Source organism: Flavobacterium sp. WC2421 (assembly GCF_040822115.1).
Lineage (GTDB): Bacteria > Bacteroidota > Bacteroidia > Flavobacteriales > Flavobacteriaceae > Flavobacterium.
The window spans coordinates 230,686-288,356 of sequence record NZ_CP162004.1; the positions used below are offsets into that span (position 1 = coordinate 230,686).

Genomic DNA, 57,671 nt, shown 5'->3' on the forward strand with positions numbered 1-57,671 from the left:
TAAAAATGTTATTTTTGCTTAACCATATTCTTAATTTATGCATAAATCATACCCTTTAACACTACTCACTATAGTTTTCTTTAGTTTAAACGCTTATTGTCAGAAAAAAGTACTTAATGCAAAAGCAATTTTAGAAGGCATTACTATTGATGGAAAAATAGATGAAGAAGCTTGGGTAAAGGATGAAAATATTGCAACAGATTTCGTAATGTTTGAGCCTGATAATGGGAAACCAATCAGCGATAATAAAAGAACCGAAGTAAAAGTAGTATACGATAATAATGCCATCTACGTCTCGGCGGTTTTATACGATAATGAACCTGACAAAATACAAAGGGAGATAACCAATAGAGATGTTTTTGGAGTTTCAGACCATTTTTCAGTATCTATAAATGGTTTTAATGATGGTCAACAAGACTTTCGCTTTTATGTAAGTGCAGCCGGAGTACAAATGGACTGTCTTGCAACCGAAGGTAATGAAGATTTTTCTTGGGATGCTATATGGGATAGCGAGGTCAAAATAACTGATTTTGGATGGGTAGTAGAAATGAAAATTCCTTACGCTGCATTGCGGTTCTCTGGAGCCAAAAAACAAGTTTGGGGTTTAAATTTTATGCGCGAAATTAAACGAGATGCCCAAAAATACACTTGGAATCATGTTGATACTAAAATTGGAGCCGTGATTACGCAAGCTGGAGTTTTGAAAGGTATTGAAAACATTAAAACACCAACACGTCTTTTCTTTATTCCCTACACTTCGGCGTATTACCAACAAGACAACTATACCTCTGACAGAACAGTGAAAGCTGGATTAGACATAAAATACGGAATTAACGACGCCTTTACTTTAGATGCTATTTTAGTCCCCGATTTTGGTCAGACAAAATTCGATAATGCCATTTTAAATTTAGAACCTTTTGAACAAAAATTAGATGAAAATCGTCCTTTTTTTACTGAAGGTACTAACTTATTTAATATTGGAAATATATTTTATTCTCGAAGAATTGGTGGAGCGCCAAGCACTTATCCATCAACAACTGATGCAGAAGAAGTCACAAACTATCCAAATTCTGTCAACTTAATCAATGCCGTAAAAATTTCTGGTAGAACCGAAAAAGGTTTAGGAATAGGTTTTTTAAATGCATTAACCGAAAAAACTTTTGCTAAAATTCAAAACACTGACACCCAAGAAACGCGAAAAGAAGTTATTGAGCCGTTAACAAACTACAATATCCTTGTTCTAGATCAACGTTTCAATCAAAACTCATCAGTTTCATTTGTTAACACAAACACGACGCGTAATGGAAGCTTTAGAGACGCCAATGTTTCTGCTTTAGTATTTGATTTAAGCACAAAAGCAAATACGTATAATTTATATGGAGACTATAAATACAGTACCATAAACGATGTAGTTGATTATAATGGATACAAAACCTCTTTGAATTTTGCGAAAACGAGTGGGAAATACAGGTATTTACTCTCAGGAAAATACATATCAGAAAATTATGATGTGAATGATCTTGGAATCGTATTTTACACTAACTATCATAATGCTTACGCCAATGGAAGTTATAGAATTTTAAATCCTACAAAATATTTTAATACCTTTAAAGTTGAACAAGAATTGAATTTAGAAATTCAAAATACTACAGGAAAACTGCAAGAAGCCTGGTATAAAACGGTCTTTAAAGCGACTACAAAAAAGAACGATTATCTTGAGTTTGCCATTGTAGCAACTCCTGTTGAGACATTCGATTTCTACGAACCCAGAGTTGAAGGAAGATATGTACAAATACCTAAAAGAGTCACCTCTTATTTTGGAGTTGAATTTAATAAAAATAACGCTTTTACTTTTGACTTTACTCCAAGTATCGCTGTATACGATCAAAATAAAAGAATCACTTATGGAATAGCTGTAGGACCAAACTATAGATTCAATGATAAATTATCTCTTTCTTACATCTTAGATTATACTAATAAAAAAAATGACCGTGGCTGGGTAGGGTTTGAAAATAACGACATTATTTTTGGACAACGAGACAGAGAGATTTTGCAAAATGACATTTCAGGGAAGTATGCAATTAACAACAAAATGACCGTTAATCTTACTGCTCGCTATTATTGGTCCTACTCTGAAAATCACAAATTTTTAACTTTACAAGATAATGGCTATCTAACGCCTAATAATACTTATTCTCTAAATAAAAATAGAAATTTCAACTCTTGGAATTTTGACCTTGCCTACTCTTGGTGGTTTGCTCCAGGTAGCGAATTATCCATTTTGTATCGTAATTATTCTCAAGAAAGCGCAAGTATTGTCGAAAAAAGCCTTACCACTAATTTGAAAAATGTTTTTAATAGCAACATGACTAACATTTTATCAATAAGTCTGCGTTATTTCATTGATTACAATAGAGTTAAAAATAAATTTTAATATTTTTTTAATATAAACTGTAACAATAGACCCTTACTTTAGTCTACTATACAAACCTAATTAAAGTACTATTTACTATAGTTTTAAAATTGGTTTTATCTTTTTGTTTCAACATTAAACAATTTCATGAAAAATCAACTTTTGATATTTTTTTTAATGGCTTCTATTTTTGGCTTCAGCCAAAAAAAAGTCTTAAAAACGACATTTATTACTTCAAATAACATTATTATTGACGGTAAACTCGATGAAAGCATCTGGGAGACAACTCCCGTAGCTGATAATTTCGTTATGTTTGAACCAGACAATGGAAAACCAATTCCTGAGAACAAAAAAACTATAGTCAAAGTAATTTATGATAATGATGCTGTTTACATAGCCGCTACATTATATGATGACGAGCCCAATAAAATATTAAAAGAAATATCCAAAAGAGACGAATTTGGAACATCAGATTTATTTGGTGTTTTTATAAATGGCTTTAATGACGGACAACAAGATTTTCAATTTTATGTATGCGCTTCTGATGGTCAAGCCGATTGCATTACCACAGATGCAAATGGAGAAGACTATTCTTGGGACGCGATTTGGAAAAGCAAAGCTTTAATTACTGATTTTGGTTGGGTAGTTGAAATGCGCATCCCTTACGCTGCATTGCGCTTCTCAGGAGAAAACAAACAGACATGGGGCCTTAATTTTTTTAGAGAAATTAAGCGAGACCGTCAAAAGTACACTTGGAATTATATTGACTCTAAAGTAGGCACCTTTACACAACAATCTGGAGTTCTTGAGGGAATTGAAAATATAAAACCTCCTACTCGTTTATTCCTTTTACCGTACTCTTCTTTTTATGTCAATGCAAATGCACAACAAAAAACAATTGGTACACTCAAAGGTGGACTAGATATTAAATACGGGATTAATGATGCTTTTACCCTCGATGCCATCTTAGTTCCTGACTTTGGACAAACAAAATATGACGACAAAATATTAAATCTAGGTCCATTTGAACAGCAGTTCAACGAGAACAGGTCTTTTTTCACAGAAGGCACTGACCTATTTAGTAAAGGTGACTTGCTTTATTCTAGAAGAATTGGCGGAAGACCTACAGTTTACCCAACCACTACTGAAAATGAAGTGATTAAAGACAACCCTTCAAGCGTAAACTTAATCAACGCTTTAAAAGTTTCTGGAAGAACAAAAAACGGACTAGGAATTGGATTTTTAAATGCAGTTACCGAAAAAACGTATGCTACTATTAAGAACACAGTAAACAATGAAACTCGCAGAATCGAAGTGGAACCGTTAACAAATTACAATGTACTCGTATTAGACCAGCGCTTTAGAAAAAATTCGTCAGTTTCTTTTATTAATACTAACGTGACTCGAAACAGAAATTTTCGCGATGCAAATGTATCGGCATTGGTTTGGGATTTAAACACTAAGAAAAACACGTATAATCTTTCTGGAAATTTCAAAAACAGTTTTGTAAATGATATTGAGGATAAAAAAGGAATCGCTACTACTTTAAATTTTGCTGAGACAAGTGGCAAATATAGATATAGTTTTGGCGCAGATTTAGTAACAAAAGACTACGATAATAATGACTTAGGCATTAATTTTGAAACTAATTATTATTCGATTTACGGAAATGCTAACTATAGAATTTTAAACCCTACTAAACACTTCAACAGCTTTAGAATCAACTACAATATGTACACTCAGTTTCATAAAGAAACGGGTAAAATTCAAGGCAACAACATTAATATAAACCTAAATCTGAATAACAAGAAAAATCATTATCTTGGTTTTGGAACTAATATAAGCCCTCTTGAATCTTATGATTTCTATGAAGCCAGGACGGATAACAGATATGTAATTCTTCCACAAAGGTATAATGCTTGGTTGTACATATCCTCAAATTACAATAACAAATTCGCATTTGATTTTAATCCTTATTATGCCATTTTTAATGAAACAAAAAGAAACACTTTTGAAGTTTCTTTAGGACCTAGATATCGTTTTAATGATAAATTTTCCATGAGTTATAACTTTTATTTCCAAAGAAAAAACAATAATAAAGGATTCGTAGACAGCATTGATGATGATTTAAACAGTAGAACACCCGAAACCATTATTTTTGCAAATAGAAACGTAGTCACGTACTCTAACACTGTTTCTGGAAAATACTCCATTAGTAGCAAAATGAATTTCGATTTAGCTGTTCGCCAATACTGGTCTTATGCTGAAAATAAAAACTTTTTGTCATTAGAACAAAACGGAAGACTAGTTGACTATACTAATTACACTACCAATAAGAACTCTAGTTTTTATTCTTGGAATTTTGACTTATCGTACTCTTGGTGGTTTGCACCTGGTAGTCAAGTTTCTGTTTTATATCGAAATAATGCTGCTAATTTTGAAGATACTATCAATAAAAACTTCGAAAAGAACATTACGAATTTATTGAATAATGACGCATTAAGCCATACTTTTTCAATTAGTGTAAAATACTTTATTGATTACAATAGCTTAAAACGCAAATCATAAAACACATCAAGCGTAAGAAACAGACTTTGTTCTACAACAAAATCAACTTTATTTGTTAATGTTCCGTAAGGAATGTATAATAGTCTTTTAGATTAGTCCGAACATTTTTAGAAATACTTTATCTTTGTTTAAAATAAATCGAAATGAACAAAAAAGTTATACTAATGATTTTGGACGGTTGGGGAAAATCTCCTGACCCAAAAGTATCTGCAATCGACAATGCTAATGTACCCTTTATAAACAGTCTTTACAAAAATTACCCAAGCGCCCAACTTAGAACTGATGGCCTTCATGTTGGTCTTCCAGAAGGACAAATGGGAAATAGCGAAGTAGGTCATATGAACCTAGGTGCCGGAAGAATTGTATACCAAGATTTAGCTAAGATTAATTTGGCTGTAGCCAATAAAACATTAGCAAAAGAACAAGTACTCAAAGATGCTTTTCAATACGCAAAAGACAACCACAAAAAAGTACACTTTTTAGGATTAGTTTCTGATGGTGGTGTTCACTCTCATACCTCTCACCTACGCGGATTGATTGATGCCACACAAGATTACGGTTTACAAGAAGTATTTGTTCACGCATTTACTGATGGGCGCGATGTTGATCCTAAATCAGGAAAAAAATACATTCAAGATTTAGAAAACTATATTGCCAACACCACTGTAAAATTAGCTTCAGTTATTGGACGCTATTATGCGATGGACAGAGACAAGCGTTGGGAACGAGTAAAATTAGCTTATGATTTATTAGTTAATGGAAAAGGAACACCCTCAAAAAATGCTATAGTAAGTATTGAAAAAAGCTACCAAGATGAAGTAACGGATGAATTTATTCACCCAATTGTCATGGTTGATGATAATGACAAACCACTAGCAACTATTCAAGAAGACGACGTTGTTATTTTCTTCAACTTTAGAACAGACAGAGGTCGCGAATTGACCGAAGCACTTTCTCAACAAGATTTCCATGAAGAAAACATGCATAAATTAAATTTGTACTATGTAACTCTTACAAATTATGACGAAACCTACAAAAATGTAAAAGTAGTCTACAATAAAGACAACATTACCGAAACACTTGGTGAAGTTTTAGAAAAAAACAATAAAACTCAAATTAGAATTGCTGAAACAGAAAAGTATCCTCACGTTACTTTTTTCTTTTCAGGAGGAAGAGAAATTCCTTTTAGAGGAGAACACAGAATTTTACGAAACTCCCCAAAGGTAGCAACGTATGATTTGCAACCTGAAATGAGTGCTTTTGAATTAACTGATGCCTTGATTCCAGAGTTAGAAAAAGGAGATGTAGATTTTGTATGTCTTAATTTTGCCAATGGCGACATGGTAGGTCATACAGGAATTATGGAAGCGGCTATCAAAGCATGTGAAGCAGTTGATAAATGTGTCGAAAAAGTAATCACGACCGCTTTAGCTCACGATTATACTATTTTAGTAATTGCAGATCACGGGAATTGCGAAACAATGATTAATCCTGATGGAAGTCCAAATACAGCTCACACTACTAACCCAGTTCCTTTTATTTTAGTTGATAAGGAATTAAAAGAAGTTCACGATGGTGTTTTAGGTGACATTGCTCCAACAATTCTAGAATTAATGGGGATTCAAAAACCAGCAGTTATGACTCAACATTCATTGTTGTAAAAAAGCATATTAAATTTAAATATTAAAGGCTATTCTATTTGGATAGCCTTTTTTTATGTGAAAAATATTGTTTTTGATAGTATTACTATTATATTTGCACTAAATAATATTAGTTATGAAGGATTTGATCGCGTCTATTAAAATACAAGTGAACGAAAACATCTATGTAAAAGATCCAGAAACATCAAAATTGGGTAAAAAAATTATTCAAGAAAGTATCCTTTTGATAGACGCGATTGGTTTTGACAATTTCACTTTTAAAAAATTAGGAGAAAAAATTGGCTCGAATGAAAGCTCTATTTACCGCTATTTTGAAAACAAACACAAATTACTGGTTTATCTTTCTTCATGGTACTGGAGTTGGATGGAATATAAATTGTTTTTTGCCACAAATAATATTGAAGATCCATTTGAAAAACTCAAAAAAGCGATCACAGTTGTAACTGAAAAAATTGAGGATGATGAAAAAACAGAACACATCAATGAATTAATTTTAAATAAAATAATCATTTCTGAATTCACAAAAACACTTCATACTAAAGAAGTAGATGAAGAGAACAAAGTAGGGTTCTTTTTAATTTACAAAAGAGTAATTAATAGAATTGTTAATTTAATCATTGAAGTAAATCCTGACTATCCATTTGCAAAAAGCCTAGCTTCAAATATAATAGAAGGTGCACTCCATCAGCATTTTTTAAAAGATCACTTGACAACAATTACAAACTGTAATGAAAAAATAAGCCCAACTGACTTTTACATTCATCTTATCACAACTATTTTAAAAAAATAAAAAGGCCATGACTCCACTAAAACGCTTTTACAACTTATTAGCACTTGACAAAAAAGACATTACCCAACTATTTTTTTATGCCATTTTTGCTGGACTAATCAGTTTATCACTTCCCTTAGGCATTCAGGCTATTATTAATTTTATACAATCGGGTCGCGTAAGTGTCTCTTGGATTGTATTGATATTTCTAGTCGTAATGGGTGTAGCACTAGTTGGAATTCTATCTTTAATGCAATTGCGAATTACAGAAAACTTACAACAAAAAATATTTGTTCGTTCTTCATTTGAATTTGCCGTTCGATTACCTAAAATTAAATTTGAAGAACTGTACAATACCTATCCCCCAGAATTAGCCAATCGTTTTTTTGATACAATGACCATTCAAAAAGGTACATCAAAATTACTAATTGACTTTTCGGCGGCTTTACTACAAATTGCTTTTGGTGTTATTCTTCTATCGTTATACCATCCTTATTTTATAGTATTTGGAATAATGTTAATTATTTTGCTTTACTTCATCTTTAAACTTTCCTATAAATCAGGTTTAGAAACCAGTTTAAAAGAATCAAAAAATAAATATAAAGTAGCAGGATGGCTACAAGAAATGGCTCGAAATAATTATAGTTTTAGAAACCAACTCAACTTTGATTATGGTCTTCAAAAAAACGATCAGTTAGTAAGTGAATATTTAAACTATCGTGAAAAACATTTTAATGTTATCAAAAGACAATTTACTCAATTAATTATTTTCAAAATTATAATCACAGCGAGTTTACTTTCTATAGGCGGGTTTCTAGTAGTATCGCAACAAATGAATATAGGGCAATTCGTTGCCGCCGAAATTATCATATTATTAGTAATAAACTCCGTAGAAAAAATCATTCTTGGTCTTGAAACATTTTATGATGTACTAACCTCGGTTGAGAAAATAGGTCAAGTAGCTGACTTGAGTTTAGAAGAAGAGTTTGATACCGAAAATACTAATTTCTGCTATGCAGATATCACTTTAGAAACTGAAAAAGTAAAATTCAAATTTCCGGATTCTAAAAATACAATTCTGAATGACATTTCTTTGAAAATTGAACAGGGTGAACGCATTGTAATCAACGGAGAAAACGGCTCAGGTAAATCAACATTAATCCGAATTTTATCGGGACTAATAAAACCTACAACTGGAAGTTTTTACATCAACGATGATACATTCAAAAAAATCGATTTGAAACAATACCGTTCTCAAATAGGAAGTGTTATTTATGGCGAAACTCCATTTGAAGGAACGATCCATGAAAACATCACTTTTAACGATGACTCAATCAGTCAAGAAGATTTAAAGTGGGCAATTGACGGGCTACAATTAACATCCTACATTAAATCACTACCAGAAAGTTTAGAAACAAAAATTTTCCCGGAAGGAAGACAACTTTCATCATCGAATGCTCAAAAAATACTGTTGGCCAGAAGCATCATTCATAAACCGAGAATTTTATTTTATGAGGATCCAACCGACACTATGGATGAAAAAGTAGCCAATGAAACTATTGATTTTATTACTGCCAAAGAAAACCAATGGACCATTATTGTATCCTCTAAAAACCCTTATTGGAAAACTAAATGCAATCGAGAAATCATCATGCAAAACGGACGTATTCAACACGACTCAAAAACACTATAGGTTATGCTAAACATATCTGACAATAACAAAACGAATTCACCGAGTTTAAAAAAATTCAATACAATTAAAAACCTGAACTTGAATTCGAATTCAAAGATTTTAAACAAAATCATCGTCTTGTTTTTTATTTTGGGAATATTAATTCTATTCCTTCCTTGGACGCAAAACATCTCAGGTTCTGGGGCTGTGACTACTTTAAAGCCCAACCAAAGACCGCAATCAATACAAAGTGTTATCTCAGGTCGAATAGAAAACTGGTACGTGCAAGAAGGCGATTTTGTCAATAAAGGGGATACTATCCTTTTCATATCTGAAATTAAAGAGGATTATATGGACCCAAATTTAGTGGCTAATACTCAAAAACAAGTTAATGCTAAGAAATTGTCTCTGGAGTCATATGGTTCTAAAGTAAAAACCATGACAGGTCAAATTCAGAATATTGAAAGTGAAAAAAAACTAAAATTAGAACAAGCACAAAACAAAATCAAACAGTCGCTTTTAAAAATAAAAAGTGATAGTATGGATTTAGTAGCGGTAAAAACCCAACTTAAGATTGCAAATACGCAGTTTGATCGTGCCGTACAGTTGAATAAAGAAGGTCTTAAACCACTGACTGATGTCGAGGATAAAAAATTGAAACTTCAAGAAGTAGAAGCTAAAATTATTACTCAGGAAAATAAATTCCTAACTAGTAAAAATGAATATATCAATTCCAAAGTAGAAACCAACCGTATTACTGCTGAATACGCGGAGAAAGTATCCAAAGCACAAAGCGATCAATACACGGCTATGAGCAATCAATTTGATACCGAAGCACAAGTAAATAAATTAGAAAATCAATATGCAAATTATAGTATTAGAAACGGAATGTACTATATCAAAGCACCACAAAGTGGTTATGTAAACAGAGTGTTACAAGCAGGAATAGGCCAAACAGTAAAAGAAGGAACGCCTATTGTGAGCATTATGCCAGCACAGTACGACATTGCCGTTGAAACGTATGTTGACCCAATAGATTTGCCCTTAATTAATAGAGGGGAAAAAGTGAGAGTCTGGTTTGATGGATGGCCAACAATCGTTTTCTCAGGTTGGCCTGATGTTTCTTATGGAACTTTTGGCGGCAAAATTGTTGCTATCGAAAACTTCATTAGTGACAATGGAAAATACCGAATTCTAATTGCTCCAGACAAAGAAGAAGCTCCTTGGCCTAAAAAAATAAGTATTGGTTCAGGTGCCGAAACTATTGCCTTACTAGACACCGTGCCTATCTGGTTTGAAGTATGGAGAATTTTAAATGGGTTTCCACCAAATTATTATAAAACAGACGTAAAAACAGTTAAAGAAAAAAAATAATGAAACAACTTCTTATCCTTTTTCTATTCTTTGGATGTGTTGCTTTTGGACAATCCCCAAACGATAACTCTTACAAAGAGTTTACTTATAATGAGTTTTTGGGCTATGTCAAGAAATACCATCCACTAGTAAAAACAGCCAACTTAGAAATCAATAAAGCACAAGCTAATTTGATGATGGCACGCGGTGGATTTGACCCGAAAATTGAAGTTGATTTTAAAGAAAAACAATTTAAAGACAAAGAATATTATTCAATACTAAACAGCAGTTTTAAAATCCCTACTTGGTACGGAATCGAAATAAAAGCGGGTTTTGACAACAATGACGGAATTTACTTAAATCCTGAAAACACAGTGCCTAACCAAGGTTTAACCTCTTTAGGAATCACGGTGCCACTAGGACAAGGTTTGTTTATCAATCAAAGAATGGCCGATGTACGCAAGGCAAAAATTCAGTTGAAACTGAGCCAAGCTGAACGAAAATTACAAGCAATCGCTGTTTTGTATGATGCCTCTATCGCCTATTTTAACTGGAAGAAAACCTATAATGAAGTTAAACTATACGAAACCTACAGCAGCAATGCACAAATTCGTTTCAACGGTATAAAAGCATTGATAAAAGCAGGTGATAAACGTGCTATAGACAGTATCGAGGCTGGAATTAGCGTAAAAAACAGACTGCTTAATCTGGAGGACTCTAAATTAAAATTGAACAAAGCCAAGCTAGAGTTATCTAACTTTCTTTGGTTAGAAAATTCGATTCCGCTAGAATTAGCTGATAGTCTTATTCCAGAAATAGCTGTGGATGCTAGTATTCAAGAAACATTAAAAACAAATGATTTAGTGAATTCTGATTTCACATTGGACAATCACCCGAAAATTAATGCGCTTGAAAACAAAATCGAAATTTTGACTGTGGAAAAAAAGCTAAAAGCGAATATGCTACTGCCAAAAATTGACGTGGGTTATTCTTATATCGCTGAACCCAGTTATATTGACAACTATCAATTTGAAAATTATAAAATTGGTTTGAACTTTTATTTTCCTTTGTTTTTACGAAAAGAACGCGGGAGTTTGAAACTAGCACAATACAAAATTCAGGAATCGGAGTTTACTTTGAATCTAGAACGCGTGCAACTTTCGAATAAAATAAGTGCTCAAAAAATAGAAATTCAGTCTCTGGAAAAACAAAATAAAATTATTAAAACACTGGCCGAAGATTATACTGTGATGCTAAAATCAGAGGAACGCTTGTTTACTTTTGGCGAAAGCTCCCTGTTTTTAATAAACAGTAGAGAGAACAGTTTAATCAGTGCTCAGCTGGCTTCAATAGCTTTAGAAAACAGATATTTTAACTCAAATGCTGAACTTTTTAAAATTATGGCCAATCCTGATTAAATAATTTAAAAATCGTACTTTTGCCAACTGAAAATTAGAAAATATGATTATAGTTAAATCCCGTGAAGAAATTGAGTTAATGCGCGAAAGTGCCTTAATCGTATCGAAAACATTAGGAATGATTGCTTCTGAAATCAAAGAAGGAGTAACTACATTACATTTAGATAAATTAGCCGAAGAATTCATTCGCGACCACGGAGCTGTACCTAGCTTCCTTGGTTTATATGGTTTTCCAAACTCATTATGCATGAGCCCGAACGCGCAAGTAGTTCACGGAATTCCAAATAATACGCCTCTAGAAAGCGGTGATGTGATTTCGGTAGATTGTGGTGCATTTAAAAATGGATACCACGGAGACCACGCTTATTCTTTTGAAATAGGTGAAGTTTCTCCTGAAACAAAAAAATTATTACAAGTTACCAAAGAATCTTTGTACGTAGGTATCCGCGAATTTAAAGCTGGGAATCGTGTGGAAGATGTTGGAAATGCTATCCAAAAATATACAGAATCTCATGGTTATGGTGTGGTTCGCGAATTAGTAGGACACGGTTTAGGGCAAAAAATGCATGAAGATCCTGAGATGCCTAATTACGGAAAACGCGGTCGCGGAAAACTGTTTGTTGAAGGAATGGTTGTTGCTATTGAACCTATGATTAATTTAGGAACTAGAAATATCAAACAATTAAAAGACGGTTGGACAATCTTAACTGCTGATGGGAAACCAAGTGCTCATTTTGAACATGATGTGGCTTTAATTGATGGCAAACCAGAGATCCTTTCTACGTTTGCTTATGTATATCAAGCATTAGGCATTGTGAGTAATGAAGAAGATGAATTTAGAAAAGTGCCATTAGTTTTATAAAATATAAATCCGAATTTATTAAAAACTTATATGGCCTTAAATGTCTTATATGGTTTGTAAATAACTTACCATTTAAGACATTTAAGGTCATTGAAGTAAAACTTAAACTTTTTTACAAAGATTCTTGCGAAATAAATATGAAAAAACTATTCAAACTCGTACTCAATACCATCCCTCGTCCTATTCTTATTCGTTTAAGTTATGTAGCGAGACCTGTTTTGGCTTTGGCCTTAAAAGGAACTGCTTTTACTGATCCTATTGACGGAAAAAGTTTTAAAACTTTCTTGCCGTATGGGTATGGAACGCAACGAAATAATGTTCTTTCGCCAAGTACGCTTTCTTTAGAAAGACACCGTTTATTATGGTTGTACTTAAATGAAAAGACTGATTTTTTTAAACCTGAACTCGTTTCAGGTTCCTCTGTTACAAATACAAACAGAATTAAATTACGAGATACTGAAATGAATTCAGCATTAAAAGTCTTGCATTTTGCTCCTGAACAAGCATTTTATAAATTGTTTAGAAACCAAAAAAATCTAGATTACACCACAACCGATTTATTTTCACCTTTGGCAGATGTAAAAGCAGATATTTGTGATTTGCCTTTTGAGGACAATCAGTACGATGTTATTTTATGTAATCATGTTCTAGAACACATTCCGGATGACACAAAGGCCATGCAAGAATTGTATCGCGTACTAAAACCAGGCGGAATGGCTATTTTGCAAATCCCACAAGATTTGAAACGCGCGGTAACTTTTGCTGACGATACAATTACAGATCAAAAAAAACGTGCTGAAATTTTCGGGCAATACGATCATGTACGTATTTACGGTCGGGATTATTTTGATAAGTTAAGAAGCATTGGTTTTAAAGTAATCGAAGAAGATTACACCAATACAATTGCACTAGAATTAGTAGAAAAATACTGTTTAGCTAAAGGAGAAATCATCCCAGTTTGCTTCAAATAAGTAAAAAGGGGAAACTATTTATAGTTTAGCATGCTCTTTGATACGCTATTAGTATGGCTTAAATTCTTATATTTACATTCTAGCAACTATAGAAAACATGCTCTACTCTTTTTTTCGAAAAATAATATTGCTTTTTATAATCACCTCAGCTTCTGCTCAAGTAGAAACTGAAGTTGCTCCCCCATTTAATATCAAGACGGTTTCTTTTATCCAAAATAATCAAAATACAATTCCTGTTTTTGAATTGGGTAGTGGGTTTCAATTACAATTTGATGACTTATACGGAAATGAAGCTGATTATTACTATGAAATTATCCATTGTGATTACAATTGGGCACCTTCAGAAATACCAAAAAACGATTACTTACTAGGATTCGACAACCAAAGAATTCAAGATTACAGTAATTCTTTTAATACTTTACAGATATACTCTCACTACAATCTTTCCATTCCCAATCAATACACCCAACAATTACGACTTAGCGGAAATTATATATTGAAGATTTTAAATGAAAATAAAGAAGTTGTTTTTTCTAGAAAATTTATTCTTTACGAAGACTTGGTAACCGTTCCAATTCAAATAAAAAGAGCCCGAACAGTAGCCAATTTAGAATATAAACAAAATCTAGAGTTTTCTATAAAATCAACTACAATCAACTTTCAAAATCCCTTAAAAAATATTAAAGTAGTACTATTTCAAAATGACAAGTTGAACAATGCTATTAAAAATATAGTGCCTCAATATACGATAGGTAACGATTTAATTTATAAATACGACACGGAAACCCAGTTTTGGGCGGGAAATGAATTTTTATATTTTGAGAATAAAGACATAAAAGTGGCCAATAATAATGTAGCTCGTGTGGATTCAAGCACTGATATTTATGGTGCCTATTTATATACTAATAACGCCCGAACAAATTTCCCTTACTCTTTACGGGAAGATATAGATGGTCGTTTTCTAGTTCGTAATATCAATGCTGAAAATAATGAAATCGAAGCCGATTATGCATGGGTTTATTTTAGTCTTTCCGCACCTACTTTTAGAATAAACAAAGACATTTACATCAACGGGATGTTCAACAACTATAGTTTGGCCCCAGAATACAAGATGGATTACAATGCTAAAAAAGGGATTTATGAAAAAGCGTTGCTAATAAAACAAGGATTTACCAATTATGAATATGTAGTATCTGATACGAAAGGAAACATCGATTATGAAAATGCAATAGATGGAAATTTTTATCAAACCGAGAATAATTACTCCGTTTTAGTATATTACAGAGAAAATACCGATCGCTACGACAAGGTTATTGGCAAAGGAACCGCTAGTTCGATAAACATCATAAACTAAAAAACATTGCGAAAAATAGCTCTACAAAATCAAAATTTCGTAATTTTGTTGCTATTAAACACGTATTAAATACTTTAAGATGGTTTCTCAAATTACAAGAGGCATAAAAATTTCCGTTTTGACTAGTTTTGAAGGCACTTACTTCAAAAACTATAAGATTCATTTTGCCTTTAGTTACGAGATTACAATTGAGAACCACAGTAAGGATTCGGTTCAACTAACTTCTCGTCATTGGGAAATTTTTGATTCATTAAATGATATAGAAATAGTTGACGGTGAAGGCATAATAGGAAAAAAACCCGTTTTAAAACCTGGTGAGCTTCACACGTATAGTTCTGGTTGTCTTTTAGCTTCGCCTTATGGAGCTATGAAAGGGTACTTCAATATGATTAATTTCACTACTACAAAACCCTTTAAAGTATTTGTTCCTACCTTTAGATTAAGTGCACCATTTGCTTTAAATTAATCTATTTTGTTTCTTTAGAATATATTTCGTTTTTCTTATACTTTCTTTATCAATTTTTTAAATTATCCTTTGTACTTTTGTTGTGCAATAAATTATTCGCAACATTTAGTGCAATTATCTATCTTTGAATGTCTAATCTTATCTGTATTTAAACAGATTAAAAAATTACAATATCATGCTAAAAGGATTTTTTCACGTACCAAAAGCGGTAAACGAACCAGTAAAAGGGTATGCACCAAATTCACCTGAAAAAGCAGCCGTACAAGCAGCTTACACTAAAATGTGGAATTCTAAAATCGATGTCCCTCTATATATTGGAAGCGAAGAAATTAGAACTGGAAATACAAAAAACATGTCGGCTCCTCACGACCACAAACATATTGTAGGAACATACCACCTTGCTGAAAAATCACATGTTGAGAAAGCTATTGCTAATGCTTTAGAATCTAGAACAGCATGGGCAAACATGGCTTGGGAACAACGTGCAGCTATTTTCTTAAAAGCAGCTGAACTAATTGCAGGACCTTACAGAGCTAGAATCAATGCTGCAACAATGATTGCGCAATCTAAAAATATACACCAAGCAGAAATTGATGCTTCCTGTGAGCTGATTGACTTTTTACGTTTTAACGTAGAGTTTATGACTCAAATATACGGAGATCAACCAACGTCTACTTCAGATATGTGGAACCGTCTAGAATACAGACCCCTAGAAGGATTTGTATACGCGATTACTCCATTTAACTTTACAGCAATTGCTGCTAATCTTCCTGCAAGTGCTGCCATGATGGGTAACGTAGTGATTTGGAAACCAAGTGATAGCCAAGTATTCTCAGCACAAATTATTATTGAAGTATTCAAAGAAGCAGGAGTTCCTGATGGAGTTATCAATGTTGTTTTTGGTGATGCGTTAATGGTTACGGATACGGTTCTTGCAAGTCGTGATTTTGCAGGATTGCATTTCACAGGTTCAACTCATGTTTTCAAAGACATTTGGGCAAAAATTGGAACAAACATTCACCACTATAAAACATACCCAAGAATTGTGGGAGAAACTGGTGGTAAAGATTTTATCATTGCACACCCTAGCGCTAATGCGAAACAAGTTTCTACTGGAATTGTACGTGGCGCTTTCGAATTTCAAGGACAAAAATGTTCAGCAGCTTCTAGAGCTTATGTACCACAAAGTTTGTGGCCAGCGATTAAAGAACAAATTATCACTGATGTAAAATCAATGAAAATGGGTTCTCCAGAAGATTTTGGTAACTTTATCACAGCTGTTATTCATGAAGGTTCATTTGATAAATTAGCTGGTTTTATTGACCAAGCTAAAAAAGATGCAGATGCTGAAATCATCGTTGGAGGAAACTACGACAAATCAGTGGGATATTTTATTGAGCCTACAGTTATCGTAACAACAAACCCTCATTACACCACAATGGCAACTGAATTATTCGGACCAGTAATGACTATTTTCGTTTACGAAGATGCGAAATGGGAAGAAACACTGGAATTAGTAGATACTACATCTGAATATGCATTAACGGGAGCTGTTTTCAGTCAAGATCGTTATGCAATTGAAGTAGCAACCGTAAAATTACAAAATGCTGCTGGTAACTTCTATATCAATGATAAACCAACAGGTGCTGTTGTAGGTCAACAACCATTTGGTGGAGCAAGAGCTTCAGGAACAAATGACAAGGCAGGTTCTCCATTGAACTTATTGCGTTGGGCTTCTCCTAGAACAATCAAAGAAACTTTTGTTACTCCAGTTGATTACAGATACCCGTTTTTGGGAGAATAATTAACAAAAGTTAAAGTACTTTTAAAAATAACAAAACCCACAAGAACCAATAGTGTTCTTGTGGGTTTTTATTTTAAATCAAAGAAACTTTTTTGCCTGTTTCGGCAGCTTCGTAAATAGCTTCTATAATTCGGACATCCTTTATTCCTTCTTCTCCAGTAATATGACTAGGTAATTTTTTATTTTCTAAAATCAATTTTCCTATTTCATCAAGTTGCGTTTGCTGTTGATTTATTTCAGGGAAATTCAATTCTCCATTACTAGTTCTTCCTTTAAATGGTCCGTAACTTATAGCAGGACTTAATTCAAAAAAACCATCATCAGCCGATGCAAATAACCTATCAACTCCACAATTATTAGTACTAGCGGAGTTACTAACTGCTCCACTTGGAAAATTCATTTGCCATGTAATCGATTCTTCAACCTCGGCATATTTAATTTTATTAGTAATGGGGCCAAATTGCGCCGTTACCGAAATAGGTTCTTCACCCAGTATATAGCGACTCGCTTGAATGCAATAAATTCCTAAATTAACCAACGGCCCACCTCCCGACAATGCCTTTTTTTGATGCCAATCAATCGTATCGCCTGTATTATAACCTAAAGAAGTTTCTATTAAACGCACTTGACCAAAAACCTTTTCTTGACCCAATCGTTTCATCTCTAAATTATACGGTTCGTAATGCAAACGATAACCAACGGCTAATTGAACACCCGCTTTCTCGCAAGCGTCAATCATTTCTTGACAATCACTAGCCGTAACTGCCATAGGTTTCTCTACAATAACATGTTTTCCTGCCTTTGCAGCCCTAATCACATATTCCTTGTGCATCGCATTAGGCAAAACCACATAGACCAAATCAATGTCTTTGTTGTGAATGATGCTATCAAAATTTTGATAATTGTATTTATTTTTCTCTGGAATATTGTATTTCTTTCCCCAATCTACAGCTTTTGAAGGTGTTCCTGTTACAATTCCCGCTAAACGACAATATTTAGAAACTTGTAATCCCTCGGCTAAATATCCTGCATAACGACCCAATCCGATAAGAGCAATATTCAGTTTTTTTTCGTCATGAATGGCACTATTATTTTCAGCCAAGCTCATAAATGAAGGCAATGATGCCATTACTGTTGTTGCCCCAACTCCAATACCAAAATTATGTACAAAAGTGCGTCTAGATATTTTTTTCATTGTTCTCCGGTTTTAATTATCAGCTAAATAATAAGACAGTTGAAACTTTCGAATGTTACAAAATTTGGATAAAAAAAGAAACCCTACAAAAACACAAAGTCTTTGTAGGGGTAGTTATTTCTGAATTTAATATTCGAATATAATGTTAATTCATTGTATTAAACCACAAACTTCAATGGTAAATGCACCACCTTCTTGGTTTCAAAGAATTCATCTTCAAAAAAGTCGGCTAAATTATATTCTGTTGCCTTAGGAAAATCCTTCAACTCTTCGGTTAAATCTCCTCCTTTAAGGTATAAGATTCCGTTTTTCAAAGCGTGTTTCTGTTGCTTTTTTATTTTGGTTTTCACCCAAGAAACAAAATCTGGCATATTCGTAACGGCACGACTTACGATAAAATCAAAGTCTCCCTTCACATTTTCAGCACGTAATTGTTCTGCTTTTACATTTTTTAATTCTAATGCATCAACAACTCCTTGAACTACTTTTATTTTCTTGGCAATTATATCTATCAAAAAGAAACGCGTTTCAGGAAAAAGAATCGCCAAAGGAATTCCAGGAAATCCTCCACCAGTGCCCACATCGAGAACAAAAGTTCCTGGTTCAAATTTCATAACTTTTGCAATTCCAAGTGAATGCAAAATATGCTTAGTATATAAAGCGTCTATATCTTTTCTAGAAATAACATTTATTTTTTCATTCCAATCGTGATATAAAAAATCCAATTTTGCGAATTGTTCTTTTTGAATCTCAGTTAAATAAGGAAAATACTTAATAATCTCATCCATCGTTCTAATTTTTTAACAAAAGTACTATTTTTAACTCTGAAATATTTAACTCAATTTTGCAGAGTTGAAAATTTTAATAATTATCTTTGGAACTTATTACAATTACTTATGAATAATACTGCACCTACATTTGCAAAACAAGATAAACTGAAGTTCTTCAGAACACTTAACTCGCGGGTGAACAATTACTTCAAGGAAAACAACATCCAAAAAACAGGAAACTGGAGGCTTTATTTAAAAACGATTATTCTTATTACCGTTTTTCTAGCTCCTTACTTCTTGATTTTAACATTGGACATGCCTTTCTGGGCACATCTTCTATTGACCATTGTTATGGGAATAGGAATGGCTGGAGTAGGAATGAATGTAATGCATGATGGAAATCATGGTTCATATTCTAACAAAGGTTGGGTTAATAAATTTATGGGAGGAACCATTTATGTTTTGGCCGGAAATGTTCACAACTGGCAAGTACAGCATAATGTGTTACACCATACATATACTAACATCCCAGGTCATGATGAAGATCTAGATGCAGGAAGAATCATTCGTTTTACAAAAGACGCAAAGTGGCATAATTTCCACCGTTTCCAACAATATTATTCCGTGTTTTTATACGGCTTACTTACTTTTAATTGGGCTTTAACAACTGATTTCAAGCAAATGAGAAGTTACCTAAAAAGAAAACTATCTTATGGAGAAGCCAAGAGTCCAAAAATACTTTGGACCACATTAATTATCACTAAAATCATCTACGTTTCTATCTGGATTGTACTACCAATCGTTATTGGTATCACTTGGTGGAAAGTATTAATAGGATTTTTTGTAATGCATTATACGGCTGGATTAATACTAAGTGTAGTATTCCAATTAGCACATGTTGTAGAAGAAACGACTAATCCATCACCAAATGAATTAGGCGAAATGGATAACACTTGGGCCATTCACCAATTATTCACCACTACTAATTTTGCTCCAAGAAACGCAATTGTAAACTGGTACACTGGAGGATTAAACCACCAAATTGAACACCATATTTTTCCTAACATCAGTCATGTACATTACGGAAAAATTGCCAAAATTGTAAAAGAAACAGCATTAGAATGTAACTTGCCTTATTACGAATACAAGACAATGCGTGCTGCGGTTATTGCACACTTTAAACATTTGAAAGAGTTAGGCATGAAACCCGAAATGATATAAAATACATCTCTACATCAAAAATAAAACTATAAACAAATAATTAACCTCCCTTTTTTAACAAACAGGGAATTCAACACTACTTTAATGAATCCACTTTCAGACAGAATTAACAATCTAGCGACTTCACAAACATTAGCAATGGCTGCTTTAGCTAGAGAATTAAAAGCACAAGGAAAAGACATCATCAGTTTAAGTTTAGGGGAACCTGACTTCAATACACCTGACTTCATTAAAGAAGCAGCAAAACAAGCTATTGACGATAATTATAGCACTTATTCTCCAGTTGAAGGATACGGTGATTTGAAAGAAGCAATTTGCCGAAAATTCAAAAGAGACAACAATTTAGAGTACAAACCATCTCAAATTGTAGTTTCAACAGGAGCAAAACAATCTTTGTACAACATTGCACAAGTAATGTTAAACGATGGTGACGAAGTTATTTTACCTGCACCGTACTGGGTTTCATATTTCGAAATCGTAAAATTATCTGGAGGAGTTCCTGTAGAAGTTCCTACTTCTATCGAAACTGATTTCAAAATCACTCCAGCGCAACTAGAAGCAGCAATCACACCAAAAACAAAAATGATGTGGTTCTCAACTCCTTGTAATCCATCAGGATCTGTTTACAACCGTGAGGAGTTAACAGCTCTTGCTGCAGTATTAGAAAAACACCCTAACGTATATGTTGTTGCTGATGAAATTTATGAGCACATCAATTTCTCAGGAACTTTTTGTAGTATTGGTTCTATCCCAGGAATGTTTGACAAAACGATAACTGTAAACGGAGTTGCCAAAGCTTTTGCTATGACAGGATACCGTATTGGTTACATTGGAGCACCTGAATTTATCGCTAAAGCGTGTACCAAAATTCAAGGTCAAGTAACTTCAGGAGCTAACAGTATTGCACAACGTGCTACAATTACGGCAGTCGATGCTGATCCATCGGTTTTGAAACACATGGTTGACGCTTTTCATTCTCGTAGAGATTTAGTAGTTGGTTTATTGAAAGAAATTCCAGGAGTAAAAATCAACGTTCCAGAAGGAGCATTTTACGTATTTCCTGACGTTTCTTCTTTCTTCGGAAAAACATTAAAAGGTACTGAAATCAAAAATGCAATGGATTTATCTATGTACCTATTAGCCGAAGCTAATGTAGCTACGGTAACAGGTGATGCTTTTGGAAACCCTGACTGTATCCGTTTCTCTTACGCAACTAGCGACGAGATATTGAAAGAAGCATTAAAAAGAATCAAAGATGCATTAGCACTATAATAAAACATCTAAAAGTCTACAAACCGACTTTTATACATCTAAATACCTCAGGAAATTTTCTTGAGGTATTTTTTTTGGGCGTGACCCAAAAAGGGTCGTGCTATTCGCTGTATTCCCGATTAACAAAAACTACGGCTAAAAAGCCTTGTTTTTCTAAATCGGGAGATGCCGCTACTATCCCTCACGCGGATTGTGACTATAATAAGTATTATTAAGAAAATAATTTATGAATTGGAGGTAATAAAAATTGATTTATTTACTTTTACTATCTCAATAAGACAACAAAAACATGAAAATACTATTGCTAGGTTCAGGTGAATTAGGAAAAGAATTTGTAATCGCAGCGCAACGCATCGGGCAAACCGTAATTGCCGTTGACAGTTATGAAAACGCACCCGCCATGCAAGTAGCTCATGGATTTGAAGTTATCAATATGCTTGATGGAGTCGAACTCGATCGTATTGTAGCCAAACACCAACCTGATTTTATTGTTCCCGAAATTGAAGCCATTCGTACCGAACGTTTTTATGATTATGAGAAGCAAGGAATTACAGTAGTTCCATCGGCAAAAGCGGCTAACTTTACCATGAATCGCAAAGCCATTCGCGATCTCGCTGCTAAAGAATTGGGATTAAAAACAGCCAATTACCGTTATGCCACAACTGCCGAAGAACTGCAAAAAGGAGTCGAAGCTGTCGGAATGCCTTGTGTGGTAAAACCCTTAATGTCTTCCTCTGGAAAAGGGCAATCCACTATAAAAACCGAAGCCGACATTGAGCAAGCGTGGAATTACGCCGTTGAAGGATCACGTGGTGACGTGGTTGAAGTAATTGTCGAGGCGTTTGTAAAATTCAATTCGGAGATTACTTTATTAACCGTTACCCAAAATAACAATCCTACATTGTTTTGTGCGCCTATAGGTCACCGACAAGAACGGGGCGATTACCAGGAAAGCTGGCAACCTGCTAGAATATCGGATGCAGCCTTGTATGAAGCACAAGACATGGCCGAAAAAGTAACCGAAGCACTTGGTGGTGCTGGACTTTTTGGTGTAGAGTTTTTCTTGGCCGATGATGGGGTCTATTTCTCTGAACTCTCCCCTCGCCCACATGATACTGGAATGGTAACACTCGCAGGAACACAAAATTTCAATGAATTCGAATTGCATTTACGAGCCATCTTAAGTTTACCGATTTCTGGAATTACACTTGAAAAAGCAGGAGCCAGTGCGGTAATTTTAGCTTCGGAAAACAGTACAAATCCAACATTTATTGGACTAGAACAAATAGCCGCTTTACCAAAAACTGATTTTAGAATCTTTGGCAAACCCACATCACGTCCGTACAGAAGAATGGGAGTGGCATTAACAAATGACACCTTAGAAACCCCTATTGAAGAAATTGTAGAACGTGCCAAAGAAGCAGCCGCATTAATAGAAGTTCATTATTAAATTATTGCTTTGATAGTCGAAATCCCTTTGGAGTCATCGAAGTATTTTTCTTAAACAAACGCACAAAATAAGAGTAATCATCGTAACCTAATTTGGTAGCGATTTCGTTTATGGTTAAGTTTTTATTCATCAACATGCGTTTTGCTTCCAGAATTATTCTGTCTGTTATAACCTGAGTCGTTGTCTTTTTTAGGATTTCATTACAAATTCTATTGAGATGCTTTAAGCTAATATTCAGTGCATCTGCATAAAAAGAGGCTGCTTTTTCATCAATAAATTTTTTTTCTACTAATTGCCCAAATTGCTTGATTTTACTATTGTAGGCATGTACTTCAGGTACTACGGTCTCATTGTATTTTCGAGCCAATTCAATATGAATACAATCCAATAAATTCAAGATTTTGTCTTGTTTAAAAATTTTATATTCTAAACTTTCCGCAAGCATCATTTTAAACAACGGCTGTAGTGCTATTGATTCTTGATCTGTTAATAAAATTTCTGATTTGGTGTTCACCGAAAAGTAAAAAGGAAAACTGTCTACGTCTTTTTGTCCAAAATAGAGATTGTACATTTCTTTTGAATAAAAAACAACAAAACCATCTACGTCTTCTGATAAATTCCAGTGATGCATTTGCCCTGGTTGCAAAACAAAAATACTTCCAGGTTGCACTTTAAACTTATCAAAATCCACCTCGTGACTGCCTGAACCAGCTGTAAAAAAGACTAATAAATAAAAATCATGCCGATGCGGTTTTTCTACAAAACTATGAGTCACTAAATGATTCTTAAACGTATTGATATAAAAATCACTGTTGACTGAATTGCAATTGAACTGTTGTATGTTGTAAATAGGGTATTTTTTCATACTGTACAAAATGTCTTTATTGTGCTATAACTAGCGAATATATAAAATAGCTAGAAGAGAATGATGGAATACCTTTGAAAAAAAAATAAAATGGCAAATTCACTTGTTCACATCCTAAATAATGAATGTCCTCACTGTAATAAAGGTAAGGTTTTCAATGAAAAAAGCATCTTTTTTAACATTGGGTTTCCAAAGATGAATCAAAGTTGCTCTCACTGCCACTATAAATTCGAGAAAGAACCCGGTTACTTTTTTGGCGCCATGTATGTCAATTATGGACTAACTGTTGCACAATCAATTGCGACCTACGTTATAGCCCAATTTTTCTTTGTAGAAACATTCGACTTACGTATTATTGCTATCATCGCCTTTGTAATCATAGCAATGGCTTCTTTTAATATCCGTTTTTCTAGATTATTATGGATTTATATGTTTAAAAATTATTCGTTATAAAACAAGCAAACGAATTTTATTAAAAACTATTATCTTAGCATCTGAAACCTTATAAGATGCCTTTAATACTTCAAAATATTGCAAAACACATCCTACTCACACCTGAGGAGCAACAACTATTTTTATCCAAAATTGAAGTACATCATTTTAAGGCAAAAACTATTTTATTGAACTCAGGAGAAATTTGTACCCATTCCTATTTTGTAAATTCTGGACTGCTGAGAAGCTTTAATATTAATGATAATATAGTAGAGCATGTACTTAATTTTGCCTGTGAAGGCTATTGGATTGGAGATATGTATAGTTTAATATCACAAAAGCCAGGAAATCTTTTTATTGAAGTACTAGAAGATGCTGAAATTGTTTTTCTTTCTAAAGAAAATCAAGAACTATTATACAGCAAAATACCAAAACTAGAGCGCTTTTTTAGAATCCTAACCGAAAATTCATTGGTAGCCAATCAAGAGCGTTTAATGGACAACTTAAGCCTATCTGCTGAAGAGCGCTTTGAGAAATTTTGCAAAAGATACCCAACACTTATTCAAAAAGTTCCTCAAAAACAAATTGCATCCTACATAGGTGTTACTCCTGAATTTTTTAGCAAAATGAAATCTCGACTACTTAGAAAGTAGTTATTTACGGAACCCTTTTTATCCTGCACTCCTTTTCTTAATCTAGGTTAAGTGCTTTCCCCCTTCACTATTTGTAAATTTGTAGTATAAAAATCACTAAATTTATACAAGATGAAAAATACAGTTTTACATAAAGCCAATACAAGAGGACATGCTGATCACGGATGGTTGAAAGCTAATTTTAGTTTTAGTTTTGGAAGTTGGTACAATCCTGAAAGAGTACAATTTGGCGCACTTCGCGTTTTAAACGATGATATTATAGGAGAAGGAATGGGTTTTGGAACGCATCCACACGATAATATGGAAATCATCACTATTCCGCTAGAAGGTGATTTAGCACACAAAGACAGCATGGGAAATGCCGCTACAATCAAAAATGGAGATGTGCAAGTAATGAGTGCTGGAACCGGAATCCAACACAGTGAATTCAATCCTAATGCCGATTTAAAAACAAAGTCATTACAAATTTGGGTTTTTCCAAACAAACGCAATGTCACTCCTCGTTACCAACAAATCTCTTTAAATAAAGAAGATCGTAATAATAAATTACAACAAATCCTATCACCAAATCCAGAAGACGATGGCGTATGGATTCATCAAGATGCTTGGTTTCATTTGGGTAAATTTGACAAAGACAGTGTTGTTACTTATGATCTAAAAAAAGATGGAAATGGCGTTTATGCCTTTATCCTTTCTGGTAAGTTGACCATTAACGGACAAGAATTAGAAACTCGTGATGGTTTTGGAATTTGGGATGTCAATTCATTAGAAATAAAAATGACAACTGAGGCTGAAATTTTATTAATGGAAGTTCCAATGAAATATTAACTTTATAAAGTAAAAAAGAAACGATGACACAGGATATAAAACTAGAAGTAAACGATAAAAAAGGTTTTTTCTACATAGAAAATGAAGGGAAGCTTCAAGCTAAAATGACATTTATTTTTGCAGGTGAGCACCAAATTATTATTGATCATACTGAAGTCAACTCGAACCAAAACGGAAAGGGATTCGGAAAACAAATGGTCGAAAGTGCTGTTGCTTATGCACGCGAAAGAGGAATTAAAATTCTCCCTTTATGCCCATTTGCCAAAAATGTTTTTGATAAAAATACGACTTTAAACGACGTATTATAACATGGAAAATGTATTAGAGAATAACATTACTGGACATATTGGAACTCAAAAGTATTTCTGTACTATCACATGGCGAAACGGCAAACTTATAATGGATGAGCCCGATAGTATTGAAGGAAAAGATCTTGGTCCAGATCCTTACTCTACACTCCTAGCATCACTAGCAGGCTGTACGTTATCTACTTTACGAATGTATATTGACCGCAAAGGTTGGGATATTCCAGAAATAAATGTTTCTTTAAACTTTTACCAAGAAAACGATCCCGAGCTGACTACAACAATTTCACGCTCCATTAGTTTTTCAAAGGATATTGAAGAAGACATTAAGAAAAGGCTTTTAATAATTGCTGAAAAATGTCCCGTTTCTAAAATATTAAAAAACAATATTATAATCAATACAACACTATAATTATGGATCCAAAAGACATTAAAAAAGAATATACCAATGGTGAAGTTACCGTGGTATGGCAATCTGGGAAATGCATTCATTCTGGAAACTGTGTTAGAAATAATCCAGATGTATTTCAACCCAAAGAGAAACCTTGGATAAAAATTGAAGGCTCTTCGACTGAAAAAATAATTGAAACCGTAAATAAATGCCCTTCGGGTGCTTTGACTTATTACAAAAACAAATAAAATGAAAAAAATTATCGCTTTTGGTGCTTCATCAAGTACTACCTCTATAAACAAACAATTGGCAGTTTATGCTGCCGAGCAATTTAAAAATGCAACTGTTGAAGTTTTGGATTTGAATGATTATGAAATGCCCATTTTTTCTATGGACAAAGAAACAGCAAATGGGATTCCAGAATTAGCCAAGGATTTTTTTGCTAAACTAGGGAGCGCTGATTTGCTAGTCATTTCATTTGCAGAACACAATGGTGCATACTCTACTGCTTTTAAAAATATTTTTGATTGGACATCAAGAATCCATTCTAAAACATTCCAAGAAAAACAAACGCTTATCATGGCAACTTCACCAGGACCAAGAGGTGGAGCTTCTGTTTTAGAAATAGCAAAAAATCGTTTCCCTTTTCAAGGCGCAGTGGTAAAAGGAAGTTTTTCTTTACCTAGTTTCCATGAAAATTTTGACGAAAAAGAAGGAATTACAAACACCGATTTAAACAATGAATTGTTACAAATTGTACAATCAATTACGCTGTAGTTTTATTTAAAATTCCTATTTCAAAAAAAATGCAATTCTATTGCAAAAGCGTTGTGTCGAGCAGCGCTTTTTTTATGTGTTGAAATTAAAGTTCGCTATATTTAGCCCTGATGGCAGCGAAAATCCTCGCAGAGATTGTAGCGAACAGCAGGAGAAGTGTACCAAAGAACAACTATTGTTGGTGCTCCTAAAAAAAATACTATTTTTGCAGTCGGTTTTGTTGTTGTAATTTAAAGAACTTAAACCTTAAACTTTAAATAAAAAATATGAAAGCATACGTATTTCCAGGTCAAGGAGCGCAATTCACAGGAATGGGAAAAGACTTATATGAAAACTCTCCATTAGCCAAAGAATTATTTGAGAAAGCAAATGAAATTTTAGGTTTCCGCATTACAGACATCATGTTTGAAGGAACTGCTGAAGAATTGAAAGAAACTAAAGTGACACAACCAGCTGTTTTCTTGCATTCGGTTATTTTAGCAAAAACATTAGGAGCTGATTTCAAACCTGAAATGGTAGCGGGACATTCATTAGGTGAATTTTCAGCATTAGTAGCTAACGGTGCTTTATCATTTGAAGACGGATTAAAATTAGTTTCTCAAAGAGCCTTGGCAATGCAAAAAGCATGCGAAATCAAACCTTCAACAATGGCAGCAGTTTTAGGACTTGCAGACAATATTGTTGAAGAAGTTTGTGCCTCAATTGACGGAGTTGTTGTGGCTGCAAACTACAACTGCCCTGGACAACTAGTAATTTCTGGAGAAACAACTGCAGTTGAAAAAGCTTGTGAAGCAATGAAAGCAGCAGGTGCAAAACGCGCATTATTATTACCTGTAGGTGGTGCTTTTCACTCCCCAATGATGGAACCAGCAAGAGAAGAACTAGCAGCGGCTATTGAAGCAACTACGTTCTCTACTCCTATTTGTCCAGTGTATCAAAATGTTACTGCAACTGCAGTTTCTGACGCCAATGAAATCAAGAAAAACTTAATCATACAATTGACTGCTCCTGTGAAATGGACGCAATCAGTACAACAAATGATAAAAGATGGAGCTACTTTATTTACTGAAGTGGGTCCCGGAAAAGTATTAGCAGGTTTGATTGGGAAAATCGACAAAGAAGCGGTTACAGCAAATGCTTAATTAATATTCAACTCCTATTTTAATTTAAAACAGGCTTCAATATCATCCTCATAAATTAATTTTTGTGAGGATTTTTTTTGTGATAATTTCTAAAAAAACTTTTTTGAGTAAAAAGTTGTATATTTAACACTCTTGTTCTTCTAAAACAATTAATTATCAAAACATTAAAAAAATGAAAAAAGTACTTTTAAGTTTAGCCCTTGTCTTGGCATTAATGACCTCTTGTAAAGAAAAAACACAAGATAAAATGGGAGAAGCCACAGAAGCTGTTGGCGACGAAATGGATGAAGCAATGGATACAGCTGCGGTCAAAATTGATGCTGCGGTTGACTCCACTAAAGTAAAAGTTGGAGAAACTCTTGAAAAAGGAGCTGCAAAAATGGATGAAGCTGGTGAAAAAATGAAAGAAGCAGTTTCAAAATAATGGAATTAAAGGCTGTCAATTGACAGCCTTTTTTATTTTAATATGGGTATCAACCTATTTTAAATCCAATGACCTCGCTTGAATAGCCGTATCTGTAAAGTCTGAAAACACCCCATCCAAACCTAGCCTATAAAAAGCTTGATATTCTAAATGGGGGTTGTTATTGTAATCACTTAACAAACGATGGCTTTCATTTCTAAAAGTATAGGCATGCACTTGCAATCCTCTTTTATGTGCTTCATTAATTAAGCTTGTAGGCGGTAATGCCATTTTATCGGCTTCATTAATTTTACCATCGGCATTTTTATCATCTGCAATACCATCCTTATTTACGTCAGTTGCAGTATAAGGAATAATAAAAGGTTTCCAAGGACCAATTCCAGTGGCGTAGGTTTTTACAAAATCCAATCCTTTGGGCGTGATGAAAAATCCAAAATCTCTAGTATCCCCTTTTAAATACCAATCATAAGGCATTCCATCAGAAATCAATTCTCCTTTAGGTACTGAAAAAATTAAGTCCCCGTTTAGAGCAACATCTGTGCAACTTAACAACTGAATGGTTTTTACAGTTGATTTGGATCTAATGTATTGTAAGTTAGAAACTTCAAAAGATTGAACAAATACTGGAGCCTCACTATTATTCCAGCCAGCTACTTCTAATGCCGTTAATAATTTATCGGTAATAGGTAAGTTTAGCGCTTCATGAAATGAAGGGTGTTTTGTTTCTGGATAAATCCCAATGGTCCTTCCTAACTCTTTTGATTTTTGTTTTGCCAAAGCAATAACTTCTTCAAATGTAGGAATTAAATACAAGTTATTGAATTCTTGTGGCCTTTCGGCAAAAGCCTGTTTCGCACGCAATTTTTTTATCTCTGCCAAGGTAAAGTCAGACACAAACCAATCCGTTATTTGTTTTCCATCAATGTTTTTGGTTGTTTTTTTAGAAGCAAACTCGGGCATTTCTGAAACATTTGTTGTTCCTGACAACATGGGTTCATGGCGAACAACAAGGAAGCCGTCTTTGGTTACAACCAAATCGGGTTCAATAAAATCAGCCCCCATTTTTATTGCATTGGTATACCCTTCTATAGTATGCTCTGGCAAATACCCAGGCGTGCCACGGTGCCCAATAACAATTGTTTTTTCACCAGACAAAGTAAACTGTTTTTGAATTGGCATATTATTTTTTTTTAAATCATAACTTTTACATGATACTATAAAAATTAAACTCAAAAACAGGATACTTTTCTTTATCATACTTCTATTTTCTAACTTTCTGTTCCCAAGCCCATGCACTAGCCATTGCTTCGTCAAGTGTTGACTCTGCTTTCCAACCTAATACATTATTTGCTTTATCCGTATTGGCAAATGCTTCGATCACATCACCCTCACGACGCGGAACAAGTTTATAAGGCAATTTTTTACCACTCCCTTTTTCAAATGAATAAATAACTTCAAGAACGGAGCTTCCTGTACCTGTTCCTAAGTTAAAAACTTCCACTTTTTCTAAATTCTTTTTATTTAACAAGCGTTGTAATGCAATAACATGGGCTTTCGCCAAATCTACAACATGTATATAATCGCGAATACAGGTTCCATCAGGAGTAGGATAATCATGACCAAAAACAGATAATTCAGTTCTGATACCCATTCCTGTTTGGGTGATAAAAGGGACCAAATTTTGAGGAACTCCAAGAGGCAACTCACCAATTTCCCCAGAAGGATGTGCACCTATCGGGTTAAAATAACGCAATAAAATAGCATTTATATTAGTAACCTTAGCTGTATCTATAATGATTTCTTCTCCTATTTGCTTAGTATTTCCGTAAGGTGACATTGCTGTTTGAACAGGAGCATCCTCCGTAATTGGCATTTTTTCGGCTTGACCATAAACAGTACAAGAAGAACTAAAAATAAAACTTGCCTCCTCTTTTTTCTCTAATTCCTGCAAAATATAGATTAGCGTACTTAGGTTATTTTCATAATACAACAATGGATTTCCAACACTTTCTCCAACTGCTTTTGAAGCTGCAAAGTGAATTACTCCTGTTATATCGTGGTGTCTATTAAAAAACGCTTGTACCTTAGTTTTATCTCTTAAATCTAACTTTTCGAATGCTGGGATTTTTCCAGTTATATTTGAAATTCCATCCAATACACTTAGTGATGTATTTGACAAATCATCTACAATTAGTACATCAAAACCTTGATTTTGTAATTCTACAACAGTATGTGAACCTATAAAACCCAAACCTCCTGTTACAAGTATTTTCATAATTTATTTTTAATTAAAATGAGAGTTCTCATTTCATTTTATAAAAAAGACGCGATAAATCGCGTCTCCATTTTGCTTATTTTAAAAACTCTAAAACACTGTCCGTAATGAATTTTATTTGTTCATCATCAAGCTCTGTATGCATCGGTAACGAAATAACTTCTTTTACCAGTTGGTTTGTCACAGGAAAATCTTCTTCTTTGTAACGAACATCCATATACGCTTTTTGAGAGTGTAACGGAATTGGATAATAAATAGCACAAGGAATTCCTTTATCTAATAAATGCTGCATTAATCCATCTCTATCCGCATCTATAATGCGCAAGGTATATTGATGAAAAACATGACAATCACAAATGTCACAAATGTTTGGCGCAATAATGTTTTTATGTCCTTCAAATGCAAGTGAATACTTTCTAGCTGCATCTTGTCTTGCTTTATTATATTCATCTAACAAAGGTAATTTAGCATTTAAAACAGCAGCTTGAATACTATCTAAACGGGAATTCACTCCTACTACATCATGGTGATAGCGCTCGTACATTCCGTGATTTACAATTCCACGCAATGTATGTGCTAAAGCATCATCATTAGTAAAAATAGCGCCACCATCACCATAGCACCCTAAATTTTTAGATGGAAAAAATGAAGTAGCTCCAACATGACCAATAGTACCTGCTTTCTTTTTAGTACCATCCGAGAATTTACAGTTGGCACCAATCGCTTGTGCATTATCCTCTATAACATATAAATTATATTCCTTGGCAACTGCCATAATCGCTTCCATATTGGCCGCTCGTCCAAATAAATGAACTGGTACAATTGCTTTTGTTTTTGGAGTAATGGCACGTTTTATTTCTTCAATAGAAATATTCATATTATGTAGATCCACATCTACTAAAACTGGTGTCAATTGCAACAAAGCAATTACCTCTACCGTTGCAGCAAACGTAAAATCAGCAGTAATAACTTCATCTCCTGGCTTCAAACCCAATCCCATCATGGCGATTTGCAAAGCATCCGTCCCGTTTGCACATGGAATTACATGCTTAACATCTAGATAATCCTCTAATGTTTTTTGAAATTGGTGCACTTGAGGACCGTTGATATAGGTATTTGTGTTTAAAACTTCTTGGATAGACTCATTTACAACAGCCGAAATTTTATCATATTGACTTTTTAGGTCAACCATTTGAATTTTTTTCATTTATATTTTATTAAAACCAATTCATCTAAAAATTAAAAAAAGCACAAAACACAAAAATTACTGTTTTGGGGTTAATTCTTAGCCTTATAACATTAAATTAAACTGATTAATTTGAACTTTATCAAAACTCTTAATTGCAAAAATATGAATTTAAGCACTAAGATTTAAATGATAAACAAAAGAAACTGTATTTTAGCAAAATAAAATTTCTGGTATGCTTTTTCTTTATAACATCGTGATACAAATTACGGGTCCACTGTTAAAATTTATCTCTCTTTTTAACCCAAAAATCAAACTTTTTGTCAATGGACGAGAAAACGTTTTTCAAATTCTAGAAGAACAAATCAAACCCCAAGACAAATCATTTTGGTTTCATGCGGCTTCATTAGGAGAATACGAGCAAGGAATTCCCATAATTGAAAGAATAAAAAACGAGTATCCTTTACATAAAATTGTAGTTACCTTTTTTTCACCTTCGGGATACGAAGTTCGCAAAAACAATACCATTGCCGATGTAACCGTCTATCTCCCTTTGGACACCAAGAAAAACGCGAAAAGATTCCTAGAAATTGTTAATCCAGAAAAAGCTTTTTTTATTAAATATGAATATTGGCTGAACTATTTGAGTGAATTAAAAAAACAAAACACACCCACGTATTTAATTTCAGGTATTTTCAGAGAAAACCAAATGTTTTTTAAATGGTATGGCGGTTTTTACAGAAAAGCGTTAGACAGTTTTACCTATTTTTTTGTTCAAAATGAGAAGTCCAAACTATTATTACAGCAATTAGGAAAAACTAATGTTGTTATTTCAGGAGACACCCGTTTTGACAGAGTGGCTGCTATTCTAGAAAAAGACAATACGCTACAATTTATATCCGATTTTAAAAACGATACCTTGACTATCGTTGTAGGCAGTTCATGGCCAAAAGACGAAACTCTTTTACTTGACTTTATAAATAACAACACCTTAAATGTAAAGTTCATTATTGCACCTCATAACATCAAAAAAGAACAAATAGAAGAATTAAAAAATAAGATTTCAAAAAAAGTGGTTCTATTCACTGAAATGGAAGGCAAAAATCTTTCAGATTATGATGTCTTTATAATAGACACAATCGGCATTCTAACAAAAATCTATAGCTATGCTGACATCGCTTATGTAGGTGGAGGATTTGGAAAATCTGGAGTTCACAATCTATTAGAACCAGCCACTTTTGGAGTTCCAATAGTGATTGGCCCTAATTACTCCCGTTTTGCTGAAGCAATTGCTTTAGTAAACATTGGTGGTTGCGTATCTGTTTCTAAAACAAGTGAACTTAATAGTATCTTCAAAAACCTTGTTCTTGATGAAGCTTTCAGAAGCGAACAAGGACATATTTGTAGCACTTTTGTATTAATGAATAAAGGAGCAACAAATAGCATCATGAATAACATCTCCTAAAAAAGCATGTAAAAGTGATAAAAAACGCTTTGATTATATCGCAATAAATAAGGCTATTTTTTTAATTTTTACAAAAAATAAACATCCATTAAATTTTTTAGATAATTGCCTTAGCCATTTACTTCTAATTCAGTATCCGTAAATCTTAAAACAGTACCGCTAAAGAAATAATCACAGGTCTTAATCAAGTTGATCTACAAAATCATAAACACCTCATATATAGAATACTATGACTTAATTTCTATTTACAAGATACAATAAAATCGTTTAAATCTAGTCCGAAACAACTCCATTTTTTGCTACTTCTAATTTTACAATATTTAGTAAAAAATTAAATTGCATATTATTTTAAAAAAAAATTGAAAAAATAATTTACATATCAAAAATTTTATATCTTTGCGTCGAATTAATAATTAACCTTTATATTAAATTAAGATGAAAAAAGTATTTTTAAGTTTAGCTGCTGTTGCTGTTTTGACTGTTGTATCATGTAAAAAAGCTGACGCTTCTGCTGAAGACGCTTCTGCTGTAGTTGATTCTGCTGCTGTTGTTGTTGATTCTGCTGCTGCTGTAGTTGATTCTGCTGCTGTTGTTGTTGATTCTGCTGCTGCTGTTGCTACTGAAGCTGCTGCTACTGCTACTGAAGCTGCAAAAAAATAATTAGAATTTAATTCTAAAAATTTTAAAGCCATCCGCTTAGCGAGATGGCTTTTTTATTTTATATCACTTATTTACAGTCATAAAAAAGGAGCTCTTGATTAATTAATCAAGAGCTCCTTTTTACTTTACCATAAAATTTCCCTAATCTTCAAATATAAAATCATTATTGGAGAAATCTAATATTTCTGCTTTTGAACCATATTTGACTATTTCATCAATTCCTTTTTGAACCATCAACTCTGTGGTATATTTTCTGCTAGTTGCCTTGACAACACCATCAACTACAACCCTGAAAAAGAACTTCCCTTTAGTAGTTTTAAACTTCACGTAAGAACAAGTTTCAAAAACCGACCGGATATGCTCCGCGTCAGCCTCACAATCCATTCTTAATTCATATGCATTGCTAGTGAAAATTGTTTTTCCTTTTCTAGAAGTAAACTCAAATTTATAATCTCCGCTAAACCTTTTACTAATAACAAAAGAACCCATATTTTATTTAAGTGATATTTATGAATTTTCTATATAGACAAAAAAAAGCCTCTTCAAAAGAAGAGGCTTTAGTACTCAGAGCGGGACTTGAACCCGCACGAACATTGCTGTTCACTGGATTTTAAGTCCAGCGTGTCTACCAATTTCACCATCCGAGCATTATGTGGTGTCGAGCGAAAAACGGGGCTCGAACCCGCGACCTCGACCTTGGCAAGGTCGCGCTCTACCAACTGAGCTATTTTCGCATTTTCAATCGTTAAAAAGAACCGCGATACTTGTTCTGTATTGCGGATGCAAATTTAAGACATTTATTGAATTACGCAAGCCTTTTTCACAAAAAAAATCAAGATAAAAGTTAAACTTCTGATAACCTAAACTTTAAAAATAAAAAAAATTACTTTCTTGTCAGCATTCTTTTTATTTCGTTTAATTTCATTAAAGCCTCCACCGGCGTTACTGTATTTATATCTAAATTTAATATCTCTTCCTTAATTTCTTCTAACAACGGATCATCTAAATTAAAGAAACTCATTTGCATTTCATCCTTGTCTGACTTAATTCCATTTAATGCTTCACTGGAATGATTCCTTTCTAATTTCTTCAAGAGTTTTTGTGCTTTCAAAATTACAATCTGAGGCATCCCTGCCATTTTTGCTACATGAATTCCAAAACTATGAGCACTTCCTCCTTTGACTAATTTTCTAATAAAAAGAACAGTGTCTTTTAATTCCTTAACTGAAACATTATAATTCTGAATCCTAGGCAATGATTCACTCATTTCATTCAGCTCATGATAATGTGTCGCAAATAAAGTCTTGGGTTTAGACGGATGTTCATGTAAATATTCTGCGATGGCCCAAGCAATTGAAATCCCGTCATAAGTACTCGTTCCTCTACCAATTTCATCCAAGAGCACCAAACTTCGATCTGAAATATTATTCAAGATGGATGCCGTTTCATTCATCTCCACCATAAAAGTAGATTCCCCCATCGAAATATTATCCGAAGCCCCTACTCTTGTAAATATCTTATCAACTATTCCCATCCTAACACTATCAGCTGGAACAAAACTTCCCATTTGCCCTAACAATACAATCAAAGCAGTTTGACGTAAAATAGCCGATTTACCAGACATATTAGGTCCAGTAATCATTATCAATTGTTGTGTTTCTCTATCTAGATAAACATCATTAGCAATATAAGGTGTCCCTACTGGCAATTGCTTCTCAATAACAGGATGCCTTCCGTTTTTAATCTCTAATTCAAAAGTTTCGTCAAGAATTGGACAAACATACTTGTTTTCAATTGCTAATTGCGTAAAAGAACACAAACAATCCAACTGAGCTACTAAATTAGCATTCAACTGAACAGGCTTGATATAAGTGGTAATCCAAGCTACGAGTTGCTCGAATAATTCCGATTCTATTTTATGAATCTTTTCTTCGGCTCCAAGTATTTTAGTTTCGTATATTTTTAACTCCTCCGTAATATAACGTTCCGCATTAACTAAGGTTTGTTTCCGAATCCATTCCGGCGGGACTTTATCTTTATGGGTATTTCTAACTTCGATATAATACCCAAAAACATTATTAAATGAAATTTTTAAAGACGAAATCCCTGTTCGTTCTGACTCTCTAGCTTCAATTCCTTCTAGAAATTCTTTACCCGAAATGGATATCGCACGTAAATCATCTAATTCTTCATTAACACCTTTAGCAATAGCATTTCCTTTGGCTATAGCCACTGGCGCATCCTGATTTAAAGTAGTTTTGATTTTTTCACGTAACAATTCGCAACTATGCAAACTGTCACCAATAATCTTAACTGCTTCCTGCGGGCTTTCTAAAGCCAATTTTTTTATTGGAATAATGGCATCCAGCGACTCTTTAAGGTATACTACTTCCCGAGGCGATACTTTTCCTGCTGCAATTTTGGAAATTAAACGCTCCAAATCGGAAATTTGCTTAATTTGATATTGCATTTTCTGCAAAACCTCTTGATTCTCTTTCAAATAAGAAACTACTTGATGTCGGTTTTTTATTTTATTTCCATCTTTTAATGGCAATGCCAACCATCTTTTTAACAAACGACCGCCCATTGGCGAAAGCGTCTTATCTATAACATCCAAAAGCGTAACCGCATTGGGGTTATAACTATGATATAATTCTAAGTTACGAATGGTAAAACGATCCATCCAAACATAAGCATCTTCCGCTATTCGTTGAATCGAAGTAATATGCTGCACTCTATTGTGTTGTGTTTCAGATAAATAATATAAAATAGCCCCTGAAGCTATAATCCCTTCTTTTAAATCTTCAATTCCAAATCCTTTAAGGGAAATAGTTTGAAAATGTTTCGTTAAAGTTTCTAAAGCATAATCTTCTTTATAAATCCAATCTTCCAGATAAAAATTATGAAAATCTTCCCCAAAAGTATCTCGAAATTCATTCTTATAATTTTTGGGAATTAAAACCTCCGAAGGATTGAAATTTTGTAATAACTTATCAATATACTCCGCATTTCCTTGTGCAGTTAAGAATTCACCTGTAGAAACATCCAAAAAAGAAATACCAATCGATTTATTTGCAAAATAAATTGACGCTAAAAAATTATTCGTTTTAGAATGTAATACTTCATCATTCATGGAAACTCCTGGCGTAACTAATTCTGTCACCCCACGTTTCACAATAGACTTAGTCATTTTAGGATCTTCTAATTGATCACAAATTGCTACACGAAGACCAGCCTTAACTAATTTTGGCAAATAGGTGTTAATAGAATGATGTGGAAAACCAGCTAGTGCTGTTTCAGTTGCCGATCCTGCACCACGTTTCGTTAATGTAATACCAAGGATTTTTGAAGCTCTAACAGCATCATCTCCAAATGTTTCATAAAAATCACCTACACGAAACAACAAACAAGCATCTGGATATTTCCTTTTTATGTCGTTATATTGTTTCATTAAGGGCGTTTCCTTAACTACTTTATCTTTAGCTGCCAAATTATATGTGTTTTGATATATGAGAAAAATATCAGCGAATTTAAATATTTAAATACGAATAACTAAACACTTGAAAAAAAATTAAATACTTTTAAGGAAATTTTAAGTCATTGGCATGATTTTTTCTTTAGATTTGTTAAATCAATTTTAAACTTAAAAAAATGAAAAAAATAATTTTACTAGCTATGCTGACTGTTTTAGGAGTAACTTCTTCTCAAGCACAAGAAACTACAAAAAAAATAAAAGCTACTGCAGCTAAAGTTGCAAAGGTAGATGGCGCAGGAATGGTGTTTGTTTCTGAAACTATTGATTACGGAACAATTGCTCATAATGCAGATGGAAAACGTGAGTTTGTATTTACTAATAATGGTAACAAACCATTAATTATTACAAATACTCAAGGTTCATGTGGATGTACAGTACCTTCTACTCCAAAAGAACCAATTGCTCCAGGAGCAAAAGGGGTTATTGGTGTAAAATATGCTACAGACAGAGTTGGTGCTTTTACAAAAACGGTAACAGTAACTTCAAATGCTACAGGACAAGCTACAAAAATCCTTACTATAAAAGGTGTAGTATTAGCAGATGATGCTTCAAAAAGCTAAATTTTAAAAACATTAAAAAAAAGCTTCCCTTAACAGTGGAAGCTTTTTTTATTAGATCAAATCTTAAAAAATGAGAAAGCTAGAAAATAGTGAGTTGGAACGAAAATCAATTGAAGCTTTTAAAAAATCTGACAAAACTCCATTGATTTTAGTTTTGGATGACGTTCGCAGTTTACACAATATAGGTTCCGTATTTAGAACAGCTGACGCTTTTTTAATAGAAAAAATATATTTGTGTGGCATAACTGCTACACCTCCAAATAAAGAAATCCACAAAACAGCGTTAGGCGCAACCGACACGGTAACTTGGGAACATAATGATAATGTATTAGATGTAATTCAAAATTTAAAAAATCAAAAAGTGACAACTCTTGCCATTGAGCAAGTAGAAAGCGCCATTTTTCTTCAAGATTTCAAAGTGGAAAAAGGCGAAAAATATGCTTTAGTTTTCGGGAACGAGGTACATGGTGTCTCACAAGAAGCTGTTGCAATTTGTGATGGTTGCATTGAAATTCCTCAATTAGGAACAAAGCATTCCTTAAATATTTCTGTTAGTGCTGGAATTGTTGTTTGGGATTTATTTCAAAAAATGAATTGGCCTGCTAATTAAGAAAATAAATAATTGGTGCATTATCCTATAGTTTAATTGATTTATTATTATTTTGTCACTTATTTATGAAAAAACTATTCTTCCTTCTTGTTTTGCTTGCAAATATTACTGCACAAGCCCAATACACATCAATTCCTGATGCGAATTTTGAGCAAGCTTTAATAAATTTAGGCATTGATAATGGAACAATTGACGGAAGAGTTCTTACAACAAATATTAGTGGAGTTACTAGCATAAATCTTCAATTTGCAAACATATTTGATCTGACTGGAATAGAGGATTTTACTAGTTTGACATATTTAGCAACCAGTATAGGAAATCAATTTAACAATTTAGATATTTCAAAAAATATTAATTTACAAGTTTTGATTTGCGATCAAAACAATTTAAAAACTCTTGATGTTTCAAAGAATATTAATTTAACATTTTTAAGTTGCGAACAGAATCAATTAACAAATTTGGACGTTTCTAAAAATACAAAACTTGCGCGGTTATATTGCAAGAACAACAAACTCATTACACTGAACTTAAAGAATGGAAATGATTTAGCCCTAGACTCAACTCTAAACCCCGATTTATCTTGTATCTTAGTTGATAATGTAGCATATTACAATGCCAGTTACACTGTTTTTAAAGATTTAACTTCTCGTTTTTCAGCAACTTGTCAAACAAATATTGCTCCTATAATTACAGCGAGCGGAAATCAAATTTATTGCCCGCAAACCTCATTAAAAATTGTCACCGATGTTACAATCACAGATCCTGACGATTTCAGCACAGATGCTATTTATATCCAAATATCATCTGGATATGTCAACGGACAAGACCAATTGTCATTAGCAAATCCTTTGTCACATCCAACAATTAGTGCCATTTGGAATTTAAATGAAGGCAAACTAAAATTATCAAGCCCTATTAGCGGAACACCCGTAACATATGCAGATTTTATTGCAGCCATTAAAGATGTTGAATTCTCAAATTCCACAACCTCCCCTTCTGGAACTAGAGATTTCTCAATTAGTATTGGTCAAGCCAATTATCTCCCTAGAAATGGTCATTATTACGAATTTGTTCCTTTTTTAGGAATAAGTTGGACTAATGCAAAACTAGCTGCTGAAGGAAGTAATTACTATGGTTTACAAGGCTATCTAGCAACTATCACGTCAGCAGATGAAGCAAAAATATCTGGAGAACAAGCAGCAGGTGCTGGTTGGATTGGTGGAAGCGATGCAGAAACAGAAGGTGTTTGGAAATGGGTAACAGGCCCTGCCGTAGATCGTGTTGTATTTTGGAATGGCGCATCTAACGGCTCCACTCCTAACTTTGCATTTTGGAACACAAACGAACCCAATAACACCAACAACAATGAACATTACGCACACATTACAGCTCCCGGAGTAGGAATTAAAGGCTCCTGGAATGACCTAAGAGAATCCGGAGACCCAAGTGGGAACTACCAACCTAAGGGCTATATTGTGGAATATGGAGGCATGCCAGGAGACCCAATTCTTCAAATTTCTGCAAGTGCTAGTATAACAATTTCTAAAATAACAGGAACAATCCCTGCAACGAATTGTGGCCCTGGTACTTTGACGCTTCATGCAACAGCTTCAGTTGGAACTATCGATTGGTACGATTCTCCAACTTCAACCACTACATTACAAACAGGTAATAATTTTGACACCCCTTTATTAAATGCAACTACCACCTATTATGTGGATGCAGGATGCATTTCAACTAGAACTCCTGTTATTGCAACTATCAAAACAATACCAACAATTACATCAACGACTCCATCAATAGTTTGTGAATCTGGACCTGCAACTTTAGGAGCAGTAGCTTCGGCAGGAACAATCAATTGGTATGCCACATCCACTGGCGGAACTTCCTTGCGCACTGGGAGCTCATTTACAACTCCAAATATTAACGCAACAACAACTTATTATGTCGATGCGATTTCAGACGGATGCATAAGTCCTACAAGAACTGCTGTTACTGCAACAGTCAACGCTGCTCCTACAGTAATTGTTACAACCGCAGCATCACGATGTGACTCCGGAACTGTAATACTAGAAGCATTTGCATCGGTAGGCAATATTAATTGGTACAAAGAGTCGATTGGTGGTTCTATATTATTTACAGGAAATTCATTTTTGACTCCTAATATAGATACTACAACTACCTATTACGCTGAAGCGTTTTCTGATGGATGTCCAAGCTCCCGAATCCCAGTTACAGCAATTGTATATCCTATTTCTACTATGAACCAAGACGTTGTCTTGTGTCGAGGTGAAACGAAAATACTAGACGCATCCATTCCAAATATGACTTATTTATGGTCGCCAGGAGGAGAAACCACACAGACAATTGAAATTTCAACTATTGGTGACTACAGCGTATCCATAAGTTCCCCAACTGTTATTTCTTGTGAATCGAAAAAGAACATTAGCGTAATAGAGCATCCAGAACCTATTATTAGTTCGATTGAGGTTAATGAAAATTCAGTTACCATAGAGCTTGCAAATCCAGAAAGCTATTTCGAATATTCAATTAATGGCTTAGATTTTCAAGTTTCAAATCAATTTTATTTTATTTCCAGTGGTCAACATACCGCTTTTGTTAGAGAAAACAATGATTGCAACTTAGTGGCACAAGATTTTACCATTTTTACAATTCAAAAATATTTCACACCAAATAATGACGGTTTTAATGATGTATGGAAAATAAAAGAAATGAGCGATTATCCCAATTCAAGTGCTCAGATTTTTGATCGATATGGAAAATTAATAATAGATTTAACCTCAGTTAAATATAGCTGGGATGGCAGTTACAACACCAATCTTTTACCTGCAGATGACTATTGGTATGTATTAAAACTAGACGACACACAACCCGAAATTAGAGGTCATTTTTCGTTAAAAAGATAAATTATTATTTTTTAAACACCTTTAAACAAACACAATAGAGCTACTCATTTACTTTTACAAAAAAATAGAATACTTTTATAAAATGAAAAGCAGTCTTTTTTTTAAGTGTAGTATTCTATTGTTGTTTTTGACTTCAAAAATGACGTATGCTAATCATGCATTTTATGATTTAAAAAAAGACACACTTTCATCTAAAGAAGGAAAATTAAATTATACCATTTCAAAAAAACAATTACCTCAAATTATAAATGTGGGATTACCCATTTTAAAAGCAACTGGAAATCAAATATACTGTCCGCAGACCAGCTTAAATATTGTAACGGACTTTACTATAAATGATTCCGAAAAGACAAGCACAGAAGCTATTTATATCCAAATTTCAATTGGCTACAACGATACACAAGATTTATTATCACTTACGGGATCACATCCTTCTATTATAGCAAACTGGGATATAAATACTGGAAGACTTACCCTTACAAGTTCAAATCCAGGTTCACTTGTCTCCTATACTGAATTCATTAATGCGATAAAAGATGTTGTATATACAAATTCCTCCTTGAAGCCAACTGGAAACCGATCCTTTTCGATAAGTGTCGATAAAGTTAGTTTTTTACCCTCAAACAACCATTTTTATGAATTTGTTCCAGGTTCTGGTCCTGCACCAAAATTTGGATTGGATTGGGGAGTTGCAAATGACTTAGCAAATGCCAAAAAATACTATGGATTACAAGGCTATTTAGCAACTATTTTATCTGCCGAAGAAAATCAATTAGCAGCAACACAACAATCAGGAACAGGATGGATAGGAGGGTCCGACATAGTTGAAGAAGGCATTTGGAGATGGATGAGTGGTCCCGAAAAAGGCATACAATTTTTTTACAATCTTGAAAGCACAATGACACCTGGAGTTTACAGATCAAACCCTCGCGGCATCGGATCAACACTCAATTATGTGAATTGGAATAGAAGTAGTCGCAATTGGTATGCTGGGATTCCTTATTACGAACCAGACAATCTATACAATATCGATAACGAAGACGAAGATTATGCAATTATTGTTGAAAATGATGGTCTTGGCACCAAGGGATCATGGAATGATATAAATTACTATGGAGAATCATACAAAGGATCCCAACAAGCCAATGGATATATTGTTGAATACGGAGGGATGCCAGGTGACCCAGAGATTCACATCGCTACAAGTACTTCTCTTATTATACCCCAAATCACTGAAACCTCAACTGATTCAAGATGTGGCACTGGTACGTTAACATTGGGGGCAACCTCCAATTTAGGGACTATTAATTGGTATGAAACCGAAAATGGCGGAACAGCAATTGCTACAGGAACTAGTTTCACCACACCCGAAATTACAAAAACCACAACCTATTATGTCGAAACAAAATATCCCTTATGTACAAAATCAGCAACTAGAACCCCTATTATCGCTACTATATTAAACATTCCAGTTATAACTACTCCGAATTCCAAATTCTCTTTATGTGGTGAAGGTGACATCACCCTCACTGCATCAGTAAGTGAAGGTACTATTTATTGGTACAGTGAACCAACAGGAAGTTCGTTGATTGGGATTGGAAATAGTTTGACTCGGTTTTTAAGTACAAATACCACATTTTATATTGAAGCCGTAAATAAAAACTGTACCACTGGAGCAAGGCTGCCAGTAGAAGTAGTGGTTTATGACTTGCCAAAATTTCAAGATCAAAACATAGTAAAATGCAAAGATGAAAAAATAACAATTGCTGGCTCTCTATACGGAGTTAAATATTTATGGTCGACAAATGAAACTACACCTACTATTGAGATAAATACACCTGGCACTTATACTGTAGCTGTTACAAGACCAGCACCAGAAAGCTGTATTCTGACCGAAACAATTACCGTTATAGAAAATCCTGCGCCAAAAATAAAAGAGGTGCTTATTGAGGAAAACACTATTTCGATTCAACTTGAAACTCCTGCTGACTATTTTGAATTTTCGATTGACGGAATTAATTTTCAAAGATCCAATGTTTTTCCTAAATACACTAGCGGATTGCAAACAGCAACAGTTAGAGATACAAAAAATTGTAGTTTTGATAGTCAAACATTCATTACTATTATTATGCCTAAATTTTTCACACCTAATAATGACACTTTTAATGATTTTTGGGAAGTTAAAGGTTTAGAAAATTACCCCGAAGCCACCGTAACCTTATTTGATCGCTACGGAAAACTAATTACCATTTTAAATCCGTCAAACACAACATGGGACGGCACTTTTAATGGAGCTGATTTGCCTGCATCCGATTATTGGTATGTATTAAAACTAGATTCTGAAAGCCCCGAAATCAGAGGTCATTTTTCGTTAAAAAGATAAATTACGAAGCAATTTTCTTTCTAATTTCGTCTAAAATATAAAGGTAATCTTCTTGATTTTTTACAAAATCCTTGTCCGAAACATCAATAATCAAAACATTCAAATCCGTTTGTGATTTAATGTAATCCAGATAACCGCTATTAATTTTGTCCAAATAATCAGCGGGGATTTTCTGCTCGTAACTTCTTCCTCTTTTCTTTATGTTTTGCAAAAGACGTTCTGAATTTTGATACAAATAAATATAAAGGTCAGGCTTGGGCATTTCTCTATAAATAATATCAAACAAATTGCGATACAAGCGATACTCATCTTCTGCAAGGGTAATTTTCGCAAAAATTAAAGATTTAAAAATATGATAATCAGCCACTAGAAAGTCTTTAAAAAGATCAAACTGGGCTAAATCATCAGATAATTGCTGGTATCTATCCGCAAGAAATGACATTTCGAGAGGAAAGGCATATCTGTTTTGGTCTTTATAAAATTTGGGTAAAAATGGATTATCAGCAAAACGTTCTAGAACAGTTTTGGCATTAAAATCTTCGGCTATTTTTGTTGCCAAAGTCGTTTTACCCGCTCCAATGTTACCTTCGAAAGCTACATAATTAAATTGTTCGAAAGAAATATTTTGCAATGGACTTTCTAAATTATGAACCACAACGCAATTACTGTCATCCAGACAATCTTGTAATAATACTGAAATCGATTTTTTCAAAATAGGATGTTCCCAATTCAAATCTAAATCCTGAATGGGCAACAATACAAATTTTCTTTTTTGCATTAAAGGATGCGGAATTTGAAGCTTTTCAGAATCAATAATAATATCATCAAAAGCTATCAAATCAACATCAATAATTCGAGATTGATATCCTTTTTCATCAGTACGAATCCGACCTAGTTTTTTTTCGATTTTTAATGCTAGATTAAGCACTTTATTGGCCGAATTAAAAGTATGTAATACCAATGCACAATTATAAAAAGCATCACTTTCAAAACCCCATGATGGTGTTTCATATACTTTAGAAACTTTAATAATGGTACCTATTTCTTGGTGAATTAATTCCAGACACTTTTTAATGTTTTCAAGGCGATTGCCTTGATTACTACCTAGAGATAAAACGACCTGATGTTGTGATTTCATATTAAGCACAAATTAACTAAAACAATTTTAGAATAGAACTATATTTGCACAAAGTGTTAGTAACTAAATTTAGAGGTTATACATATCTTATCTGTAACATTTAGATGCTTTTTGCGACATATTAAAAAAATAAGATTATGAAGTTTTTAGGAAATGTATTAGCAACTATTGTTGGTTTGTTTGTCTTTTTTATGTTGTTTTTCTTCGGGATAGTGCTTGTTGCAGCTGTTTTTGGAGGAGAATCGGAAGCGGTAGCAATAAAAAGCAACTCGGTAATTGAATTAAACTTAGAAGATATAAAATATGATTATGCCGGAAAATATGAAGATCCTTGGATCAACATTTTTTCAGACAAAAAAAGCATTGGTTTATCTGATGTTATTAATGCGATTGAAGTCGCTAAAAATGATAGCGACATAAAAGGGATTTCTATTTTAAATAACGAATCTTCACTGGGAATGGCTCAGAGTAAAGAATTAAGAGATGAGTTAGAAAGCTTTAAAAAATCAGGGAAATTTGTTATGGCTTATGCCAATTCCTATACGCAAAAAGAATATTACTTAAACTCCGTTGCTAATACGATTTACTTAAATCCAGTAGGCGACATGGATTTCAAAGGATTATCGGCAGAACTGATGTTTTTCAAAGATTTTCAAGAAAAAACAGGGGTAAAAATGGAAGTAATACGCCATGGAAAATACAAAAGTGCAGTAGAACCTTTCCTTGAAAACAAAATGAGTGATGCCAATAGAGAGCAAACCACTGCTTTATTAAATTCAATTTGGGGTTCTGTAGTTTCTGAAATTGCTTCCAGCCGAAAAGTCTCCGTAGAAAAATTAAATGAAATTGCTAATGGTCTTCTTGCTAGAACTCCAGAAATGGCTAAAGCGCAAAAATTAATAGATGTGATTGCTTACGAAGATGTGTATCATGATGCGATTAGAAAAGCATTAAAAGTGGACAAAGACGAAGATTACAACAAAGTGAACGTTTTTGACTATGCTAAAAAAATAAAAACAACTTCCATTGTTACTGATACACAAAATAAAATTGCCATCATATATGCTCAAGGCGAAATTCAAAGTGGAGAAGGTGATGTGAATACTATTGGTGAAGGATCTATGCGTCGTTCTCTACAAGAAGCCCGAAAAAATAAAGATGTAAAAGCAATAGTACTTCGTATTGATAGTCCAGGTGGAAATGCTTTGACTTCAGATTTGATTTGGAGAGAAGTCGAATTGACTAAAAAAGTAAAACCAGTGGTTGTTTCTATGGGAAATTATGCTGCTTCAGGTGGGTATTATATTGCATGTAATGCGAACACTATTTTTGCCGAAAACAACACTATTACAGGATCTATAGGTGTTTTTGGAATATTACCTAATTTCAGTCAACTGACGAAAAAAATAGGTATTAATGTGGAACAAGTACGAACTCATGAAAATGCGTCCCGTTATAGTCCATTTGTCCCATTAGACGAAAAATTTAAAGCGGTTACTCTTGAAGGTGTAGAACATATCTACAATACATTTGTTACTCATGTAGCCGAAGGACGTAAAATGACTTTCGAACAAGTAGACGCTATTGCGCAAGGAAGAGTTTGGGCTGGATCAGAAGCCTTAAAAATTGGACTTGTAGATAAAATTGGTAGTTTGAATGATGCTATCAAAGAAGCAGCGAAGTTAAGTAAAACACAAAAATATGGTACTCAAAACTATCCTGAGTACAAGAAAGATTTTAATGATCTATTATCTAGTCTACCGTTTGCACAATCAAAAGTAAACTTCATAAAAGAGGAAATAGGCGAAGAAAATTATATGCTAATGGAACAAGTAAAAAGATTTCAAGAACAAAAAGGAGTGCAAGCCATGATGCCATTTGAAATTAATATAAAATAATAATAATAATAATAATATACATTTATCTTAATCCGTCTCGTTTAGTTACCAGACGGATTTTTTTTATATTTATAGGACTTAAAACCAAACTACTGCTAACAAAAAAGATATAACTTATTATGAAAATATTATAAATTATCTTAGCCCTAATACGCTATTTTTGTAAATAAATTACGGCAACATTTTTGTACTACAAATAAAAATAAACAGCAAACCTTATGTTAAAGAAAATATTAAAAATCGTTGGAATCATAATGCTTTTAATAGTGGCATCTCTTTTTGCTATTCCTTATTTCTTTAAGGATCAAATAAAGGCTAAAATTACTGATGCTATAAATGAAAAAGTAGATGCCAAAGTTTCCTTTGCGGATGCTGATTTGAGTTTGTTTAAAAACTTCCCGAATGCAAATGTTACATTAAATAAGCTGGTTATTATCAACAAAGCTCCGTTTGAAGGAGATACTTTAATCTCATTGGGAGAGTTGAATTTAAAAATGTCAATCAAAGAGCTTTTTAAAGGCAAGAATGAAGCAATGGAAATTCAAGGAATTACATCCAAAAATGGTTTGATAAATATTCTATTTAATAAAGATGGAATAGGCAACTACGATATTGCTATAAAAGACAATTCTAAAACTGATTCGAAAAGTAGTCCCTTAGCTTTAAATATTCAAAATTATAAAATTGAAAATTTCAAGTTCAAATACTTTGATGAATCGTCCAAAATTAAAATGGTTATCGATAGTTTAAACCATGAAGGAACAGGTGATTTTGCAGCTCAAAAATTAGACTTAGTAACAAAGTCTACAGCCAAGGTATCTCTTGATATGGATAAAGTCAATTACATGAATAAAGTTCCTTTGACATTGGACGCTGTTCTAGGAATTGATCTAGATAAAAGCAAATATACTTTTAAGGAAAATAAAGCTTTAATCAATCAATTACCATTAGAGTTTGATGGATTTATTCAACTTGTAGATGCTGGACAGGAATATGATTTAAAATTCAAAACCCCAACTTCATCATTCAAAAATTTCTTAGGAATAATACCTGCTGCTTATGCTGCCAGTTTAGACAATGTAAAAACAACTGGTGATTTTACCGTGACTGGTTTTGCCAAAGGATTATATTCAGACACAACTGTACCTAAATTCAATGTTGAAATCGCATCAAATAATGCTTCCTTTAAATATCCAGACTTACCAAAATCAGTACAAAATATTGTAATTGACACTAAAATTATCAATGAAACAGGGGTTTTAAACGATACTTACATCAATTTAGACAAGCTATCTTTCAAAATAGATCAAGATGTTTTTAATGCTAAAGCTAATATTAAAAACGTAACACAAAATGCAATTGTGGATGCCGTACTAAAAGGGACAATCAATTTGTCCAATTTATCGCAAGCCTATCCAATTAAATTAGATAAACCATTATCAGGAATTCTAAAAGCGGATGTGACGACAAAATTTGACATGCAATCTGTTGAAAAAAGCGAATATCAAAACATCAATAATGCTGGTACAATGAGTTTGTCTGGTTTTAAATATGTAGATGAAAACGGCAAATCAATGAATATCAGTAATGCATTAGTGCAATTCAATCCTAGTCAAGTAAATTTAAAACAATTTAATGCAACAACTGGAAAAAGTGATTTAGCTATAACGGGAGTTTTAGAAAATTTCTATGGTTTTATATTTAAAAACCAAGAATTGAAAGGGAATTTTAATTTGAATTCAAATCAATTGGCCGTAAGTGATTTTATGACACCCGAAACAAATTCAGGAGCTGAAGCTAAAAAAGCAGAAGCGATGAAAATCCCAGCTTTCTTGAACTGTTCGCTTACTGCAAAAGCAAATACCGTTTTATATGATAATTTAACATTGAAAGAGGTGTCTGGAAAATTGATCGTAAAAGACGAAAAAATGACCATGGAAAATGTTAAAACGTCAATTTTTGGTGGAACAATTGGGTTGAATGGTGCCGTTTCCACAAAAGGAAAAACACCAACTTTTGAAATGAACTTAGGTTTAAATCAAGTGGATATTGCACAATCTTTTACCCAACTGGACATGTTAAAAAAGATTGCGCCAATAGCTGGTATCATTAATGGAAAATTAAACTCCACCATTAAATTAAATGGAAATCTTACAGATTCTATGAGCCCTGATTTAAAAACATTGACTGGAGATTTATTAGGACAATTGTTATCAACTACGTTAAATTCAACCAACTCTACTTTGCTAACAGCATTGGGATCTAATTTGAAATTCATTGATGTTAGTAAAATTAATTTGAATGATTTAAAAGCAGCCATTACTTTTGAAAATGGAAAAGTGAATGTAAAACCATTTGACATCAAATACAAAGACATTAAAGCAACTATAGGCGGAACGCATGGATTTGATCAAAGCATGAATTATAATTTAAAATTTGATGTTCCCGCTAAATACTTAGGAACTGAAGCCAATGCACTTATAGCTAGATTATCTCCTGCAGATGCTGCAAAAATGGAAAGCATCCCTATTAATGCTGTTTTAACTGGGAATTTCACTTCTCCAAAAATTACAACTGACATTAAAACAGCGGTTACTAATTTGACAAATCAATTAGTTCAACAACAAAAAGAGCGACTAGTAAAACAAGGAACTTCTGCTTTGACTGATTTAATCAATAAAAATAAAAAACCTGGTGATACTACAAAAACAGTTATCCCAGTTACCAAAGAAGAAATTAAAACAAAAGCTACTGAACAAGTAAAAACGAAAGCTACCGATTTACTGAATGGTTTTTTTAATAAAAAGAAAAAAGTGGTCGATACAACCAAAGTAAATTAATTAAAAACCTTATTTGAACAGTAATGAAAAAGGGGAATCTCAGCATTGAGATTCCCCTTTTTCATTTCATTATACGATTTAATTTTAAACTAAAATCTTTACCACATATCCTTCAGAACTACGGATATTAAAAACAGTTCCATCTTCAAATAAAAGATACTGCCCTTTAATCCCTGTTAATTTCCCCTGAAAACTAGGCGTTTTGTCCAGACTTAAACTTTTCACTTTTGTGGGATATTCCAACACTGGATAATGCATTTCATACAAGTCATTTTTATTCAAAAAGAAATACTCATGAACCTCTTTTGGAATCAAATTTTCTAGTTTTAAACGTTCGGCAATTAAGTCTACATGTTCCACATTATTGGTAAGCATTTTACGCCAGTTGGTTTTATCAGCATAATAATTTTTCAGCGCTACCTCCGTAATTCCAGCTAAATAGCGATTAGGTACCTCAACAATTGAAATAGCTTCATTTGCTCCTTGGTCGATCCATCTTGTAGGTACTTGAGTTTTTCTTGTCACTCCTACTTTTACTTCACTAGACAAAGCCAAATAGACTATGTGGGGTTGCAACTGTACTTTCTCTTCATAGGCCAAATCCCTATCTTCAATTCCTAAATGTGCTGTACTTAATTCGGGTTTCATAATCCAATCCCCAACCGAAGCACTGGAATAAAAACAATCATAACAACATCCTTGTCTAAATATTTTTTTCTTCTTTCCACAATTCAAACATTGATACCCTACAAAGTCAATTTCAATTTTTTTATCTAATAATTGATTGACATTTAAAAAACCGTCCTCGAAAACTAAATAATATTGAATTGGATTTCCAAATTCAGTTTGCATTTTAGTAAGTACACCTTCGTATTGCATTAAGTTTAAAGTTTAAAGTTTGATGTTTGGCAAATTTTGTTATTTTTGGTAAAGTTATCATTCATAATGCTAATTTCATAACGCCAATTTTAAAAAATGCCATTAACTATAATCAATTCGTTTGCATCTTGGGTTTTAAAACAACGAATCCATCAGATAGAACTTTTCCTGAAATACCCAAATGAGGTTCAGGAGGAATTGCTTATGAATTTAATCCATTCTTCAAAGAACACCGTTCTAGGTAAAGATTATGATTTTGCATCAATAAACTCGTACGCTACTTTTAGCGAAAGAGTTCCGGTCACTTGTTACGAAGACATCAACCCCTTAATTGAACGAACCCGAAATGGAGAACAAAATTTATTTTGGGAAACGCCCATTAAATGGTTTGCAAAATCAAGCGGAACAACCAATGCAAAAAGCAAGTTCATTCCAGTAAGTAATGAGGCATTAGAAGATTGTCATTACAAAGGAAGTAAGGATTTATTATGCCTGTATTTAAACAACAATGAGAATTCAGAATTATTTTTAGGCAAAAGCCTTCGCCTTGGCGGGAGCTCTCAGATCTATGAAAACAACAGTAGTTTTTTTGGAGATTTATCTGCTATTTTGATTGAAAATATGCCTATTTGGGCAGAATTTAGTAGTACGCCTAGCAGCAAAATTTCGCTTATGAGTGAATGGGAAACTAAAATCGCAGCAATTATAAATGAAACTAAGAAAGAAAATGTAACCAGTTTTGCTGGTGTTCCATCCTGGATGTTGGTCTTAATGAATAAAATGCTAGAGGAAACAGGCAAAGGAAATCTATTTGAAATCTGGCCTAATCTTGAAGTGTATTTTCATGGAGGTGTTAATTTTGATCCATACCGCGAACAATACCAAAAAATTCTACCTAAAAAAGATTTTAAATATTACGAAATATACAATGCTTCCGAAGGCTTTTTTGCCATTCAAGATTTGAACAATTCTAGTGATTTGTTACTGATGTTGGATTATGGAATTTTTTATGAATTTATTCCAATGGACACCTTTGGGACTCCCAATCAAAAAACCATTCGATTGGCAGATGTTGAATTGTTTAAAAATTACGCCATTGTTATTACTACTAATTCTGGCTTGTGGCGTTACTTAATAGGTGATACGGTACGTTTCACATCTTTAAATCCGTACCGAATTCGAGTGACTGGCCGAACCAAACATCATATTAATGTTTTTGGTGAAGAATTGATGGTCGAGAATACGGATCAGGCCATTGCTAAAGCCTGTTGCATTACCCATTCTGAAATAGTTGATTATACTGTTGCTCCCATATTCATGGTTGATAAAGAAAAAGGAGCTCACGAATGGATGATAGAATTTAAGAGAAAACCTACTGATATGGTTCTTTTTCAGAAAGTATTGGATGAAACTTTACAGTCTTTAAATTCAGATTACGAAGCTAAAAGACACAATAACATGACGTTAAACCCGTTAGTAATTAATGTAGCTCGCGAAAATTTATTTTACGATTGGTTGAAAGACAGGCATAAATTGGGAGGGCAACATAAAATTCCTCGCTTGTCCAATCAGCGTGATTATTTAGAAGATTTAAAACAAATGCAGATTAAAGTGATCTACTAAAAATGAAAAAAGTCTTACTTTTATTAGTTAGTATTACCCTACTTGCCTCCTGCGGACCACACCGCATGCGATGTGGAGCCAGAGGAATATGCAAAGCTCCTCATCATCTAAAATCTATGGAAATTAAGAAGCATACCCTTGTTTTTAATGAGAATTAATTTTCATTTTCATCAAAATTCACCATCCAGTGAATTCCAAATTTATCCACAAACATTCCGAAATAAGCCCCCCAAAACGTTTTATTCATTGGCATAAAAGGATTCCCTCCCGCAGACAGTCCGTCAAACAATTTATCCGCTTCTTCTTTACTTTCAGCATTGATAGAAAGAGAAACATTTCCTCCAAAAACAACGGAGCCACTGGCTGAATTACTATCACTACCCATTAATACAGATCCTTTACCAATGGGCAAGGTAACATGCATTATTTTATTGGCATCTTCTTCAGATAGTGCTGGAGTAGTAGTATCGGAGGCTGGCATGTCTTTAAATTTTCCGACATAAGGAAATTCACCCCCAAATACTGATTGGTAAAATAAAAATGCTTCTTCGCAATTGCCATTAAAAATTAAATAAGGATTGATTGTTGCCATAATTCTATTTTTTTAAATTATTAAATTATCTACTTTTGAAGTTTTCCAAAATCCATATATAAAACATTCCAACGATGTCCATCTAAATCCGCGAAACCAAAGCCATACATCCATCCTTCATTTTCAGCAGGTTTAGAAAAAACAACACCTCCAGCATCAGTTACTTTTTTTGCCAATTCATTTACTTCTTTCTTACTTTCTGCATCTAACGAAATTAATATTTCCGAACTAGATTTAGTATTGGTAATCTTATTTTGTGAAAATTTACCAAAAACAGATTCCTCAAAAAGCATGACCACAAAATTTTTATCTCCTACTATCATACAAACCGAATGCGCTGTTTCATTTTTCTCATTAAAAGAAAAGCCTATTTTCTCAAAGAATACTTTTGATTTCTTAACATCCTTAACAGGTAAATTAAGCCAGATTTGTTTTGTCATTTTGCTAACTATTAAATTATTTTAAGCATCACTTTTCAATTGAGGTTTCTACTGCTTTATGTAAAAAAAACGAACATTAAAATTACAACTTATTTAAAACCAAATCCTTTTTTAATGAAAATATTAACAATAAAAAAGCCTTAACTCAATTTGAGTTAAGGCCATAAATATTTTTATAATAATATATTACTCCATCATATCAATATGTCTATCATGATACCCCAAAAGATATAAAACACCATCCAATCCCAAACTAGAGATTGAAGTAGAAGCACTTTCTTTTACTGTAGGTTTAGCATGAAAAGCAATTCCTAAACCTGCCAAGTTTAACATTGGCAAATCATTGGCTCCATCACCTACTGCAATGGTTTGGTTGATATGTATTCCTTCTTTATCGGCAATGGCTTGTAGGTATTCGGCTTTTTTAGCTCCATCAACAATTTCCCCTATATATTTTCCTGTTAGTTTTCCATCAATAATCTCTAATTCATTGGCATGAACGTAATCGATCCCCAATTCCTTTTGCAAATATTTACCAAAATAGGTAAATCCACCAGATAATATAGCCGTTTTGTATCCATAATACTTCAGGGCTTTCATCAAGCGATGTGCTCCTTGCGTTATTGGTAAATTAACAGCTACTTTTTGTAAAACCTCTTCACTTAAACCTTCAAGCAAAGCCATACGTTTCTTGAAGCTTTCGCTAAAATCAATTTCGCCGTTCATCGCTGATTCAGTGATGGCTCTCACCTGCTCCCCTACTCCTGCAAGATCCGCTAATTCGTCAATTACTTCCGTTTGAATTAAAGTAGAATCCATATCGAAACAAACCAATCGTCTGTTTCTTCTATACATATTGTCCTCTTGAAAAGAGATATCGACATCTAAAGTTCTGGAAATTTCCATAAAACTAGCTGTCATCAACGTTTTATCTACAATATTACCCGTTACGGATAATTGTACACAAGAACGAGGAAATTCCTCCTTTTCTACAACAGAAGTTCTACCCGTTAATCTTTTGATAGCATCAATATTTAAATTTTGATCCGACATGATTTTAGTAACCGCCGCTAATTGAACAGCTGTCAATGTTTCTCCCAAAATATTGATGATGTAACGTTGCTTGCGTTGCGCTTTTACCCAAATTTCGTAATCTGGGATTGTGATTGGAATAAACTTCACTTTGATTCCCAGCTCATAGGCTTTAAACAATAAATCCTTTAAAACAGGTGCTGAAGAAGAACCCGATTGTATTTCGAATAAAATTCCTAGAGAAAGTGTATCATGAATATCAGCTTGACCAATATCTAAAACAATAGCATCATAAGTTGCTAATATAGAAGTTAAACCAGCTGTTACACCAGGCTTATCCTGACCAGAAACTTTTAATAAAATAATCTCTTTATCTTCTGTTATCATTTTGTTTAATATTGATTTACGCGAACAAAAATCGGCAATCTATTGTAGATATAAAAGAATAATGTTTGTTTTTTTTTACAATAACAAATAGTGTAAAGTACCCATAAAAAAACCTGTTCAAATCAATGAACAGGTTTATATTTTTGAGAAAAACGCAATCTTTATGAAGCAATTTCCAAACGCTTCAATAAATTTCTATTCAACGTTTCTTTAGCGTAATCTACATCAATTTCTAATATTTTGTCATCAGAACTTGGTAGTTCATACATGGCATCCGTCAATATCGCTTCACATAGAGAACGCAATCCACGAGCCCCTAATTTGTATTCTAATGCTTTATCAACAATAAAATCCAATGCTTCATCAGTAATGCTGAAATCTACTTCATCCATCAAAAATAATTTTTGATATTGTTTGATTAAAGCATTCTTAGGTTGAGTCAAAATCGCTCTTAACGTTTCTCTGTCTAATGGATCCATGTGCGTTAACACTGGCAAACGACCAATAATCTCAGGAATTAATCCAAAATCTTTGATGTCTTTTGGAATAATGTATTGCAACAAATTGTCTTTATCAATGTTATCCACATTTTTAGAAGTAGAATAACCAACCGCTTGACGGTTCAATCGTTTCGAAATAATTCTTTCGATTCCATCAAAAGCACCACCAGCAATAAACAAAATATTTTGTGTGTTTACCTCAACAAATTTTTGGTCTGGGTGTTTACGTCCTCCTTTTGGCGGCACATTAACAACCGTTCCTTCTAGTAATTTCAACAACGCTTGTTGCACACCTTCACCCGAAACATCACGTGTAATAGATGGATTATCACTCTTACGAGCAATTTTGTCTATTTCGTCAATAAATACAATTCCGCGTTCTGCTTTAGCTACATCATAATCCGCAGCTTGTAGTAAACGAGTCAAAATACTTTCGACATCTTCACCCACATAACCAGCTTCAGTAAGCACCGTAGCATCTACAATAGCCAAAGGAACGTCTAACATTTTAGCAATGGTTTTTGCCACTAATGTTTTTCCAGTTCCAGTTTGTCCTACCATGATGATATTACTTTTTTCAATCTCTACTTCGTCATCTAATTGCTGCTGCATTAAACGTTTGTAGTGATTGTAAACAGCAACCGACATTACTTTTTTAGTTTGGTCTTGCCCAATAACGTATTGGTCTAAGAACGCTCTAATCTCTTTTGGTTTCTTTAAAATAAGATCCCCAGTTAGTTTAGAACTGCCAGATGATTTTATTTCTTCCAGTACAATTCCATGCGCTTGTTCGATACATTTATCACAGATATGCGCATCTATTCCAGCAATTAATAGTTGAGTTTCCGGTTTTTTCCTTCCACAAAATGAGCATTCTAATTTTTCTTTTGCCATCTTTTTTTGTTTAAAGTTTAAAGTTTAAAGTTACCACAGCAACCTTAAACCTTAAACTTGTAACTATTTTTTTTAACTCCTTCTTAAAACTTCATCAATCATTCCGTATTCTTTTGCTTCATCAGCAATCATCCAATAATCACGTTCACTATCGTTGTGTACTTTTTCGAATGTTTGTCCTGAATGGTGCGAAATGATTTTATACAATTCGTCTTTCAGTTTCAACATTTCACGTAAGTTGATTTCCATATCAGTAGCCACACCTTGTGCTCCTCCTGATGGTTGGTGAATCATTACTCTTGAATGTGGCAATGCCGAACGTTTTCCTGCTGCTCCTGCACATAATAAAACCGCTCCCATAGAAGCTGCCATTCCTGTACAAATAGTCGCTACATCTGGCTTGATGTATTGCATCGTGTCATAGATTCCTAAACCAGCATAAACACTTCCTCCTGGAGAGTTTAAGTAAATTTGGATATCTTTAGAAGCATCAGCGCTTTCTAAGAATAATAATTGTGCTTGAACGATATTTGCAATTTGGTCATCAATTCCTGTACCTAGAAAAATAATTCTGTCCATCATCAATCTTGAGAAAACGTCTAATTGAGAGATGTTCAACTGGCGCTCCTCGATGATGTATGGAGTCATATTTGTAGGATTCATTGCTGCTACGATTTTATCGTAATACATTGCATTTACTCCTTGATGCTTTGTAGCAAATTTTTTAAATTCTTTACCGTAGTTCATTTTTATAAGTTTAAAAGTTTGAAAGTCTAAAGTCTGAAAGTTACATAATCCGTAAGTCAAAGTT

48 protein-coding genes and 2 tRNA genes are annotated in these 57,671 nt (G+C 33.6%); 33 read left to right on the forward strand and 17 right to left on the reverse strand.

The window, feature by feature from the left end:
• Positions 1 to 37 precede the first annotated feature (37 nt).
• The 12 genes from AB3G33_RS01070 (at position 38) to pruA (ending at position 17,311) form a co-directional block, all read left to right on the forward strand.
• On the forward strand, positions 38 to 2,434 hold the full coding sequence (locus AB3G33_RS01070; RefSeq protein ID WP_367772000.1) for a DUF5916 domain-containing protein: 2,397 nt from the start codon (positions 38 to 40) through the stop codon (positions 2,432 to 2,434).
• A gap of 126 nt (positions 2,435 to 2,560) precedes the next feature.
• Entirely contained in the window at positions 2,561 to 4,981 is a 2,421-nt protein-coding gene (locus AB3G33_RS01075; RefSeq protein ID WP_367772002.1) for a DUF5916 domain-containing protein, read from the forward strand.
• Positions 4,982 to 5,124: 143 nt separating this feature from the next.
• The gene (gene gpmI, locus AB3G33_RS01080; RefSeq protein ID WP_367755136.1) at positions 5,125 to 6,642 is read left to right on the forward strand and encodes a 2,3-bisphosphoglycerate-independent phosphoglycerate mutase; all 1,518 of its coding nucleotides are present in this window, start codon (positions 5,125 to 5,127) and stop codon (positions 6,640 to 6,642) included.
• Positions 6,643 to 6,757: 115 nt separating this feature from the next.
• Entirely contained in the window at positions 6,758 to 7,432 is a 675-nt protein-coding gene (locus AB3G33_RS01085) for a TetR/AcrR family transcriptional regulator (RefSeq protein WP_367772003.1), read from the forward strand.
• 7 nt (positions 7,433 to 7,439) lie between these two features.
• Entirely contained in the window at positions 7,440 to 9,104 is a 1,665-nt protein-coding gene (locus AB3G33_RS01090) for a peptidase domain-containing ABC transporter (RefSeq protein WP_367772005.1), read from the forward strand.
• A 3-nt stretch (positions 9,105 to 9,107) separates the two neighbouring features.
• Positions 9,108 to 10,457 carry an HlyD family secretion protein gene (locus AB3G33_RS01095; RefSeq protein WP_367755142.1) on the forward strand — a complete coding sequence of 450 codons (1,350 nt, stop codon included), beginning with the start codon at positions 9,108 to 9,110 and terminating at the stop codon, positions 10,455 to 10,457.
• Positions 10,457 to 11,854 carry a TolC family protein gene (locus tag AB3G33_RS01100; RefSeq protein WP_367772006.1) on the forward strand — a complete coding sequence of 466 codons (1,398 nt, stop codon included), beginning with the start codon at positions 10,457 to 10,459 and terminating at the stop codon, positions 11,852 to 11,854. The genes AB3G33_RS01095 and AB3G33_RS01100 overlap by 1 nt, the downstream gene beginning before the upstream one ends.
• A 43-nt stretch (positions 11,855 to 11,897) precedes the next feature.
• Entirely contained in the window at positions 11,898 to 12,716 is an 819-nt protein-coding gene (gene map, locus AB3G33_RS01105) for a type I methionyl aminopeptidase (RefSeq protein ID WP_367755146.1), read from the forward strand.
• A 137-nt stretch (positions 12,717 to 12,853) separates the two neighbouring features.
• Positions 12,854 to 13,687 (forward strand): class I SAM-dependent methyltransferase, encoded by an 834-nt coding sequence (locus AB3G33_RS01110; protein WP_367772008.1) that lies wholly within the window; start codon positions 12,854 to 12,856, stop codon positions 13,685 to 13,687.
• Between the two features lie 97 nt (positions 13,688 to 13,784).
• Positions 13,785 to 15,041 (forward strand): DUF5103 domain-containing protein, encoded by a 1,257-nt coding sequence (locus AB3G33_RS01115; protein ID WP_367772009.1) that lies wholly within the window; start codon positions 13,785 to 13,787, stop codon positions 15,039 to 15,041.
• Between the two features lie 79 nt (positions 15,042 to 15,120).
• Positions 15,121 to 15,507, forward strand: a complete 387-nt coding sequence (gene apaG / locus AB3G33_RS01120) for a Co2+/Mg2+ efflux protein ApaG (RefSeq protein ID WP_367772011.1) — start codon at positions 15,121 to 15,123, stop codon at positions 15,505 to 15,507.
• A gap of 175 nt (positions 15,508 to 15,682) precedes the next feature.
• Positions 15,683 to 17,311 carry an L-glutamate gamma-semialdehyde dehydrogenase gene (pruA, locus tag AB3G33_RS01125; protein WP_367772012.1) on the forward strand — a complete coding sequence of 543 codons (1,629 nt, stop codon included), beginning with the start codon at positions 15,683 to 15,685 and terminating at the stop codon, positions 17,309 to 17,311.
• Positions 17,312 to 17,384: 73 nt separating this feature from the next.
• Here pruA and AB3G33_RS01130 read toward each other — a convergent pair whose 3' ends face one another.
• Together AB3G33_RS01130 and rsmG are read right to left on the reverse strand one after the other, a co-directional pair.
• Positions 17,385 to 18,506: a Gfo/Idh/MocA family protein gene (locus tag AB3G33_RS01130; protein ID WP_367772014.1), complete on the reverse strand. Its 1,122-nt coding sequence runs from the start codon at positions 18,504 to 18,506 to the stop codon at positions 17,385 to 17,387.
• Positions 18,507 to 18,664: 158 nt separating this feature from the next.
• Positions 18,665 to 19,294, reverse strand: coding sequence for a 16S rRNA (guanine(527)-N(7))-methyltransferase RsmG (rsmG, locus tag AB3G33_RS01135; RefSeq protein WP_367772015.1), 630 nt, complete (start codon positions 19,292 to 19,294; stop codon positions 18,665 to 18,667).
• A 108-nt stretch (positions 19,295 to 19,402) separates the two neighbouring features.
• Here rsmG and AB3G33_RS01140 point away from each other — a divergent pair, with 108 nt between their 5' ends.
• The 3 genes from AB3G33_RS01140 to purT all read left to right on the forward strand — a co-directional run bounded on the left by AB3G33_RS01140 (position 19,403) and on the right by purT (position 23,219).
• Entirely contained in the window at positions 19,403 to 20,497 is a 1,095-nt protein-coding gene (locus AB3G33_RS01140; protein ID WP_367772016.1) for a fatty acid desaturase, read from the forward strand.
• A gap of 84 nt (positions 20,498 to 20,581) precedes the next feature.
• The gene (locus AB3G33_RS01145) at positions 20,582 to 21,769 is read left to right on the forward strand and encodes a pyridoxal phosphate-dependent aminotransferase (RefSeq protein WP_367772017.1); all 1,188 of its coding nucleotides are present in this window, start codon (positions 20,582 to 20,584) and stop codon (positions 21,767 to 21,769) included.
• 289 nt (positions 21,770 to 22,058) lie between these two features.
• Positions 22,059 to 23,219: a formate-dependent phosphoribosylglycinamide formyltransferase gene (gene purT / locus AB3G33_RS01150; RefSeq protein ID WP_367772018.1), complete on the forward strand. Its 1,161-nt coding sequence runs from the start codon at positions 22,059 to 22,061 to the stop codon at positions 23,217 to 23,219.
• A gap of 1 nt (position 23,220) precedes the next feature.
• Here the strand turns inward: purT and AB3G33_RS01155 are convergent, their stop codons facing one another.
• A complete protein-coding gene (locus AB3G33_RS01155; RefSeq protein ID WP_367772020.1) occupies positions 23,221 to 24,084 on the reverse strand; it encodes an AraC family transcriptional regulator in 864 nt (287 codons plus the stop codon).
• A gap of 90 nt (positions 24,085 to 24,174) precedes the next feature.
• Here AB3G33_RS01155 and AB3G33_RS01160 point away from each other — a divergent pair, with 90 nt between their 5' ends.
• The 9 genes from AB3G33_RS01160 (at position 24,175) to AB3G33_RS01200 (ending at position 29,036) form a co-directional block, all read left to right on the forward strand.
• The gene (locus tag AB3G33_RS01160; RefSeq protein ID WP_367755168.1) at positions 24,175 to 24,537 is read left to right on the forward strand and encodes a DUF983 domain-containing protein; all 363 of its coding nucleotides are present in this window, start codon (positions 24,175 to 24,177) and stop codon (positions 24,535 to 24,537) included.
• 56 nt (positions 24,538 to 24,593) lie between these two features.
• Entirely contained in the window at positions 24,594 to 25,169 is a 576-nt protein-coding gene (locus AB3G33_RS01165) for a Crp/Fnr family transcriptional regulator (RefSeq protein WP_367772022.1), read from the forward strand.
• 111 nt (positions 25,170 to 25,280) lie between these two features.
• Positions 25,281 to 25,997, forward strand: a complete 717-nt coding sequence (locus AB3G33_RS01170; protein WP_367772024.1) for a pirin family protein — start codon at positions 25,281 to 25,283, stop codon at positions 25,995 to 25,997.
• Between the two features lie 23 nt (positions 25,998 to 26,020).
• Entirely contained in the window at positions 26,021 to 26,305 is a 285-nt protein-coding gene (locus AB3G33_RS01175; protein WP_367755174.1) for a GNAT family N-acetyltransferase, read from the forward strand.
• A gap of 1 nt (position 26,306) precedes the next feature.
• A complete protein-coding gene (locus AB3G33_RS01180; protein WP_367755176.1) occupies positions 26,307 to 26,714 on the forward strand; it encodes an OsmC family protein in 408 nt (135 codons plus the stop codon).
• A 2-nt stretch (positions 26,715 to 26,716) separates the two neighbouring features.
• Complete coding sequence (locus AB3G33_RS01185) at positions 26,717 to 26,941, forward strand: (4Fe-4S)-binding protein (protein ID WP_367755178.1); 225 nt, start codon at positions 26,717 to 26,719, stop codon at positions 26,939 to 26,941.
• Between the two features lies 1 nt (position 26,942).
• Positions 26,943 to 27,470: an NADPH-dependent FMN reductase gene (locus AB3G33_RS01190; protein ID WP_367772026.1), complete on the forward strand. Its 528-nt coding sequence runs from the start codon at positions 26,943 to 26,945 to the stop codon at positions 27,468 to 27,470.
• Between the two features lie 266 nt (positions 27,471 to 27,736).
• Positions 27,737 to 28,612: an ACP S-malonyltransferase gene (fabD, locus tag AB3G33_RS01195; RefSeq protein WP_367755181.1), complete on the forward strand. Its 876-nt coding sequence runs from the start codon at positions 27,737 to 27,739 to the stop codon at positions 28,610 to 28,612.
• A gap of 172 nt (positions 28,613 to 28,784) precedes the next feature.
• Positions 28,785 to 29,036, forward strand: a complete 252-nt coding sequence (locus tag AB3G33_RS01200; protein WP_367755183.1) for a hypothetical protein — start codon at positions 28,785 to 28,787, stop codon at positions 29,034 to 29,036.
• A 54-nt stretch (positions 29,037 to 29,090) separates the two neighbouring features.
• Here the strand turns inward: AB3G33_RS01200 and AB3G33_RS01205 are convergent, their stop codons facing one another.
• The 3 genes from AB3G33_RS01205 to AB3G33_RS01215 all read right to left on the reverse strand — a co-directional run bounded on the left by AB3G33_RS01205 (position 29,091) and on the right by AB3G33_RS01215 (position 32,518).
• The gene (locus AB3G33_RS01205; protein ID WP_367772028.1) at positions 29,091 to 30,215 is read right to left on the reverse strand and encodes a glycerophosphodiester phosphodiesterase; all 1,125 of its coding nucleotides are present in this window, start codon (positions 30,213 to 30,215) and stop codon (positions 29,091 to 29,093) included.
• Positions 30,216 to 30,297: 82 nt separating this feature from the next.
• Positions 30,298 to 31,311, reverse strand: coding sequence for a UDP-glucose 4-epimerase GalE (gene galE / locus AB3G33_RS01210; RefSeq protein WP_367772030.1), 1,014 nt, complete (start codon positions 31,309 to 31,311; stop codon positions 30,298 to 30,300).
• Positions 31,312 to 31,387: 76 nt separating this feature from the next.
• A complete protein-coding gene (locus AB3G33_RS01215; protein ID WP_367772032.1) occupies positions 31,388 to 32,518 on the reverse strand; it encodes a DegT/DnrJ/EryC1/StrS family aminotransferase in 1,131 nt (376 codons plus the stop codon).
• 214 nt (positions 32,519 to 32,732) lie between these two features.
• On the opposite strand from AB3G33_RS01215, the gene AB3G33_RS01220 reads away from it, so the two are divergent.
• Positions 32,733 to 33,962: a 3-deoxy-D-manno-octulosonic acid transferase gene (locus AB3G33_RS01220; protein ID WP_367772034.1), complete on the forward strand. Its 1,230-nt coding sequence runs from the start codon at positions 32,733 to 32,735 to the stop codon at positions 33,960 to 33,962.
• A gap of 435 nt (positions 33,963 to 34,397) precedes the next feature.
• Complete coding sequence (locus AB3G33_RS01225; RefSeq protein WP_367755193.1) at positions 34,398 to 34,622, forward strand: hypothetical protein; 225 nt, start codon at positions 34,398 to 34,400, stop codon at positions 34,620 to 34,622.
• 141 nt (positions 34,623 to 34,763) lie between these two features.
• On the opposite strand, the gene AB3G33_RS01230 is transcribed toward AB3G33_RS01225, so the two are convergent.
• The 4 genes from AB3G33_RS01230 to mutS all read right to left on the reverse strand — a co-directional run bounded on the left by AB3G33_RS01230 (position 34,764) and on the right by mutS (position 38,112).
• Complete coding sequence (locus AB3G33_RS01230; protein ID WP_367772036.1) at positions 34,764 to 35,111, reverse strand: DUF1508 domain-containing protein; 348 nt, start codon at positions 35,109 to 35,111, stop codon at positions 34,764 to 34,766.
• Positions 35,112 to 35,183: 72 nt separating this feature from the next.
• A tRNA-Leu gene (locus AB3G33_RS01235) sits at positions 35,184 to 35,269 on the reverse strand.
• Positions 35,270 to 35,283: 14 nt separating this feature from the next.
• Positions 35,284 to 35,356 (reverse strand) — tRNA-Gly (locus AB3G33_RS01240).
• 149 nt (positions 35,357 to 35,505) lie between these two features.
• Complete coding sequence (gene mutS, locus AB3G33_RS01245) at positions 35,506 to 38,112, reverse strand: DNA mismatch repair protein MutS (RefSeq protein WP_367772038.1); 2,607 nt, start codon at positions 38,110 to 38,112, stop codon at positions 35,506 to 35,508.
• Positions 38,113 to 38,273: 161 nt separating this feature from the next.
• Here mutS and AB3G33_RS01250 point away from each other — a divergent pair, with 161 nt between their 5' ends.
• The 4 genes from AB3G33_RS01250 to AB3G33_RS01265 all read left to right on the forward strand — a co-directional run bounded on the left by AB3G33_RS01250 (position 38,274) and on the right by AB3G33_RS01265 (position 44,637).
• Positions 38,274 to 38,717: a DUF1573 domain-containing protein gene (locus tag AB3G33_RS01250; RefSeq protein WP_367772040.1), complete on the forward strand. Its 444-nt coding sequence runs from the start codon at positions 38,274 to 38,276 to the stop codon at positions 38,715 to 38,717.
• A gap of 70 nt (positions 38,718 to 38,787) precedes the next feature.
• On the forward strand, positions 38,788 to 39,327 hold the full coding sequence (locus AB3G33_RS01255) for an RNA methyltransferase (protein ID WP_367772042.1): 540 nt from the start codon (positions 38,788 to 38,790) through the stop codon (positions 39,325 to 39,327).
• A 65-nt stretch (positions 39,328 to 39,392) separates the two neighbouring features.
• Positions 39,393 to 42,254 (forward strand): T9SS type B sorting domain-containing protein, encoded by a 2,862-nt coding sequence (locus tag AB3G33_RS01260; RefSeq protein WP_367772044.1) that lies wholly within the window; start codon positions 39,393 to 39,395, stop codon positions 42,252 to 42,254.
• Positions 42,255 to 42,336: 82 nt separating this feature from the next.
• Positions 42,337 to 44,637, forward strand: coding sequence for a T9SS type B sorting domain-containing protein (locus AB3G33_RS01265; protein ID WP_367772046.1), 2,301 nt, complete (start codon positions 42,337 to 42,339; stop codon positions 44,635 to 44,637).
• A 1-nt stretch (position 44,638) separates the two neighbouring features.
• Here the strand turns inward: AB3G33_RS01265 and folK are convergent, their stop codons facing one another.
• Positions 44,639 to 45,775 (reverse strand): 2-amino-4-hydroxy-6-hydroxymethyldihydropteridine diphosphokinase, encoded by a 1,137-nt coding sequence (gene folK, locus AB3G33_RS01270; RefSeq protein WP_367772048.1) that lies wholly within the window; start codon positions 45,773 to 45,775, stop codon positions 44,639 to 44,641.
• 137 nt (positions 45,776 to 45,912) lie between these two features.
• On the opposite strand from folK, the gene sppA reads away from it, so the two are divergent.
• Both sppA and AB3G33_RS01280 read left to right on the forward strand, forming a co-directional pair.
• Complete coding sequence (sppA, locus tag AB3G33_RS01275; protein WP_367772050.1) at positions 45,913 to 47,673, forward strand: signal peptide peptidase SppA; 1,761 nt, start codon at positions 45,913 to 45,915, stop codon at positions 47,671 to 47,673.
• A gap of 218 nt (positions 47,674 to 47,891) precedes the next feature.
• Positions 47,892 to 50,513: an AsmA-like C-terminal region-containing protein gene (locus AB3G33_RS01280; protein ID WP_367772052.1), complete on the forward strand. Its 2,622-nt coding sequence runs from the start codon at positions 47,892 to 47,894 to the stop codon at positions 50,511 to 50,513.
• An 84-nt stretch (positions 50,514 to 50,597) separates the two neighbouring features.
• On the opposite strand, the gene AB3G33_RS01285 is transcribed toward AB3G33_RS01280, so the two are convergent.
• Entirely contained in the window at positions 50,598 to 51,392 is a 795-nt protein-coding gene (locus AB3G33_RS01285) for a DUF2797 domain-containing protein (RefSeq protein WP_367772054.1), read from the reverse strand.
• A gap of 96 nt (positions 51,393 to 51,488) precedes the next feature.
• Between AB3G33_RS01285 and AB3G33_RS01290 the strand changes: the two genes are divergently transcribed.
• The gene (locus AB3G33_RS01290; RefSeq protein WP_367772056.1) at positions 51,489 to 53,015 is read left to right on the forward strand and encodes a GH3 auxin-responsive promoter family protein; all 1,527 of its coding nucleotides are present in this window, start codon (positions 51,489 to 51,491) and stop codon (positions 53,013 to 53,015) included.
• Positions 53,016 to 53,169: 154 nt separating this feature from the next.
• Here the strand turns inward: AB3G33_RS01290 and AB3G33_RS01295 are convergent, their stop codons facing one another.
• The 5 genes from AB3G33_RS01295 to clpP form a co-directional block, all read right to left on the reverse strand.
• On the reverse strand, positions 53,170 to 53,607 hold the full coding sequence (locus AB3G33_RS01295) for a VOC family protein (RefSeq protein ID WP_367772058.1): 438 nt from the start codon (positions 53,605 to 53,607) through the stop codon (positions 53,170 to 53,172).
• A gap of 29 nt (positions 53,608 to 53,636) precedes the next feature.
• On the reverse strand, positions 53,637 to 54,047 hold the full coding sequence (locus AB3G33_RS01300) for a VOC family protein (RefSeq protein WP_367772060.1): 411 nt from the start codon (positions 54,045 to 54,047) through the stop codon (positions 53,637 to 53,639).
• Between the two features lie 186 nt (positions 54,048 to 54,233).
• The gene (gene serB, locus AB3G33_RS01305; protein WP_367772062.1) at positions 54,234 to 55,466 is read right to left on the reverse strand and encodes a phosphoserine phosphatase SerB; all 1,233 of its coding nucleotides are present in this window, start codon (positions 55,464 to 55,466) and stop codon (positions 54,234 to 54,236) included.
• Between the two features lie 161 nt (positions 55,467 to 55,627).
• A complete protein-coding gene (gene clpX / locus AB3G33_RS01310) occupies positions 55,628 to 56,860 on the reverse strand; it encodes an ATP-dependent Clp protease ATP-binding subunit ClpX (protein WP_367755227.1) in 1,233 nt (410 codons plus the stop codon).
• Positions 56,861 to 56,932: 72 nt separating this feature from the next.
• Entirely contained in the window at positions 56,933 to 57,607 is a 675-nt protein-coding gene (gene clpP, locus AB3G33_RS01315) for an ATP-dependent Clp endopeptidase proteolytic subunit ClpP (protein WP_367755229.1), read from the reverse strand.
• Positions 57,608 to 57,671 lie beyond the last annotated feature (64 nt).

Coding starts and splice junctions, on each gene's coding strand:
- pruA (WP_367772012.1), top strand. CDS start 15,683: ATGCTAAAAGGATTTTTTCACGTACCAAAAGCGGTAAACGAACCAGTA.
- AB3G33_RS01215 (WP_367772032.1), bottom strand. CDS start 32,518: ATGAAAAAAATTCAAATGGTTGACCTAAAAAGTCAATATGATAAAATT.
- folK (WP_367772048.1), bottom strand. CDS start 45,775: ATGAAATCACAACATCAGGTCGTTTTATCTCTAGGTAGTAATCAAGGC.
- AB3G33_RS01155 (WP_367772020.1), bottom strand. CDS start 24,084: ATGAAAAAATACCCTATTTACAACATACAACAGTTCAATTGCAATTCA.
- AB3G33_RS01090 (WP_367772005.1), top strand. CDS start 7,440: ATGACTCCACTAAAACGCTTTTACAACTTATTAGCACTTGACAAAAAA.
- AB3G33_RS01170 (WP_367772024.1), top strand. CDS start 25,281: ATGAAAAATACAGTTTTACATAAAGCCAATACAAGAGGACATGCTGAT.
- AB3G33_RS01250 (WP_367772040.1), top strand. CDS start 38,274: ATGAAAAAAATAATTTTACTAGCTATGCTGACTGTTTTAGGAGTAACT.
- AB3G33_RS01255 (WP_367772042.1), top strand. CDS start 38,788: ATGAGAAAGCTAGAAAATAGTGAGTTGGAACGAAAATCAATTGAAGCT.
- AB3G33_RS01280 (WP_367772052.1), top strand. CDS start 47,892: ATGTTAAAGAAAATATTAAAAATCGTTGGAATCATAATGCTTTTAATA.
- serB (WP_367772062.1), bottom strand. CDS start 55,466: ATGATAACAGAAGATAAAGAGATTATTTTATTAAAAGTTTCTGGTCAG.
- AB3G33_RS01295 (WP_367772058.1), bottom strand. CDS start 53,607: ATGGCAACAATCAATCCTTATTTAATTTTTAATGGCAATTGCGAAGAA.
- AB3G33_RS01225 (WP_367755193.1), top strand. CDS start 34,398: ATGAAAAAAGTATTTTTAAGTTTAGCTGCTGTTGCTGTTTTGACTGTT.
- clpP (WP_367755229.1), bottom strand. CDS start 57,607: ATGAACTACGGTAAAGAATTTAAAAAATTTGCTACAAAGCATCAAGGA.
- AB3G33_RS01070 (WP_367772000.1), top strand. CDS start 38: ATGCATAAATCATACCCTTTAACACTACTCACTATAGTTTTCTTTAGT.
- sppA (WP_367772050.1), top strand. CDS start 45,913: ATGAAGTTTTTAGGAAATGTATTAGCAACTATTGTTGGTTTGTTTGTC.
- galE (WP_367772030.1), bottom strand. CDS start 31,311: ATGAAAATACTTGTAACAGGAGGTTTGGGTTTTATAGGTTCACATACT.
- AB3G33_RS01175 (WP_367755174.1), top strand. CDS start 26,021: ATGACACAGGATATAAAACTAGAAGTAAACGATAAAAAAGGTTTTTTC.
- AB3G33_RS01260 (WP_367772044.1), top strand. CDS start 39,393: ATGAAAAAACTATTCTTCCTTCTTGTTTTGCTTGCAAATATTACTGCA.
- AB3G33_RS01130 (WP_367772014.1), bottom strand. CDS start 18,506: ATGAAAAAAATATCTAGACGCACTTTTGTACATAATTTTGGTATTGGA.
- AB3G33_RS01185 (WP_367755178.1), top strand. CDS start 26,717: ATGGATCCAAAAGACATTAAAAAAGAATATACCAATGGTGAAGTTACC.
- AB3G33_RS01110 (WP_367772008.1), top strand. CDS start 12,854: ATGAAAAAACTATTCAAACTCGTACTCAATACCATCCCTCGTCCTATT.
- AB3G33_RS01205 (WP_367772028.1), bottom strand. CDS start 30,215: ATGCCAATTCAAAAACAGTTTACTTTGTCTGGTGAAAAAACAATTGTT.
- AB3G33_RS01095 (WP_367755142.1), top strand. CDS start 9,108: ATGCTAAACATATCTGACAATAACAAAACGAATTCACCGAGTTTAAAA.
- AB3G33_RS01115 (WP_367772009.1), top strand. CDS start 13,785: ATGCTCTACTCTTTTTTTCGAAAAATAATATTGCTTTTTATAATCACC.
- AB3G33_RS01290 (WP_367772056.1), top strand. CDS start 51,489: ATGCCATTAACTATAATCAATTCGTTTGCATCTTGGGTTTTAAAACAA.
- AB3G33_RS01100 (WP_367772006.1), top strand. CDS start 10,457: ATGAAACAACTTCTTATCCTTTTTCTATTCTTTGGATGTGTTGCTTTT.
- AB3G33_RS01085 (WP_367772003.1), top strand. CDS start 6,758: ATGAAGGATTTGATCGCGTCTATTAAAATACAAGTGAACGAAAACATC.
- AB3G33_RS01145 (WP_367772017.1), top strand. CDS start 20,582: ATGAATCCACTTTCAGACAGAATTAACAATCTAGCGACTTCACAAACA.
- AB3G33_RS01230 (WP_367772036.1), bottom strand. CDS start 35,111: ATGGGTTCTTTTGTTATTAGTAAAAGGTTTAGCGGAGATTATAAATTT.
- AB3G33_RS01075 (WP_367772002.1), top strand. CDS start 2,561: ATGAAAAATCAACTTTTGATATTTTTTTTAATGGCTTCTATTTTTGGC.
- apaG (WP_367772011.1), top strand. CDS start 15,121: ATGGTTTCTCAAATTACAAGAGGCATAAAAATTTCCGTTTTGACTAGT.
- AB3G33_RS01180 (WP_367755176.1), top strand. CDS start 26,307: ATGGAAAATGTATTAGAGAATAACATTACTGGACATATTGGAACTCAA.
- AB3G33_RS01220 (WP_367772034.1), top strand. CDS start 32,733: ATGCTTTTTCTTTATAACATCGTGATACAAATTACGGGTCCACTGTTA.
- AB3G33_RS01140 (WP_367772016.1), top strand. CDS start 19,403: ATGAATAATACTGCACCTACATTTGCAAAACAAGATAAACTGAAGTTC.
- AB3G33_RS01300 (WP_367772060.1), bottom strand. CDS start 54,047: ATGACAAAACAAATCTGGCTTAATTTACCTGTTAAGGATGTTAAGAAA.
- AB3G33_RS01190 (WP_367772026.1), top strand. CDS start 26,943: ATGAAAAAAATTATCGCTTTTGGTGCTTCATCAAGTACTACCTCTATA.
- purT (WP_367772018.1), top strand. CDS start 22,059: ATGAAAATACTATTGCTAGGTTCAGGTGAATTAGGAAAAGAATTTGTA.
- AB3G33_RS01285 (WP_367772054.1), bottom strand. CDS start 51,392: ATGCAATACGAAGGTGTACTTACTAAAATGCAAACTGAATTTGGAAAT.
- AB3G33_RS01200 (WP_367755183.1), top strand. CDS start 28,785: ATGAAAAAAGTACTTTTAAGTTTAGCCCTTGTCTTGGCATTAATGACC.
- AB3G33_RS01165 (WP_367772022.1), top strand. CDS start 24,594: ATGCCTTTAATACTTCAAAATATTGCAAAACACATCCTACTCACACCT.
- AB3G33_RS01160 (WP_367755168.1), top strand. CDS start 24,175: ATGGCAAATTCACTTGTTCACATCCTAAATAATGAATGTCCTCACTGT.
- map (WP_367755146.1), top strand. CDS start 11,898: ATGATTATAGTTAAATCCCGTGAAGAAATTGAGTTAATGCGCGAAAGT.
- rsmG (WP_367772015.1), bottom strand. CDS start 19,294: ATGGATGAGATTATTAAGTATTTTCCTTATTTAACTGAGATTCAAAAA.
- gpmI (WP_367755136.1), top strand. CDS start 5,125: ATGAACAAAAAAGTTATACTAATGATTTTGGACGGTTGGGGAAAATCT.
- clpX (WP_367755227.1), bottom strand. CDS start 56,860: ATGGCAAAAGAAAAATTAGAATGCTCATTTTGTGGAAGGAAAAAACCG.
- AB3G33_RS01265 (WP_367772046.1), top strand. CDS start 42,337: ATGAAAAGCAGTCTTTTTTTTAAGTGTAGTATTCTATTGTTGTTTTTG.
- fabD (WP_367755181.1), top strand. CDS start 27,737: ATGAAAGCATACGTATTTCCAGGTCAAGGAGCGCAATTCACAGGAATG.